Here is a 55089-nt window from a genome sequence, read left to right as displayed (position 1 = left end):
GCTCGCGACGATTTTCGCCGCCGTCTTCGCGCCGATCCTCGCCGGCGCCGACCCCTACGAGAACAATCTCCGCGCAGCGATGCGCTCGCCGGGCGGGGACTATCTCCTCGGCACCGATGCGCAGGGGCGCGACCTTGTGGTGCGCTGCCTCTACGGCCTGCGCGCGACGCTGATCATGGGCCTCGTCTCGCTGGTGATCGGGGGCGGCCTCGGCATCCTTGTCGGATTCTGCGCGGCCTTCTACCGGCGGATCGACGGGCTCCTGATGCGCCTCATGGACATCCTGCTGTCCTTCCCTGCCATCCTGTTCGGCCTCGCCATCGCTGCGATCTTCGGGCCGGGGATCGTCGCCGTCGTCATCGCGCTCTCGGTCGCCACCGTGCCGCTGATGGCGCGCATCGTGCGCGGTGCGGCGCTCGTGGTGATGCGGCTCGACTACATCGAGGCGGCGCGGGCCGTCGGCATGTCGGATGCGCGACTGATCTGGCGCCACCTCGCGCCGAACTGCCTGAGCCCGATCTTCGTGTTCGCGACGCTGCGCTTCGGCCAGGTGATCCTGCTCGGCTCGGCGCTGTCATTCCTTGGCCTCGGTGCGCAGCCACCGACCGCCGAGCTCGGCGCGATGGCGGCGGAGGGACGGAACTTCCTATTCTTCGCGCCGCACATCGCGGTGGTGCCAAGCGTGCTGATCTTCATGGTGGTGCTTGCCTTCAACGTGCTGGGCGACGCGTTGCGCGACGCGCTCGACCCGAAGCTCAGGGTATGAACGGACAGGAACGGGAGATGATGATGCGACGGACGATCAAGGGAATGCTTCTTGCCGCCGCCGGGGCCGTTGGGCTCTTCGCGGCGAACGGGGCCTGGGCGCAGGCCGCGCCGCGGAACACGCTCGTGGTGCTGCGCGAGATCGACGCCGACCGGTACGACCCGCACAAGGTGACGGCCTTCGCCGCAGGCGAGGTCGTGTACATGATGACCGACACGCTCGTTTCACTCGACTGGGACCAGAAGACGATCCGCCCCGGCCTCGCGACGTCCTGGACCGTGAGCGAGGACGGCAAGCTCTACACCTTCAAGCTGCGTGACGACGTGACGTTCTGCGACGGGCGCAAGTTCACGGCAGACGACGTCGTCTACTCGGTCAACCGCTGGATCGACCCCGCAACGCGCAGCCCGGTGCGGGCGCGCGCGGGCAACGTGAAGGAGGTTCGCGCGGTCGACGCGACCACCGTCGAGTACGAGCTGAACGAGCCGTTCGGCGAGCTCCTGCTGCAGCTCACGCTCTACTTCGCCGGCATCGTCGACAAGAACACGGTCGAGCGGCTCGGCGACAATTTCGGAACGCAGGGCTTCAACGGCACCGGCCCCTATTGCTGGGTAAGCTGGACGCCGCGGCAGGACCTCGTTCTGCAGAAGCATCCCAACTATCGCTGGGGACCGCCGCTCTACCAGAACCCGAGCCCGCAGATCGACCGCGTGATCTGGCGCGTGATTCCCGATCCCAACACGCGCATCGCGGCGCTGCAGACCGGCCAGGGCGACATCACGCAGCACATTCCCTTCTTCGCGGTGGAAGGTCTGCGGCGCACGCCTGGCATCACCATGGCGCAGCAGGAGAGCTACTTCGTCGACTACTTCATGGGCTTCAAGGTCGACAAGCCCGTGGTCAGCGACCCGGTGATCCGCCGCGCCGCCAACCTCGCGATCGATCGTGACGCGATGGTGCAGGCGACATTCTTCGGCGCGGCCGACCCGATGCGCTCGATGATCCACCCCGGCGCGCCGGGCTTTGATCCCGAATCGAAGGCCAAGCAGGCCGGCTTCGACCGGGCAGAAGCCATCCGCATCCTCGAGGAAGCGGGCTGGAAACCGGGATCGGACGGCATCCGCGTGAAGGACGGCCAGCGCGCCTCGTTCCTGGTCTACGGAATCACCACGCAGGCAAACCGGCAGATGACCGAGGCGATGCAGGCGGACCTCCGCCGCGTCGGCATCGAGATGCGCATCCAGCTCTTCGACGCGACCGTCGCCTGGGGCCGGCTCGCAACGCAGGAGTTCGACGCCTTCATGATGTCCTACCCCTACACCTCGGCGCGCGATGCGCTCGCCCTCTACTTCCGCTCCGCGGCGGCGCCGACACCGAACCGGATGAACTGGAAGAACCCGCAGACCGACGAGTGGATCGCCACCGCGAGCGCCGCGCTCGAAGAGCGCGTCCGCCAGGAGGCCGTCGCACAAGCGCAGCGTCAGCTGACCGAGGCGAACGTGTGGTTCCCCATTGCGCACTCGCAGCTCTGGCTCGCCTCGGGCCGGCGCGTGCAGGGCGCGCGCCCGCACGGCGTCTACTCGGCCGCGCTGTACAAGGGCCTCGACATCACGCTGCGGCAGTGAGCGGCCCGATACGGAGGACATGACAGACATGAACGTACCGATGGCGGCGGAGCGGACGACCCTCGTCCGCAACGCCTCCTTCGTCGTGGCCTGGGACGGCTCGGCGAAGAAGCACGCCTACATGCCCGACGCCGACGTCGCCTGGCGCGGCGGGGTGCTCAGCTTCGTCGGCCGCGGCTATGACGGCCCGTCCGACGAGGTGATCGACGGGCGCGGGCTGATGGTGATGCCGGGCCTCGTCAACATCCACTGCCACCCCTCGTCCGAGCCCATGAACAAGGGCCTGACCGACGAGGTGGGCAGCCCCGGCCTCTACAACTCCTCGCTCTACGAGTACCTGCCGATCTTCCGCGGCGACCCCTCGGGCGTGAAGGCCTGCATTCGCGTCGCGCTCGCCGAACTCCTTCTCTCGGGCGTGACGACGGTGGCCGATCTCTCGATGGCCCATCCCGGCTGGCTCGACACGCTCGGCGAGAGCGGCATGCGCGTCGTCATCGCGCCAATGTTCCGCTCCGCGCGCTGGTACACGAAGTCGGGCCACGTCGTCGAATACGAGTGGGACGAGAAGGCAGGCGTGAAGGCGATGGAGGAGGCCTTCGCGTTGATCGAGCGCGCCGAGCAGCACCCTTCGGGACGCCTCTCCGGCATGGCCGTGCCTGCGCAGATCGACACCTGCACGCCGGAACTCCTGCGCGACAGCCACGCGGAAGCGAGGAAGCGCGGCATCTCCTGGCAGATCCACGCAGCGCAGAGCGTCGTCGAGTTCCACGAGATCACCCGCCGCCACGGGCTCACGCCGATCCAGTGGCTCGACAAGCTCGGCACGCTCGGCAAGGGAACGATCATCGGCCACGGCATCTTCCTCGATGACCATCCCCGCACCCGCTGGTCGACCGACACCGATCTCGGGCTTCTCGCCGATACCGGCACCACGGTGGCGCATTGTCCGACCGTGTTCGCTCGCCGCGGTATCATGCTGCGCGACATCGGGCGGTATCGCCGCCGCGGCGTGAACATCGGCCTCGGCACCGATACCTATCCGCACAACATGCTCGACGAGATGCGGCTCGCCGCCTACGCCGCGCGGATGATGGCCGAGAACCCGCGCACGCTGAACTCGGGCGACCTCTTCGAGGCGGCGACGGTGAACGGCGCGGCAGCACTCGGGCGCGACGACATCGGCAAGCTCGAGGCCGGCTGCCGGGCCGACCTGGTGATGGTCGACGTCACCCATCCCGGCATGCGCCCGGCGCGCGACCCGGTTCGCAGCCTCATCTACGCAGCGGCCGATCGCGCGATACGCTCCGTCGTGGTCGACGGCCAGGAGGTGGTGCGCGACGGAAGGTGCCTGACGATCGACTACGCGGCCGCTGCCGAGGAACTGCACGAGGCGCAGAAGCGGATGATCGCCGGCGTGCCGGAGCGCGACTGGGCGCACCGCCCCCTCGAGGCGATCAGCCCGCCGACCTTCCTGACCATCTGACACGCATGGCAGGACAGGGCCCGCTTCTCGCGATCGAGGATCTCCGCACCGTGTTCCGCTCCTCCGCCGGCGACCTGCCGGCGGTGGACGGGGTGTCGGTCTCGGTCGCGCCGGGGCGAACGCTCGGCATCGTGGGCGAGAGCGGCTGCGGCAAGAGCGTGCTGTCGCTCTCGATCATGCGGCTCGTTCCGCGGCCGGGCCGGATCACGTCGGGTTCGATCCGCTTCGACGGGCGCGACCTCCTCACCCTCTCCGAGGGGGAGATGCGGGGCCTGCGCGGCGGATCGATCGGCATGATCTTCCAGGAGCCGATGACGAGCCTGAACCCCGTGCACACGGTCGGGCGGCAGATCATCGAGGCCGTCTCCGCGCACAAGGACCTTTCTGCCTCCGCTGCGAAGGATGTCGCGATCGACGCGCTTCGCCGCGTGCGCATCCCCGCGCCGGAGAAGCGGTTCGAGGAGTATCCGCACCAGCTCTCCGGCGGCATGCGCCAGCGCGTGATGATCGCGATGGCGCTCTCGTGCGAGCCGCGGCTCCTGATCGCCGACGAGCCCACCACCGCGCTCGACGTGACGATTCAGGCGCAGATCCTCGACCTCCTGAAGCTCCTTCAGCAGGAGACGGGGATGTCGATCATCCTCATCACGCATGATCTCGGCGTCGTCGCGGAGATGGCCGACGAGGTCGCGGTCATGTATGCCGGCCGCGTGGTCGAGACCGGCCCGGTCAACGCCGTCTTCGGCGATGCGCAGCACCCCTATACGCTCGGGCTGTTCGGCTCGGTGCCGCGGCTCGATGGCGAGAACCAGTCCCTGCTCGCGATCGAGGGCACGGTGCCGCCGCCCTTCGCCCTGCCGCCCGGCTGCCGGTTCAACCCGCGCTGCGGCTTCGCGAGCGACCGCTGCCGGAGCGAGATGCCGCTTCTCCGCCCGCTCGGCCCCTCGCACCAGGCGGCGTGCTGGCACGCGCCCGTCGAGGCAGAGTTCGGATGAGCGCCCCCCTCCTCTCCGTCCGCGATCTCGAGAAGCATTTCCCGGTCGAGCGAGGCGTCATCTTCTCCAAGGTGGTCGGCCATGTGCGCGCCGTCGACGGCGTCTCGTTCGACCTCGCTGAGGGCGAGACGCTCGCTCTCGTCGGCGAATCTGGCTGCGGGAAATCCACGACAGCGCGGCTCGTGCTTCGCCTTCTCGAGCCGACGGGCGGGTCGATCCGCTTCGCGGGGCAGGACATCACGAGGACGCCCGCCTCGGCGCTGACCCCGATCCGCCGCGCGATGCAGCCTGTGTTCCAGGACCCCTATGCCTCGCTCAACCCGCGCATGCCTGTCGGCCGCATCATCGCCGAGCCGATGGAGGTGCACGGTATCGGCGACGATGCCTCGCGCCGCGCGCGCGTCGAGGAGCTCCTCCGCCTCGTCGGCCTCGCGCCCTACCATGCGCAGCGCTTCCCGCACGAGTTCTCCGGCGGGCAGCGCCAGCGCATCGGCATCGCCCGCGCGCTCGCCGTGAACCCGCGGTTGGTCGTGTGCGACGAGCCTGTCTCGGCGCTCGACGTGTCGATCCAGGCGCAGGTCGTGAACCTACTGAAGGACCTGCAGCAGCGCCTCGGGCTCTCCTACCTCTTCATCGCACACGACCTAGCCGTGGTCCGCCACGTGTCCGACCGGATCGCCGTGATGTATCTCGGCGAGATCGTGGAGACCGCGCCGAAATCCGCGCTCTACGGCGCACCCCGCCACCCCTACACCCAGGCGCTCCTGGCAGCGATTCCCGTGCCGGACCCGGTGCGCCGACGCGCCCAGGCCGCGCTCGGCGGAGACGTGCCGAGCCCGATGAATCCCCCGCCTGGCTGTCGTTTTGCCAGCCGCTGCCCGCACGTGGTGGCTCGCTGCCGGGAGGAGCGGCCCAAGCTGCGGCCGATGGGCGAAGGCCACCTCGTCGCCTGCCATCGCGCGGAGGAGCTCCCGATTCCCGCGATCCCGAGCCTCGCCCCGCACCCGCCGAGCCCGGCCGTCGCGCGCCGCCTCGCCCTTGCCGCCGAGCGCCGCGTCTCGCCTTGACGGAGCGGCGCGGCTAGGCTTCGCCCGGCATCGAGAGGGAGGACGGACATGGTCGTGAGCATCGTCTCGCCGCGGCTTCTGCTTGTCGGCGGCGGCGCGATCGGGCAGATCGCCGAGGTGCTCGGCAAGCTGAGGCTCACCCGCCCGCTCGTGGTGACCGACCCGTTCATGGTCTCCTCCGGCCTCGTCGAGCGCGTGCTCGGCCCGCTCCGCGAAGCGGGCATCGCGACTTCGGTGTTCAGCGAAACCGTGCCCGACCCGACCGACACGGTCATCGAGGCGGGCGTTGCGCTGCTCGCGCGAAGCGATACCGATTGCCTGATCGGCTTCGGCGGCGGCTCGCCGATGGATACGGCCAAAGCGATGGCCATCCTCGCCGCCGCCAGGACGATCGACCGGGCCGGAAAGATGCGGGACTGGAAGGTTCCGGCCGCGGCGGACATGGACGCGCTTCCCGTCATCGCCATCCCGACCACCGCGGGCACAGGCTCCGAGGTCACCCGCTTCACGGTGGTGACGGACACGGAACGGAACGAGAAGATGCTGATCGCGGGCCTCGCCGCCCTGCCGACGGCCGCGATCGTCGACCATACGCTCACCCACTCCGTGCCGCCGCGCACGACCGCCGACACCGGCATCGACAGCCTCACCCACGCGCTCGAGGCCTATGTCTCGAAGCGCGCCAACGCCTACTCCGACACGATGGCCCTGCGCGCGATGGACCTCTTGGCCAGGAACGTGCGCACGGCCTATGCCGAGCCTCGCAACGAGGCCGCGCGCGAGGCGATGATGCTTGGCGCGACGCTCGCGGGCCTCGCGTTCTCGAACGCCTCCGTCGCGCTCGTGCACGGGATGAGCCGCCCGATCGGGGCGCATTTCCACGTTGCGCACGGGCTCTCGAACGCGATGCTTCTTCCCGCAATCACCCGCTTCTCGCTCGAGGCGGCGCTGCCGCGCTACGCCACTGCCGCGCGGGCGATGGGTATCGCCACCGCGGAGGAGGGCGACCAGTCGGCCGGTGCGAAGCTCGTCGATGAACTCGCCGCGCTCAACCGCGACCTCGCCGTGCCGAGCCCGCGCGCCTATGGGCTCGACGAGCAGAAGTGGAACAGCCTCCTGCCGCTTATGGCAGACCAGGCGCTCGCGAGCGGCAGCCCGGCGAACAACCCGCGCGTTCCCACGAAGGACGAGATCGTCGCGCTCTACCGCGAGGCCTGGGGCTGACGGCGGGGCCGGCGCCGGACGGGAGCGCAGCAATGGCCGGCCGCCCGGCCGACGAACCCGCGACGCTTCGGGCTCGGCTGCACCACCTCTATGCCGGCAACACGGAGGATGCGCGCCGCTTCCGCTACGGGGTGCTCGCCCTCGATCTCGCGACCATCACCTTCGTCATTGCGACTTCCTTCGTCGGGCGCAGCCGCACCATCGGCGTGATCGACATCGGTCTCGGCCTCGTCCTGCTGGCGGAGTTCGTCGGGCGGCTTCTCGCAAGCCGCAAGCCCATGCGCGAGGCGCTGACCCCCGCCTCGATCGCCGATGCGGTCGCGATCGCCTCGTTCCTCGCCCCGCTCGCAGGCTTCAGCCTCGGCTTCCTGCGGATCGCCCGTACTCTGAGGCTGCTGCATTCCTACCGCATGGCGGAGATGCTGAGGCAGGACTTCGCGTTCTTCCGGCGGAACGAGGACGCCGTGCTCGCCGGCATTCACCTCGTGGTGTTCGTCTTCATCATGACCGCGGTGGTGTACGAGACGCAGCACTTCACGAACCCGCACATCGTCAACTATGCCGATGCGCTCTACTTCACGGTCACGGCGCTGACGACGACCGGCTTCGGCGACATAACCCTTCCCGGCACGGCCGGGCGGCTCATCTCCGTCGCGATCATGATCGCGGGGGTGACGCTCTTCCTCCGCCTCGCCCAGACGCTGTTCCGGCCGCGCAAGGTGCGCTTCAGTTGCGGCGATTGCGGCCTCTCACGGCACGATGCCGATGCAGTGCACTGCAAGGCCTGCGGCGCGCTGCTCAACATCCCCGACGAGGGGCGCGAGTGACCCCGCGGTGGCCGAAGCAACGCCCGCAGCAACGGAAACCGATGCGGCAAGTCCACCCGATCGGATGTCACCCTAGGCGTCGACTGCGCCCCTCAGCGATCCGGCTTCGCGCAGCAGTCTGATCGAGGCCTCACGTCGGAAGCTGCGCAGCGCAGCGAAGGTCGGGGCGGTGGTGAACAGCGAGAATGTCACAGGCGCTGCTCCGTCACGCAGGACAAAGCCGCTGTACCATCCCTCGAACGCCCCGTCGAAACGCCCGGCCACGACCGGACCGGCGCCCGTCTTGCCGTGCAGCGAAGCGCCCTCGGCTCTCCCCGAGCCACTCGCCGCGGCGAGCGCATCGAGCGATGAACGGCTGACGCCGAGGTTGCCCGAAAGAAGTGCCGAGAGGAACTCCGCCTGTTCGCGCGGCGACACCATCAGCGTCCGGTTCAGCCAGAAATCATCGGAACCGTCCGGCACGACCGCGTTGCCATAGCGCCACCGCGCGAGGATGTCCCGATACCGCGCGGTGCCCACCTCACGCGCGAGATCGCGGAAGTACCACACGGCCGATCGTTCGAACGCCGTCCGCAGGGTCTGGTCCCTGCGCCAGTCATCTGGCCAGTAGCTGGCAGCCGGGTAGCGGACGCGGTCCCAGCGCCGATGCGAGTCGAGGTCCCGGGCGATTGCAGTCTCGAGCGCAATCAGGAGATTCGGGATCTTGAATGTCGACCATGGCGTGTGGCGGCTGTCCGTATCGCTGCCGGAAAGGACGATCTCCTCGCCCGAAGCGAGATCGCAGGCTATGAAGTGAACATCACGGCCGGCGAATTCGGGCTCGAGGCGCGTGCGGTCGATCACCCGCACGGGGAGCCGCTGTGCGCGCGCGACCGTCGCCGGGGCGATGGCAGCGGCCACGCCGGCCAGCACGATCCGGCGGGCAATCCGAGGGGAAACTGAGGTCATCCGGCTGCCTGTATGGCTGTGTGAATCCGAAGGCGGGCATCTATCCTCGCGCAGGTGGCCCAGCCAGATGGATCGGCGATGGGACTGACCTGCGTCGGCATCATGCGGGTTGCCACGTTGGGCGCTGGACGGCAGGGCAGTATGCCAGGTCCAGGATGAGCGAGCATTTCGCGCTGGTGATGTGTGATGCCGAGGGCCGGCCGGTGACGCCGTTCGGCCCTCTGCATCCAACGATCGTCGACTATTGCGCTGCCTCAGCGGCGCTGTTCGCCAGGCTCGGCTACGAACCCCCCTCTATCAGCTACGTTGCGGTGTCGGGATCGGCACCGGCGGTCGTCGGCGCCCTCGTCGGCCCGCCAAGCGATGGCCGGGTGGCGATCGCCTACTTCACGCTGGCTGATTTCGAGGGCAGAGGGATCGCGACGCTTACCGCGCGCCATCTGTGTGCGATTGCAGCCACCGCGAAACCGCCGCCGACGATCGTGGCAAAGACGCTGCCGGAGCCGAATGCGTCGACGCGCGTGCTCCCAAGATCGGGTTTTGCTCATGTCGGCGAGGTTCATGACGACAAGCCCGGCACGGCCTGGCTGTGGGAGCGCGTGCTGTAACGACGACAATGAACTCCATATGCTGCTCGCATGCCACCGGGTCGCCGGGGTGAACGACCCGGGCGGTTGCGGATGTGGAGCAGCATGAGCATTCATACCGAAACCGATGCAGCGCCCTCGCTGGAACGCATGGTGGGCTTGGGACGCAGGCCGGCAACCAGCCAAACGGTGCGTCGCCGAAGGCTACCTGCGCTACACGCGCGCGCGGAAAGAGGCCGCTCCGAGGCAATGGCCGAGCTTGCGGATGAGCTCCTCGGCCCTCAGCGGCTTGTCGAGATGCGGAGCAGCGGCGAAGGCAGCGGGGCGCTGCGCCATCCCGTAGCTCGAGACCGTGAGGAAGGGCGTTCCTCCCTCGAGCAGAAGCTCGGCGATCGGCTCGGCCGTCTCGCCGCCGAGATTCACGTCGAGAACAGCCGCGTCGCAGGGCTTCCGCTTCATCAGCGTCAGCGCCTGCAGGACCGAGGTCGCGGGCCCGACCACCTCGAAGCCGGCATCCTTGAGGATCTGCGCGATCTCGATGGCGATGAGCGCCTCGTCCTCCACGAGGAGGATGCGGCGGCCCGCACGATCCTCCCGCGGCGTGGCGAGGTCGACGGAGCCCAGCGCGATGGGCGGCATGTCGGCCGTCTCGAGCACCTTGTGTGCGGGGCAGATAAGGCGCCAGGAGAGGCCATCGGGGGCGAAGTCGAGCGCGATCTCGCCGCTGACGCTGATCGTCATCATGTCGTCGATCACGGTCGAGCCGAAGCCCCGGCGCAAAGGCGGCGAGACAGGCGGCCCGCCACGCTCCTCCCAGGACATCTGGAAGCGCGGCTCGCCCCGGGCCTCGGCGGTGAGCGACCAGTCGATGGCGACCGTTCCGGTGTCGTTCGACAGCGCACCGTACTTCGCCGCGTTCGTCGCAAGCTCGTGCAGGACGAGGCCGATCGCCTGCGCGGCGGCGGCGGTGATCTTCAGCGTCGGGCCAGAGATGCGGATGCGCTGGCCCAGCACGTCGCGGAAATGCCCGAGCTGCGAGCGGACGAGCTCGCCGATCGGCACGTCCTGCCAGCCGCTGTGGACCAGTACGTCCTGGCTCGAAGCAAGCGCGCGGATGCGCTCGCCGAAACGCTCCAGGAACGTTTCGGGGTCGCCATAGGCGGTCTGCCGGGCGATCGCCTCCACAAGCGTGAGCAGGTTCTTCGCGCGGTGGTTCACCTCGCGCATCAGGAGGCGCTCGCGCTCCTCGGCGCGCTTGCGCTCGGTGATGTCGTGCCCGATCTTCGAGGCGCCGATGATCGCGCCGGAACTGTCGAAGATGGGCGAGATCGTCACCGACATGTGCACGCGCCGACCGTCGCGGCAGAGGCGTATGGTCTCGTAGCTGCTCAGCTGCTCGCCCCGGCCGATGCGGCGGAGGATCTCGTCCTCCTCCTCCTGCCGGTCGGGTGGGATGAGGCGCCGGATCGACGTGCCGATCATCTCCGAGGCGGCGTAGCCGAAGATCTGCTCGGCCCCGGCGTTCCAGCTCTTGATCGTGCCGTCCATGTCCTTGGAGATGATCGCCTCGGCCGAAGAGGCGACGATGGCGGCAAGCCTCGCCTGCGCCTCCTCGGCACGCTTGCGCTCGGTGATGTCGGTGATCGAGGCGTAGAACACGCTCTCGACGCCGCCGATGAGCTGAAGCTGCACCGCGACGTTGTAGCGTGTGCCGTCCTTGCGCTCGTGCACGGTCTCGAACAGGAGGTGCGTCTTCTCCCCGCTCCGCAGCGGCTCGACCATCTCGTCGAACGTCTCGCGCGAGAAGCCCGGCTTGATGTGCCAGGGCGTGAGCCGGCGGAGCTCCTCCATCGAGTAGCCGAGATTCTCCCGCGCGCCCCGGTTCACGAGCTTAAAGAAATAGGTGTCGGGGTCGAACAGGTAGACCTCGCTGACCGAGTCCTCGACGATCCGCCCGAGCCGCTCGTTGATCGAGGCGGCAGACAGGCGCTCGAGCTCGGCCGCCGCGCGGCCGGCAAAGACCTCGACGATCTCCGAGATCTGCCCCGGGCGCGTCATCGGCTTGTCATCGATCACCGCGAGCAGGCCGAGCACCTCCCCCGAGGCGGAACGCAGCGGCGCGCCGACATAGCTCTCGGCGCCCATCTCGCGAAGCATCGTGTCAGCCGGGAAGAGATCGGCGATGCCCGCGGCATAGCGGCAGGTTCCCTGGCCGATGATGTTCGCGCAGGGCGTGTCGGCGAGGTCGTACTCGAGGTTCGGCATCGGCCCGCGATCCCAGGCCGCGACGGTGCGCACCCTGTTTCGATCGAGCGGGTGGAGCGTGCACAGCAGCACGCAGCGCACCGACAGCGCCTGCGACAGTGCCTCGACCAGCGCGGGGAAGAACGCCTCGCCGACGACGCTCGAGCAGAGGGCGAGCTTCTGCTGCGCCAGGTCGTCGCCCGAGCGCTGGCCCTCAGGTTCAGGCTCTCGCGGACGCTTCATTTCGACTTGTTCCTAACGGTCCCGCAACAGCGTAGCGTTTCGGCGCGCATGCGACAATCCAGGCACCGTCGACGGTGCCCCAGCAGGCTCGCGCGCGCCATAGTCCGCAACGCCGACGTCCCGCCTGACGTGTTGGCACGGGCTCGATCCAGGCCTCAACATTGCGCCTGAATCCGGGCCGCGTCCGCCGCATCGAAGTACGCCACCTGATCGCTGATGGCCTTCTGGAAGGCAGGACGGCTGCACCCGCGCGCGACATAGGCTTTCATGGCGCCGAATCCGTCAAGCTCACCCCGGTCGCCCGGGATACGTAGGACGTCGGACATGGCGATGTCGGCAACCGTGAAGCGCGAGCCCGCCAGCCACTCCCGCCTCTTCAACACCTCGTCCAGCCGTTCGAAGCGCTGCTTCATCCAGCCTGCAAGGGGATTCTCCGCCGGCCTGGACAGGCTGATGTACCACCAGGGCACCGTGACCATCTCGACCGAGTTCAGCGCGGCGAAGAGCCACTGATGGGTGTCCGCCTTGCCCTGCGGATCCCGCGGCATCAGCACCTCGCTCTTTTCGGCCAGATGGAGAAGGCAAGCACCGCTCTCGAAGACCCGGACGTCGCCATCGTCGAGGAACGGAACCTGGGCAAACGGTTGTCGGGCGAGGTGATCCGAGGACCTGTCACCGAAGGGGACCGAAGCGACTGAATATTCGATTGCTGCTTCCTCGAGGGCCCAGCGAAGCCTCAGATCGCGCACGTAGCCGCGCGGACCTTTCGGCACCCAGTCGAACGTCCAGATCCTCACCTGTCCGGGCATCGTGCCTTCTCCCGTATCGCGTCGATCGAGAATAACGGGCGCGTCGCCCGGGATCGACACGCGGAGACCCGGGCGCGAAGCGATGCATCGGTTGACGGGCTCGCCTGCGTCGTCGGCCAGCGCGAGCGCCCTGCAAGCCGGAACGCCGTTGCGACGACACGCCGGGACCGAGAAGCCACTTCGCATCGTTAGATGCCTTTTCGAGCGCAAGCGCTGCTCGTCCAGCGTGGCGCGCCCTGGTGGATTCGAACCACCGACCCACAGCTTAGAAGGCTGTTGCTCTATCCAACTGAGCTAAGGGCGCCCGAACACAGCACGGCGCGGGCGAGCTAGTGCGTCCAGTTCTCGCCGCGGCCGTAGCGGAAATTGTCGGCATAGGCCTTCGGCTTCAGCACCGGCCGATGCTCCGGCTCCACCACGTACTCGATGCCGTTGGCCCGGGCATAGGCCTCAGCCGCCTCGAGCGTCGGGAAATGCAGGCGCACCTGGCTCGCCACCGTGTCGCCGGAGCCGATCCAGCCCATCAGCGGGTCGGCGCGTCTCGGTTCGGAGGGGGCGAAGACGAGAAGCCACTCCTGCGTCTTGGCGCGGCCCGACTGCATGGCCGATTTCGAGGGCCTCAGGATTCTTGCCCGCATCGCGTCCGTTCCGTCCTTCACTCCACGCGCGGCCCTGGGGCTCTGGTCGGGGCGGCCGGATTCGAACCGACGACCTACTGGTCCCAAACCAGTCGCGCTACCAGGCTGCGCTACGCCCCGACCGTACAACCCATGGCCCGCTCGCGGCGCGGCCAGCCACGGGGCGGAACCTAAGGGCGGCGCACGGCAGAGGCAAGCGCGCCGCTCAGCGCATCGGCCCCCGTTCGCGCTCGAGCAGCGCGCGCAGCTCCCGCAAGCCCCGCACCGCCTGCTGCGGCACGACGAGGGAGGCAAGCGCCTGGCGCGGCACCTCGGGCGGCTGGCGGAACACGGGCGCGGCAAGCGCGGTGCGCGCCCCAGCCTCGTCGCCACGCCGCAGCGCCTCCGTCACGGCCCAGAGCGCATCGATCACCCGCTGCGGCTCTGCATCGCCGAGGATGCCCGCGGCAGCGCGCAGATGCGGCCTGCCCTCCCGCATCAGCCGCGCCGGGTTCTGGTCAGACAGCCGGCCGTTGCCGGCATCGGCCGCAGCGTACTCGTAGAGCAGCACCGCGTGGGCGGCATCGGCCTGCTTGCCCGCGAGGTCCTGCGGGCGCATGGCAAGGGCGAAGGAGGCAAGCTCCGTCGCCTGCCAGAGCGGATCGCCGGTGCCACGCAGCGCGCCGACGGGGATGACCACATTCTCCACCGGAAGCCCCCCTCCGTCGCAGGAAGCGAGCGCGAGCGCCCCGAGAACGAAGCCGCGTCGCTTCACCGCGTCGCGCTCACTCCGCCGCGCCGCGCAGGGCGGCCCCGCGCAGTGCCGCGTACTCTGTGCGGTACTCTGCGCCGAGCTCGGCATAGTGCGGCGCGGTCTTGGCGAAGAACGCGTCCTTCTCCTCGAGCTTCCGCATGAACGCGGCCGGAGAGCCGGCCCAGAGCTCGCCTGCCTTGATCACCTTGTTCGGCGTCAGAACCGCGCCGGCGGCGAGCATGCCTGTTTCCTCGATCGTCGCGCCGTCGAGCACGATCGCGCCCATGCCGACGAAGGCACGGTCCTTCAGCGTGCAGGCATGGATGATCGCCATGTGGCCGACCGTGACGTCGTCACCGATGATGCAGGCATGCGTGGCGCGGTTCACATGCAGGATCGAGCCGTCCTGGATGTTGGTGCGGGCGCCGATGCGAACGTGGTTCACGTCGCCGCGGATCACGCAGTGGAACCAGATATTGGCCCCCTCGCCGATCTCCACGTCGCCGATGATCGCGGCGGTCGGCGCGATCCAGGCGCTGGGGTGAACCTTTGGCATCTTGCCGCGATAGGGATAGAGTGGCCCCTGCATCATCGATCTCCCGGAAAGTGGTCTTGTCGCCCGCTCACGCCGCGAGCGCGTCCTGGCCCTGGTCGAGCCCGAGCATCAGGGCGAGGTTCTGCACCGCCGCGCCCGAGGCGCCCTTGCCGAGGTTGTCGAGCCGCGCGACGAGCACGGCCTGGCGCTTGCCGGCATGGCCGAACACGCGAAGCTCGAGCTTGTTGGTGCCGTTCAGCTCCTCGGGCGCGATCTTCGCCTGCCCGGCGGTCGGGATCACGCTCACCCAGGCGCTCTTGCCGTAGCGTGCGGCGAGTGTCGCCTCGATGTCGGCGGCCGTCACGTTGCCCGGCAGCGTGTCGAGATGAAGCGGGATCGAGACAAGCATGCCCTGCCGGAAATTGCCGACGGAGGGAACGAAGATCGGCGTCCGGGTCAGCCCCGTATGGGCAACGAGCTCCGGCAGGTGCTTGTGCTCCAGCCCGAGCGCGTAGAGCTCGAAGGGCGGAGCCGACCCGCTTTCGTAGGCGGCGATCATGCTCTTGCCGCCGCCCGTGAACCCCGAGACGGCGTTGATCGTCACCGGATGGTCGCGCGGGACGATGCCGGCATCGACAAGCGGGCGCAGGAGCGCGATCGCGCCGGTCGGGTAGCAGCCCGGGTTGGAGACGCGACGGGCGGTGCGCACCGCCTGTTCCTGCTCGGCCGAAAGTTCGGGGAAGCCGTAGACCCAGCCCGGCGCCACGCGATGCGCCGTCGAGGCATCGAGGATCCGCGGGCCGCCCCCTGGCAGCGCATCGGCCATCGCGACGGCCTCCTTCGCTGCGTCGTCCGGCAAACACAGCACGGCGAGGTCGGCCGCGGCGAGCGCCTCGGCGCGGGCGGCGGGGTCCTTGCGCCGCTCGGGCGGGATCTGGACCAGGGAGATGTCGCGTCGGCCCTCGAGGCGCTCGCGGATCAGCAGGCCCGTCGTGCCCGCCTCGCCGTCGATGAACACCTTCTGCTGAGCCATCGGATCCTCCTGTCGCCGCCACCACGCGGCCATCCGCCACTTTCCTCGTGGCACGGCTGGAAAAGCAAGGGGGCGGGACCAAGCGGCCCCGCCCCCGAAACAATGCTGCCCTGCACCCTGGATCGGCGCGGGGGCGACGCCGATCAGCGCTTCGAGAACTGGAAGCTGCGTCGTGCCTTGGCGCGGCCGTACTTCTTCCGCTCGACAACGCGCGGGTCGCGCGTGAGGAACCCTGCGGCCTTGAGGATACGGCGAAGGTCCGGCTCGTAGTTCACCAGCGCCCGCGACAGCCCGTGGCGCAGCGCGCCGGCCTGGCCCGAGAGCCCGCCGCCGACGACCGTGCAGTACACGTCGAACTGGTTGTACCGGTCGGTCACCAGGAAGGGCTGGGCGATCAGCATCCGCAGCACTGGGCGGGCGAAATACTGCTCGGCGGACTTGCCGTTGACCTCGATCTTGCCCTTGCCGGGCATCACCCACACGCGGGCCACGGCGTCCTTGCGCCGTCCGGTGGCGTAGGAGCGGCCCTGGGCGTCGCGCTTCGGCTCGCGCTTGGCGGCCTCCTCGGCCGCGCCGGGAACGCCGGCGAGGTCCTTCAGGTCAGCGAGCGACTTGACGGTATCGGCTGCCATGCTCAGGCCACCTTGTTCTTGCGGTTCATGGAGGCGATGTCGAGCGCCTTGGGCTGCTGCCCGTCATGCGGATGGGCCGAGCCCGCATAGACATGCAGGTTCCGCATCTGCTGCCGGCCGAGCGGGCCGCGAGTGATCATCCGCTCGACCGCCTTCTCGATCACCCGCTCGGGGTGCTTGCCGCCGAGGATCTGGCCCTGGGTGCGGCCCTTGACGCCGCCGGGATAGCCCGTGTGCCAGTAGAAGACCGACTGGGCGGCCTTGTTGCCCGTCACCTTCACCTTCTCGGCGTTGACGATCACGACATGGTCGCCGCAATCGACATGCGGGGTGAAGGTGGGCTTGTGCTTGCCGCGGAGGCGGTTGGCGACCAGCGAAGCGAGACGGCCGAGAACCAGGCCCTCCGCGTCGATGATCCACCAGTCCTTCTTCACTTCGGACGGCTTGATCGAGACGGTCTTCATCGTATTCCGATCCTGTCGCGCCGGGACCGCCCCGGCGTCGCGAGCGCGGAGTGATACGGAGAGGCCGCCGCGAGGTCAAGGAATATGTCGGTTTCCGTGATGCGGTACCGCAATACCGTCGACCTTTCCCGCCCCCTCACGAGCCCCTAGCCTGCGTCTCGGAACGGAGAGGGAAACGCATGACGGATGACCCGAAGGGCCTGGCCCGCAACGCCTCGAACTACGGCGACCGCGACTTCGCCCTCTATCTCCGCCGCTCCTTCATGCTCTCGATGGGCTGGTCGCGCGAGGCGCTGAAGCGCCCGACCGTAGGCATCTGCGACACGGGCTCCGGGCTGAACAACTGCCACCGGCACTTCCCCGAGCTCGTCCGCGCGGCGGAGCGGGGCATCCTCGCCTCGGGCGGGCTGCCGCTGCAGTTCCCGACCGTCAGCGTCTGCGAGCCCTCTCTCACCCCCTGCTCGATGTACTACCGCAACCTCGCGGCCATCGACACGGAGGAGATGATGCGCGCCCAGCCGCTCGACGCGGTGGTGCTGCTCGGCGGCTGCGACAAGACGGTGCCGGCCCAGCTCATGGCGGCGGTCTCATCAAACGTCCCCTGCGTGCTGGTCGTCGGCGGGCCGATGATGGCGATGCGCTTCGAGGGCGAGCGGCTCTCGGCCTGCACCGATTGCCGACGCTTCTGGGCGCGGTTCCGGGCGGGCGACGTCGATGCCGCGCGGATCGAGCGGGTCGAGGGCAACCTCGCCACAACGGCCGGCTCCTGCGGCGTGATGGGCACGGCTTCGACCATGGCCTGCATCGCAGAGACGCTCGGCTTCACCCTGCCAGGCACCGCCGCCATCCCGGCCGTGCATGCCGACCGCATGCGCGCGGCGGAAGCTTCCGGGGCGCTCGCCGTGCGGCTCGCCACCGAGGGCAGGATCGTCCGCCCGCGCGACCTCGTGACGCCGGAGAGCGTCGAGAACGCGCTGCGGGTGCTGCTTGCGCTCGGCGGCTCGACCAACGCGATCGTCCACCTCGCCGCCATTGCCGGCCGGGCCGGCATCACGCTCGACCTCACCCGGCTCAACGCGCTGTCGGACGAAACGCCCGTTTTGGTCGACCTCAAGCCCACGGGCCAGGGCTACATGGAGGATTTCCATGCCGCCGGCGCGATGGGCGCGGTTCTGCGCCAGCTCCGCCCCCTCCTCCACCTCGACGTGCCGACCGTGACGGGAGAGACGCTGCGCGACAGGCTCGACCGCGAGGAGGGCGCCTTCGCGGACCATGCGGTGATCCGCCCCGCTTCCGATCCGATCTCGCCCGTCGGCGGGCTCGTCGCGCTGTTCGGCTCGCTCAGCCCGCGCGGGGCCATCCTCAAGCGCTCGGCCGCGGATGCGACGCTGTTCGAGAAGGAGGCGCGCGCGGTGGTGTTCTCCTCGCTCCCCGACATGGCGGAGCGGATCGACCGCGACGACCTCGACGTGACGGCGGACGATATCCTCGTGCTGCAGAACGCCGGGCCCAAGGGCGGATACGGCATGCCGGAGGCAGGCTACCTGCCCATCCCGAAGAAGCTCGCGCGAGCCGGCGTGAAGGACATGGTGCGCGTCTCGGATGCGCGGATGTCGGGCACCGCCTTCGGCACGATCGTGCTGCATGTCGCCCCAGAGGCGGCCGAGGGCGGCCCGCTCGCCCTCGTCCGCACGGGAGATCGCATCCGCCTCTCGGTGAAGGAGCGGCGGATCGACCTCCTGGTGGCAGAGGACGAGCTGGCCCGCCGCCGGCAGGCCTGGACGCCCCCCGCCCCTGCCCTCCGCGGCTGGGACAAGCTCTGGCAGCGCGAGGTGCTCCAGGCGCCCGAGGGGGTGGATTTCGCCTTCCTCCGGCCCGAAGGAACCTGGGAAGGCCGTTGACCCGGGCGGGCCAAGCCCCGACATCGACGCCAGACACACGAGGAGACCGCCCCGGATGCCGATCCACAACCGCATCGCCGAGTTCCACCCGGACATGACCGAGTGGCGGCGCGACATCCACGCCCATCCGGAGCTCGCCTTCGAGGAGAAGCGCACCGCGGCGCTGGTGGCGGAGAAGCTGAAGGCTTTCGGGGTGGACGAGATCCACACCGGCATCGCCAAGACCGGCGTGGTCGGCGTCATCCGCGGGTCCGAGCCCGGCGCGGGCGCGATCGGGCTGCGTGCCGACATGGACGCGCTGCCCATCCTCGAGGAGACGGGCAAGCCCTATGCCTCGACGAATCCCGGCGTGATGCATGCCTGCGGCCATGACGGGCACACGACGATGCTTCTCGGCGCGGCGCGATACCTCGCCGAGACGCGGAACTTCGCGGGCACCGTCTATCTCTTCTTCCAGCCGGCCGAGGAGTTCGGCGGCGGCGCGGAGGTGATGATCAAGGAAGGCCTGTTCGACCGTTTCCCGGCCGACCGCGTGTTCGGCCTGCACAACTGGCCCGGTATCCCCGCCGGCACCTTCGCCTGGCGGAACGGCCCGGTGATGGCGGCGGTGGGCGGCATCGACATCGCCATCACCGGCAAGGGCGCGCATGGGGCGATGCCGAACCAGGGCATCGACCCGGTGCTGATCGGCGCGCATGTGATCACCGCGCTGCAGGGGATCGTCTCGCGCAACCTCGACCCGGTGGATTCGGGCGTGGTGTCGATCACCTGGCTCGAGGGCGGCTTCGCCTACAATGTCATCCCCGAGACTGTGAAGCTGCGCGGCACGGCACGCTGGTTCACCAGGGAGGCGGGAGACCTGATCGAGAAGCGGGTGATCGAGACGGCAGAGGGTATCGCGAGGGCCTTCGGCGCGACGGCGGAGGTGCAGTTCCGTCGCGCCTATCCGGCGACGGTCAACGAGGTCGAGAGCACAGCGCTCGCACGCGCCGCGGCCATCGCCGTGCAGGGCGAGCAGCGCGTGGCCGAGATGCCGCGCCCGACGATGGGGGGCGAGGATTTCGCTTTCATGCTCGAGAAGAAGCCCGGCGCCTACCTGATGCTCGGCGGCGGCCGGGGGGGCGACGACGCTTCCGTCCACCACCCGAAGTTCGACTTCAACGACGAGATCCTGCCGGTCGGCGCGAGCTGGTTCGCCACGCTCGCCGAGCAGCTCCTGCCGCGGAAGGACGCCGCATGACGTTGAAGCTCACCGTCGTCTCCGACGCGATCTGCCCCTGGTGCCGGATCGGCAAGAAGCGGCTCGACGATGCGCTCGCGATGCTTGCCGAGACCGACCCCGGGCTCCGGTTCGAGCTAGCCTTCTTCCCCTTCATGCTGAACCCCGACATGCCCGATGAGGGGGTCGAGCGCGCGGCCTACCGGGCGGCCAAGTTCGGCAGCCTCGAGCGCTCGCGCGAACTCGATGCGCAGGTGAAGGAAGCCGGCGCCGCCGCCGGGCTCGACTTCCGGCTCGATGCGATTGCGCGCACGCCGAACACCACCAACGCACACCGCCTCTCCCGCTTCGCCGCGGAGGCAGGACGGCAGCCTGCGGTGATGGAGGCGATCTTCCGTGCCTACTTCCACGCGGGGCGCGACATCGGCGACGTCGCGGTTCTGGCCGACATCGCCGGCGAGGCGGGCATGGACCGCGGCGCGGTGGCCGAGCGGCTTGCGGGATCGGAGGCGCAGGACGAGGTTCGCGCCGAGGCCGCCGCGGCGAGCCGGGCCGGCATCAACGGCGTGCCGACCTTCGTGCTCAACCGCCACATCCTGTTCTCCGGCGCGCAGGCGCCCGACACGATCGCAGAGGCGCTTCGCACCGCCGCACGCCACCCGGCCATTCTCGCAGCCGCCGAGTGACGATCAGCCGATTGGCGGTGAGGCGAGGATGGCCCGCACCCCGTCGAGGGTGATCTGGGCGGCGAGCGCCGCCACCACCACGCCTAGGACGCGACCGATCACGTTCGTGCCCGTTTCACCGAGGAGGCGCACGAGGGTCTTGGCCGCAAGCAGCGAGGCGAGCGTGATACCGAGCGCCACGGCGAGGGCAGCGGCGAGCGCGGCAAGCAGCGCCGGGTCGTCCCCCGCCCTGCCGCGCAGCAGGACCATCGTCGTCATCGCTCCCGGCCCGGCGATCAGGGGAATGGCAAGCGGGAAGACGGTGATGTCGCTCTCCTGCGCCTCGGCCTCCCGCGTCTCGCGTTCGGTCGTTCGGCGCAGACCGCTATCGCGGACCATCACCATGTCCGTGGCGAGAAGGAACAGCAGGATCCCGCCGGCCACCTGAAAGGCGGGCAAGGTCACACCCATCGCCCGCATCAGCCACTCGCCGGCGATCGCGAAACCCGCGAGCACGCCGAAGGAGATCGCCGCGGCCCGCACTGCCTGGTCACGACGTTCCGTGTCCGTGTCGCGCGGCGTGATGGCGATGAAGATCGCCGCCGTGCCGGGAGGATCGAAGATCACCAGCAGGGCGACGAGGGCATAGAGGAACGCGTCGAGCATGCGCGAGCGTGCCATGCCGAGGCCACGAGCCGCAGCCTTGAATCCGTGACGCCGCGGCGCCACCTGCCGCCCAGCCCGGGGTTCGGGCCCCTCTGGCGGGATGGTCCCGCGATGTCGAGCCCTTGTCGGCCTCCATGGAGGGTTCGGCATGGATCTCGTGTGGCTCGCGGCTGGTCTCGGCCTTCTCGTTCTGGGCGCGGAAGGCCTCGTACGCGGCGGCGTCGGCCTCGCGCGCCGCCTCGGCGTCTCGCCGCTTCTCGTCGGCGTCACCGTCGTCGCCTGGGGCACCTCGACGCCCGAGCTCGTGGTCTCCGTCGAGGCGGCGATGAAAGGGCTCGGCGGCATCGCGGTCGGCAACATCGTCGGCTCGAACATCGCGAACATCCTGCTCATCCTCGCGCTCGCCGCCGTCATCTCGCCGATCGCGGTGCGGCCGGAGGCGATCCGCCGCGATGGCGCGTTCGTGCTCGGTGCGGCGCTTCTGTTCATCGCCATCGCTCTCTCGACCGACAGGCTGACCTGGTGGCACGGCGTGCTCTGCCTCGCCCTGCTCGCGGCGACGGCCGTGATCACCTACCTCCAGGAGCGGCAGGGTGGCACTGCCTCCGGCGCGCTGCATGCGGCAGAGGCGGAGGAGGTCCAGGCCGTGCCGCTGAACCCCGCGCTTGCCGCTGCGATGGTGGTGGGCGGCATCGGCCTGCTCGTGCTCGGCGGCGACCTGATGATCGGCGCGGCGGTCAACATCGCGCGCGCGTTCGGGGTATCCGAGGTCGTGATCGGGCTCACGCTCATCGCCGTCGGCACCTCGCTTCCCGAGCTCGTGACCAGCGTGATCGCGGCGATCCGTCGCCATTCCGACATCGCGCTCGGCAACATCCTCGGCTCGAACATCTACAACATCCTCGGCATCCTCGGCGTGTCGTCGCTGATCGCGCCGACAGCGATCCCGGCAGAGATCGCGCGCACGGAGATGTGGGTGATGCTCGGCGCGACCGCCCTGCTCGCACCGGCGATGCTCACGGGCCGCATCGGCCGCGGCCTTGGGCTCGCGATGCTCGCGGCCTATGCGGCCTATGTCGCGCGGCTCGTGGCGATGGCCTGAGCCGCGCGCGCGAGCGCAGGAGCGAATTCATGCAGCGGGATTGATGGCGCTCAAGACCCGCGAGAATCCTCGCTTGCGGCGCTTCGCGGCCTACATCATGTTACGAAAAAGAGATGGAATTCCGAGCGCTCGGAGATACGCTACCGGGCCCGCAATCGATCGTGTCGAACGACAACCGGCGGGGGACCAATGTTGGCTACGTCATCTCAGCCGCACGGCGAGACCCCGCCGCAAATCATGGTCCTTCAACGCCACGTCGACCGGCCGCTGAGCCGCGCAGGCACTCCGTTGTAGCCACGCAATCATGCCGGGATGAGCACCACGTTCTGGAAGGATTGGTACCATGACCAAAAGCATGCTACTCCCCGCCGCCGCCACCGCGGCTCTCCTCGCCGGAATGTCCGCGCACGCCGTGCCGGCCTACACCTTCTCCACGCCCGACTTCGCTCTTCCGGCCTTTTCGGGAACCGGGCTCGTCGGCAGCGTCTGGGCCGATGTCCTGATGCCCTCCGCTCTTGGCGACCGCACCATTACCTGGGCCAAGACCTACATGGCCGGGAACACGCCCAACGCCGTGTTCGCCTCCAGTTCGGTCGACTATCCGCAGGGCTCGTCCAACGTGGTGCTCGACCAGACGACGACGATCGCCGACTTCCTCGGCACCGACGGCGCATCGCTTTCGCCGCCGCTCGGTATGACGGTGCTCGCGAGACGTGTTGACGGGCTTACCTACGGCACAGCGATGCGCTTCACCGGATACTACAGGGTCGATGCGCCAGGGGCGGTCCTGTTCAACATCGGTTCCGACGACGGTGCGGACATCATCATCCAGGGCACGCAGGTCGCCGTGAATGTGCCGCCGGCAGGCGGCATCAATCCGTTCGCGACACTGCCGAGCCCTGTCGAGGTGCAATTCGACACGGCCGGGCTCTACGCGCTCACGATCAACTGGTTCGATGGCGAACCGACCCAGGCGGGCATCGCGTTCGGCACCGGTGCGGACAACGCGGTGATCCCTCAGGCATTGCTCTACCAGACCCCGATCCCGGAGCCGGGATCGCTGTTGGTTCTCGCCTTCGGCATGCTCGCACTGCTCGTGGCGTCGTCCACCGGCATGCGGCACCGCCTAGACTGGTGAACGGCAAGCCGGCCTGCGCCATGGGCGGCGCAGGCCGGCGAAGGCTCAGGTTCCCACCTTCAGCGTCGCCGTCAGCCCGCGCAGGCAGGCGAGAAGCGACAGTGGCGTGATCTTCCCGGTGCGTGGATTTTCTTCTGACGGAACGTTCTCGATCGTCATCGTCAGCCGCACCGTGTCGGCCTCGACCTTCACCGTGTGGGTGTTGCGCGTCACCGTCGGGTCGGCCCAGATCTCGAGCCGCGTACGGTCCGGCCCGATGCCTGCGAGCGCCAGCGCTGCCGCGACGTTCACGTTCGCCGGGAAGCCCTTCGCGCCCTCGCGGGCGGAGCCGTCGAAGATCTTCGTCGGCGTCGTGATGGTGGCGACGTCGATGCCCTTCTCCTCGAGATACGGCGCGCCGGCGAGGCCGCGCGGCGGCTTGCGCGTGACGAGGGTGACGCTCTCGACATTCCCCTCGGCGGCTGCCCGCACCGCATCGAGCCCGAGCAGCGCGCCCGTCGGCACGATGATGCGCCCGCCCGTCTCGCGCGCGCGCTCGACGAGGTGCATGCGCGGCAGGAGCGCGCCGACGGAGGAGACGACCGCGATGCGCCCGGCCTCGACGGCAGGCGAGACGATCGCCTCGAACACGGAAGCAGGCGCCGCCTCCACCACCACGTCGGCGAGACCGGCGAGGCTGCCGATGTCGGTCACCACCGGCGGGGCCTTGAACCCGGCGACGGCGGCCTTCGCCTTCTCCTGGTCGCGCGCCGCGACGGCGACGAGCCTGAGCCCCTCCACCCCCGCATCGAGCGCCTTCGCCAGTCTGAGGCCGATCGCACCGAGACCGGCAATCCCCACCGTCAACATCGCTTAACCCTTTTCGCCTAACACACTGGAAGGTGCAGAGCCGGAGCGAGGCCATGTCCCCCCACATCCAAGCGCTGAGCCCAGCCGATCGGGTGGTCGCCTTCCTCGATCTCGTCAAGTCCCTCCGCTGGCCGGCGGTGGCGGTGTTCGTGCTCGTCCTCGTGCAGGTGCCGCTGCACGGCGTACTCGGCCTGGTTCCGGGCCTCGACGTCGCGCCGCGCACGGTCCTGGCGGGACATCTACCGGTGCGCGTCGACGAGCAGGGGCTTCCGGCGGCGAACGACGAGGTGGTGCATGCCGTGCGCGCGATGGACGGCGACCTGCTGCGCATCTTCCTCGACATGGACCAGACGGCCGTCTACTGCGGCTCGCTCGACGCCGAGTACCGAGCGGGGCTTCGGCGGCTCGCGCATCTGAACCTTGTTGAGCCCCGCTATGAGCCGCAGCGCGGCGGGGACTGCGCGCAGAACACGGTGATGACCGAGCAGGGCAAGCGTGTGCAGACCTACCTGATCAGCCTGATGGTGAGCCTGCTGAAGGGCTAGGCGCGCGCCACGAGGCTCGCCAGGAACAGCGCGAGCGACACCATGCCCCCGACCGCGCGGACGTGGTTCCACGCCGTCCATCGCTTCAGGTAGTGGGCCCACAGGGCGGCACCCTCCGGCGCGCCCGCATCCGCCGCTGCCAGCGCCTGGTTCATCGGCACGTTCGCGGCAACGGTGACGCCGATGATCGCGGCGAGATAGACGCTGCCGCCCGCGATGGCGAGCCAGGTCGGCGCGCCTTCCGGCCAGACGACCCCCGAGACGATGATGGCCAGGCTCAACGCCGCGGTGCCGAAGAAGAGCGCGAAGAAGTGCGGGCTCAACACCACAACGTTGATCGTCTGCATCGCCTTCATCGCCCCGGGCGGATCGAGGCGGCGGAGAGACGGCATGACGAGGCCCGAGAAGGCGTAGAAGAAGCCCCCCATGGTCCCCGCACCGATCGCGGCGAGCAGAACCAGCGGCGTCATCCGCGCCCTCGCGTCACACCACGGGGGTCCTGCCCCCATCGACGTTGATGGCCGTGCCCGTCACGTAGCCGCCCTCCTCCGAGCACAGGAAGCAGGCGAGGCTCGCGAACTCCTCCGCCCGCCCGATGCGCCCGAGGGGGATGCGCGCGCCCTGCTCCGCCGCCCACTCGTCCCAGGAGATGCCGCGATTGTCGGCCGCGTGGCGGCGCTTCCACTGGCCGCTCTCGATCATGCCGACGAGAAGGGCGTTGACGAGGATGTTGTCGGGCGCGCCTTCGTTGGCCAGGACCTTGGTGAGCGCCATGCCGGCGGCGCGCGAGACGGCGGTGGGGCAGCCCTCCGCGGGTGGGGCCTTGGTGCCGGTGTTCAGCACGTTGATCACCCTGCCCCAGCGCCGCGCGCGCATGCCGGGGAACGCAAGACGGGTGAGGCGGATCGCGGCGAACAGCTTGAGGTCGAGATCGGCCTGCCAGACCGCATCGGTGATCGTCTCGAAGGGGCCGCGAACGGAGGTGCCGGCGTTGTTGACGAGGATGTCGGTGCCGCCGAGCGCGGCTTCCGCCGCGGCGAAGCCAGCTGCGACCTCCTCGGCCTTCGAGACGTCGCACGGGATGGCCACCGCCGTCGTGCCCTTCGCTTCGGCGCGCACCGCCTCCGCCGCCTCCTCGAGCGGGCCGGGCCGGCGGGCGAGCAGCGCGACCGAAGCGCCGGAGGCAGCGAAGCGCTTCGCCATGGCGAGGCCGAGCCCGTCGGAGGCGCCGGTGATCAGGGCGCGGCGACCGGCGAGTGAGATCTGCATGGGTTCGGAATCCTCCCGCTGAGCGCGGGGAGTGGGACACGGCGCGGGCAGCGATGCAATGGGGCCCGCCCTGCCTTCGCGTGGCGGATCTTTCCTGCAGACTTCGCGGCCGCTTTGGTCAGACGGCGCGGCAGGTCAACCCGATCTTCTCGGCGTGGCGATGATCCGAACCGCAGCAGCCACCAATTACGCAGAACTGGCGATGCTGCCGGCGCAGCGCGCCGAGCAGCGCCGCAAGTTCATCGGGGTCGCCGTCCTCGAGCGTCGTCGACTCATTGAGCTCCGCATGGCTCTTCGGCGACGGATTGGCGCGAAGCCCGCCGAGCCGCGCAATCCACGCCCCCTCCGCCTCGAGCGCCGGCGCGACGTGCGACGGGTGGGCGCAGTTGACCATGTAGTGGACGGGAGAGGAGCCGGTCGCCGCATCGGTTGCGAGGATCGCTTCATGAAGCGGCGTGCCATCCGGAAGGCGGCCGTCCGTCTCGACGGTGAAGGACACGACCGCAGGCATCCCCACCTTGGCGGCAGCACGCGCGATGCCAATCGCTTCCCCGGCATGCGTCATCGTCTGGGCCATGACCAGGTCGGCCCCTGCCTCGGCATAGCGGCGTATCTGGGGCGCGTGGTAGGCCTCGGAGGTCGCCCCGTCCATCGTCTCGGCGGCGGAATAGCCGTCGCCGCGCGGGCCGATCGCGCCGTTGATCACGATGGGTCTGTCGGGTGCCTGCCAGGCAGCGCGGACGGCCGACAGCAGTGCGACGCCGTCGGCGATGATCCTCGCGAGGTCGGCCGTGCCGTAGCCGAGCTTCGCCGCCCATTCCGGGCTCGCGCGGAAGGTCGGCGTGTCGAGGATGCAGCCTGCACCGCTTCGCGCGGAGGCCGCGCCGTAGCTGTCGTAGTAGCGGCGGAGCGCCGCCCTGCCCTCGGCCGTGTCGAGCAGCGGGAAAGCGGCGAAGTGCGGAAGGTCGAACCCCTCGTGGAAGATGAGGGTGGTTTCCAGTCCGCCATCGGTGACGAGCAGCTTGCCGGAGAGCTGCGGCAGGGCGTTGCGATGCTGCATGGTGCTGGCCTCCATTGCGCCACGGGCAAGGCAAGGCAGTGTGTTCGGGGCAGTCTATCCATTACGATGCAGCAACACAAGCCGGGGCGCGGACCCGGAACCGCGTCGGCACGCCGGATCGGCGGAGGAGCTGCGAGCGGGATTGGCGCAGAGCAGGAAAGGGCGGAGGTGGGGCGACCTACGGGGATCGAACCCGTGGCATCCTGGACCACAACCAGGCGCTCTACCGCTGAGCTAAGGCCGCCGCACGAAGGCCGCTCCCATACGCCGCCGTGGCTTATGCCGTCAACGCCCTGCCCGCGCCCTCTGCCCCGCGCGCGGCGAAGGCAGCCTCCATGCGGGCGAGCGCGAGGTCGAGCGTCGCGTCGTGCTTGCAGAAGGCGAAGCGGGCGTAGTGCCGCGGCGCGGCCGCGGCATCGGCCCCGGACTCGGAATAGAAGGCGCTGACGGGGATGGCCGTGACCTTCGCCGTCTCGGTCAGCCACCGGCAGAAGGCGACATCGTCCCCGGCGAAGCCGAGGGGCCGGAAATCGGCCGAGACGAAGTAGCTGCCGCGTGTCTCGAGCACCCCGAAGCCGAGGCGCGCGAGCCCGTCCGACAGCCTGTCCCGCTTGGCCTGGAGGCCCGCCGCGAGACCCTCGAAGTAGGCATCCGGCTTGGCGAGGCCGACCGCCACGGCACGCTGCAGGTTCGGCGGGGTGGTGAAGGTGAGAAGCTGGTGCGCCTTGGCCACGATCGCGGCAAGCTTCGGCGGCGCGGTGACGTAGCCGACCTTCCAGCCTGTGAGGCTGAAGGTCTTGCCCGCAGAGCCGATGCGCATGCAGCGCTCGCGCATCCCCGGCAGGCTCATCAGCGGGATGTGCCGCCAGCCATCGAAGGTCAGGTGCTCGTACACCTCGTCGCACACGGCGTAGGCGTCGTGCTTCTGCAGGAGCTCGGCGATGAAGGCGAGCTCGGCCGCGGTGAACACCTTCGAGCAGGGGTTCTGCGGCGAGTTCATCAGGATCGCCTTGGTGCGCGGCCCGAAGGCGGCGGCGAGCTCGGCGCGCGGCAGCTCCCATTTCGGCGGCTCGAGGCGCACGAGCTTCGGCACCGCGCCGAGCATCTTCACCACAGGCAGGTAGGTGTCGTAGAGCGGCTCGATCAGCACGACCTCGTCGCCCGGGTCGAGCACCGCCATCAGCGAGGCGGTGATCGCCTCCGTGGCACCCGAGGTGACGACGACCTCCGTGGCAGGATCGGCCTCGATGCCCCAGAAGCGCCGGTTCGCGGCGGCGACGGCGGCCCGAAGCTCCGGCACGCCCGTGAGCGGCGGGTACTGGTTGCGCCCGTCGAGCAGCGCATCGGCTGCGGCCTTGACCACGTCGGCTGGGCCGTCGGCGTCTGGGAAGCCCTGGCCGAGATTGACCGCGCCATGCTCGAGCGCGAGCGCACTCATCACGGTGAAGATCGTTGTTCCGGTATTGGCGAGCAGCGTATTCGGCGCCTTCATGGACCCTTTGCTTCCCCCGCGGCTTGGCGAACGCGGCGGACTATGGGGTTGCGGCGCGGGTTGCGCAACGGCGCGCCGCCGCACGCTGCTGCAAAAGTCGGCAGATGCACGAAAAAGCGGCGGGGCACGTGGCGCCTCGGCGCACCAGGCCATGCCCCGCCGCGCCGCACCCGCACTTGAAGCTCTGGCACATCCCGTGCAAGTTCCGCGCGCCGTAAGGACCGGGGGCCGCACTGCGGCACGTACGGCAGAGCGGCAGGTGAGGAACATCCCGGATCGTGACGCGCCAATGAAGAAAATCGAGGCCATCATCAAGCCGTTCAAGCTCGACGAGGTGAAGGAGGCGCTCCACGAAGTGGGGCTCCAGGGCATCACCGTGATCGAGGCGAAGGGGTTCGGGCGCCAGAAGGGCCACACCGAGCTCTATCGCGGCGCCGAATACGTCGTCGACTTCCTGCCGAAGGTGAAGATCGAGGTCGTCTGCGACGACGCGCTGGTCGACCGCGCGGTCGAGGCGATCATGAACGCCGCCCGCACCGGCCGCATCGGCGACGGCAAGATCTTCATCACCACCGTCGAGGAAGCGATCCGCATCCGCACCGGGGAACGCGGGGAGGACGCGATCTAGTCGCGATCCCGCCCACCAGCTTTCCGCCTCCCGCGCCCCGCGCCGGCGGGGCGGGCCGCCCGGCCGGCGGCAGAGTAGAGAGGCCATCCATCCGCCCTCCCCGCCCGGGGACGGCGCGCCTGCAACGACCTGAGAGAATAGGAAGGGGAACCATGGCTCCGAAGCCCGAAGTGAAGAAGGTGCTCGACATGCTCAAGGAGCACTCCGTCGAGTACGTCGATCTCCGCTTCACCGATCCGCGCGGCAAGTGGCAGCACACCGCCCAGCACGTCTCGACGATCGACGAGGACGTGTTCACCGATGGCATCATGTTCGACGGCTCCTCGATCGCCGGCTGGAAGGCGATCAACGAGAGCGACATGATCCTGATGCCGGACGCGAGCTCGGCCGTCATGGACCCGTTCGCGGCCAAGCCGTCGATGATCCTCTTCTGCGACATCGTCGAGCCCTCGACCGGCCAGGCCTACACGCGCGACCCCCGGTCGACCGCGAAGAAGGCCGAGGCGTACCTCGCCTCGACCGGCATCGGCGACACTGCCTATTTCGGCCCCGAGGCCGAGTTCTTCATCTTCGACAACGTGAAGTTCGGTACGGGCGGCACCTACGGCATCTACCAGCTCGACAGCATCGAGGGGCCCCAGGCCAGCCTGAAGGACTACCCCGAGGGCAACATGGGCCACCGCCCGTCGGTGAAGGGCGGCTACTTCCCCGTGCCGCCCGTCGACAGCGAGAGTGACCTTCGCGCCGAGATGCTCTCGACCATGGGCGAGATGGGCGTGATCATCGAGAAGCACCACCACGAGGTGGCGCAGAGCCAGCATGAGCTCGGCACCAAGTTCGGCCCGCTCGTGCGGCAGGCCGACCACATGCAGATCTACAAGTACGTGATCCACAACGTCGCGCACAGCTACGGGAAGACCGCGACGTTCATGCCGAAGCCGGTCTATGGCGACAACGGCTCGGGCATGCACGTGCACCAGTCGATCTGGAAGAAGGGCAAGCCCCTCTTCGCCGGCAACGGCTACGCCGACCTCTCCGAGAGCGCGCTCTACTACATCGGCGGCATCATCAAGCACGCCAAGGCGCTGAACGCCTTCACCAACCCCTCGACCAACTCCTACAAGCGCCTGATCCCCGGCTTCGAGGCCCCCGTGCTGCTCGCATACTCGGCGCGCAACCGCTCCGCCTCCTGCCGCATCCCGTACGCGACGAACCCGAAGGCAAAGCGCGTTGAGGTCCGCTTCCCCGACCCGACGGCGAACCCATACCTCGCCTTCGCTGCCATGCTGATGGCCGGCCTCGACGGCATCCAGAACCGCATCCACCCGGGTGAGGCGATGGACAAGGACCTCTACGACCTGCCGCCCGAGGAGCTGAAGGGCATCCCGACGGTGTGCGGCTCGCTCCGCGAGGCGCTGCAGTCGCTCGAGGCCGACCACGACTTCCTGCTGAAGGGAGACGTGTTCAACAAGGACCAGATCGAGAGCTACATCGACCTGAAGTGGACCGAGGTGTACCGCTTCGAGCACACCCCGCACCCGGTCGAGTTCGAGATGTACTACTCCGTCTGAGGCGGCCCCGCCGCCGGGGTCAGGGCCGGTCCGCTTGTTGGCGGACCGGCGATTGCGCCCGATCAGCGTACCGACAACGCGAAGGCCCGCAGTGATGCGGGCCTTCTGCGTTTCAGGACGCCCGCGTGTGCGCCGGCGCGCTTGCCGCGCGCGACCCTCCCACCCCACCTCTGGCAAGGGGCACGGAGGCATGACCATGACCCGCCACGACCTGTCCTTCGCCGCGATCCTGATTGAGGAAGACCGCAGGGCCTGCGTCCGTCAGTTCGCCGCTGGCCGGTTCTTCATCTCGGCGCGGGCGCGGCAGGCCGATCGCAGATGCCTCACTCTACATCAGTAGCGTCGCCTTCGAGCGCGACTGCCACGTCCTGTCGATGGGGAGCGCCGACAGCTACCGCCTGATCCGATGCCGCCGGCGGCGCGCCGCCGCAGCCGCGAGGCCGAGCAGGCCCGGCACCGAAGAGGACCGCCGAAGCAGGCTCCGGGACTGGCTCAGGGTCGGTCGGTGCGGTTATCTGAATAGTGAAGCTATCTGCGGCGGCGCCTGAGCCCCAGGTCCAGGTGAACGTGCCCGGTGTCAGCCCCAGCGTCGTGTAGTCATGGTCAGCGAACGTCATGCTAGCGGACAACGGGGTCCCCGAAGCGTAGCCGACTGGCACGAACAGGGCGGAGAAAGAAGGCTGAATTCCAACTGGGTCCCCCGAGCTTGCAGTGGGAACGAAGTTGGAGACCGTCTTGAACGTGGCCGGTCCGGTGATGCCCGTGTAGGCGTCAACAGGAGAGGAAACGCTCAACAGGAAGCTGGAGCCAAGACCGCGATTGCCAGTGACGGTCCCAAAAAAAGAAAGGCCGCCAAGGTTGAGCGTTCCGCTGCCGGTAAACACAACGTCGGAACCCTGCTCAACGACGGTGAAGGTGAAGGCCGCATCAGCGCGCGGGACCGCAGCGAGGGTGGCAATTGCGAACGCAGCCGCGCCAATCATCCGCCTGACCGACATGAAGAAACCTCCTGATCGTTCCGAAAAATTCGGACAGCAAGAACCAGGCCGCCAGAATACCATATGAAAAATCAATAGGTTAGCTCTTAAGCGGTCGATGATCGTTGCGTTATGTAAAGTTTACCGACTGCCGTGTGCAACTCGCGACACCCGACGCACCCCGGAACAATGCCTGGCGGTCCGGTCACGCCGGCCGACCGGCTGTCCGACCGCCCAGATATGCGAAGGCCCGCCAAAAGACGGGCCATTTGCGTTTGCTTCTTGTCGTCAGACGAGTTCCCTCACCCGCTCCTCGTGTGGCGCGGGCGCGGCCAATGGCCGGGGAACCAGGCATTCGGGCAAAGGCTTGTTCGGCAGCGGCTTTCTGTCGCCGCCCATCGGCGAGGGCGGCGGCGCGTTCCGTTCCTGACGCTCGGGCGGCTTCGGATAGTGTCGAAGCGACCAGAGCTGGTAGAGCGCGATCGCGAGGATCGGCCCCTTCACCAGGAGGAAGTTCAGCATCACGAAGGTGCCGCCATCCATCGCCCGTCTCCGTCCCGGCTCGAGGCTGATCCTCCCCCTGTGTAGCGCAGCGACGGCGCGGAGGTGAACACCGCGCCGCTCCGTCCCCGCACCCTCACGCATCGGTGCGCGGCCGCGCTGCCGCGCCGGTGCTACGCTGCCGAGGCCGGTGGACAGGGGCTTAGGATGCGCCGCCTCATTCCGCTTCTCCTCATCCTACCGCTTGCCGCAGGCGCTGCGCCGGAAAGCGATCGGCTTGCCGTGTCCGCCTCCGCCCCCCACACGCTCGAGGTCACGCCCTCCTGCTGCAGCATCGGCTTCACCGCCTATGCGCTCGGCATCTTTCCCCTGGAAGGCCGGTTCGCCGCGTTCTCGGGCAGGATCGTGCTCGACCCGAAGGGCAGCCGGGCCGAGGTGGAGATCGACGCCGCGAGCCTGATGCTCGATGGCGGGCCGATCGAGAACGACGTGAAATCCATGGGCTTTCTCGACGTCGCCCACCACCGCGCGATCACCTTCCATGCAGGGCGTATCGTGAAGGCGAGCGACACTGCGGCCGAGACGGAGACGCTGCAGGGCGAGCTCACCATCAAGGGCGTCACCCACCCCGTCCGCCTCACCCTCGCGCGCGAGGACGGCATGGTGCGGGCCGAGGCGCGCATCAGCCGCAGCGCCTGGGGCATCACCGCGCGGCCGTTTCTCGCCGGAGACACCGTCGCGATCCGCGTCATCGCGCCTCTGCCGCGCTGACCGCGCAGCGAGGCGGTGGCGCGATCGGCTGGTCGCGGTCATGATCGCGGCCCCGTGCCGCCACGAACGCCAACCTCCCCTGCCTTCGCGCCGCTGAAGAACCGCGTGTTCCGCGCGGTCTGGATCGGCAATGCCGCCGCGGGCCTCGGCACCTGGCTGCAGAACACCGGCGCGGGCTGGCTGATGACCGATCTCGCGCCCGAGCCCGCCATGGTCGCGGCCGTGCAGGCGGCGACCACGCTGCCGATCTTCCTGCTCGCCCTTCCCGCAGGCGCGCTTGCCGACATCATCGACAGGCGGCTGTTCCTGATCGCCTCGATCGCGATGCAGGCGGTCGCGGCCGTCGCACTCGCTGCGCTGACGATCGCGGGGCTCACCGGCGCCTGGACGCTCCTGTTCTTCACCTTCCTCATCGGCGTGGGCAACGCGATGAGCTCGCCCGCCTGGGCGGCGATCACGCCGGAACTCGTCACCCGCGAGGAGCTTCCGCAGGCGATCGCGCTGCATGGCATGGCCTTCAACGGCGCCCGCGCCGTCGGCCCCGCGCTTGGGGGCGTCGTGCTCGCGACTCTCGGCGCCTGGGCCTGCTTCGCGGCCAACGCGGTCAGCTACCTGCCGCTGATCGGCGCCTTCGCGGCCTGGAAGCGCGATGCCTCCAACGCGCCCTCGCGCGAGCGCTTCCTCTCCGCGGTGAAGGCCGGGCTGCGTTATGTCGGCTCCACGCCCGCGCTGCAGCGGCTGATGATCCGCGCCGCGCTGCTCTTCACCTTCGCCTCCGCGCCCTGGGCGTTCCTGCCGCTGATCGTGCGCGAGCGGCTCGCGAGCGGTCCGGAGACGTTCGGGCTGCTGCTCGGCGCGATGGGCGCGGGCGCCGTGTTCGGCGGGCTGATGATGCCGCGTATCCGCGCACTGATGCGCGCCGACATGGTGGTCGCCGCCGGCGGGGTGCTCGCCTCCGCCGCCATCCTCGCGCTCGGGCTCGGCCGGCACCCGGCGATCGCCGCGGCCGGAATGTTCGCCTACGGCATCGTCTGGATCACGACGATCGCGACGATGCAGGTCGCGGCCCAGCTCTCCCTTCCCGCCTGGGTGCGGGCGCGCGCGCTGTCGCTCTACCAGATGGCCTTCTTCGGCGCGCTGACAGGCGGCACGCTTCTCTGGGGCTGGGCAGGCGAGATCTGGGGCATCGTCCCGGCGATGACCGCCGCCGCCCTGGGCGGGCTCGTCGCCTCCGCCATCGGGCTGCGCGTGCGGCTGCCGACGGCCGATGCCGCTTCCGCCCTCCCCGCCGGCCCGACACTTGCGGTGCCGCTTCCGCGCGCCGCCCATTCCGCCGCCCCCGAGCGCGGTCCGGTGGTGGTGACGATCCGCTACGTCGTGCCGATGGACCGGACGCGCCGCTTCCTCGCGCTGATGGAGGAGGTCGGCCGCTGCCGCCGCCGCGACGGCGCCTTCGCCTGGCGCATCCTCGAGGACCTGCAGGAGGACGGCGTCTGGGTCGAGATGTTCGGGCTCGAGCGCTGGGGCGACTATGCGGGCCACGCGGCGCGGATCACCGCGGCGGAGGCGGAGCTTCTCGGCCGCGTCGCCTCGCTGCACCGAGGTGAGGGCCCGCCCGAGACGCATCTCTATCTCGGGCCGACGCCGTTCCGCTGAGCCTATCGCCTGCGGTGTCGCCGATAGGCGGTCGGGCTCTCCCCGGTCGCCTGGCGGAAGGCGCGGGCGAAGTGGCTCGCTGTGGTGAATCCGACCGCGAGCGCGATGTCGGCCACCGGAAGCTCCCCTGCGACGAGCAGGGCGCGCGCCCGCGCGATGCGCCGCTGCGTCACGTAGCGATACGGCGTCATGCCCGTGGCCGCGCGGAACGCCCGGGCGAAATGGAACCGGCTCATCCCCGCCGCACCCGCGAGCAGCTCAAGCGTCAAGGCGTCGGCTAGATTGTCCTCGACGAGGGAACGCACCGCGCGGAGCCGTTGAGCCGACATCGCCGTGCTGCCGAGCGCCACCGCCCTTTCCCCGTAGGTCGCGAGAAGGTGCAGCGCGATCGTCCTCTCGATGCTCTCGCAGAGCAGCTTGTCGACCGGCTCGGCATGTGAGGCGACGTCGGCAATGCGGCGCAGCAGGCTCGCGAGGAACGGATCATCCAGGCCGAAGCCTGGGCGAAGCCGGTCCGCAAGCCCGGCCTCCTGTGCGTAGCCCGCGAGCGTGTCCGTCGGCAGGTACAGGTGCAGGAACCCGGCCCCGCCAGCCAGCCTCCACGAGGTCGGCTGCATCGCAGGGATGAGCCCGACCTGGCCCGGCCGAAGCCTGTAGCCGCGCATCCGGCCCGTCACGTCCGTCTCGGTTTCGGCATCGCCGGAGAGGTGCAGGGTGATGACGTGGTCTGTCATCGCAGGGGTGGCGACCTCCGTCGGCGGAAGCTGGAAGCGATGCAAGGGCGGCCAGGGGCGTGCCTGACGGACTGGTTTTGATGTCGCATCGAGCGCTGCGATCAGGCGCGCGGGCGTGATCAGCTTGGTTCTGCGTCCGGGGGCAAGGCGGGGAAGCTGGGCAGTCATCGACGGATCCGCTCCTGGTCTCATCAATGCCGCGCCATCTGCCATGGAACTGCAGGACGGCGGGACGATGCTCACGCGCACGTGAGCAAGGAAACGACATGCAGCGCAATCCTGTGGCAGCAGCGTTGCGCGCCCGGCACCATTCTCCGTCTCGACGCCGGCGCGGGCCGGCCATGCAAGGGACGGACCGATGCCGAAGACCGACATGCTGAGCCCCGAGAACTGCGCGCTCGCGCTGATCGACTACCAGCCGGCCATGTGGCAGGGCGTGGGCAGCCATGACCGGACGATCGTGATGCACAACGCGCAGATCCTGGCCAAGGCCGCGAAGCTGTTCGGCATCCCCACCATCCTCACCACCGTGGCGGCCGACAGCTTCTCCGGCCCAATGATGCCGGAACTGACATCCGTGTTCCCCGGCCAGGCGCTGATCGACCGCACCTCGATCAACTCCTGGGTCGATCCGAACTTCCGCGCGGCGGTGCAGAAGATCGGCCGCAGGAAGTGGCTGATCGCCGGGCTCTGGACCGAGGCCTGCGTGATGTTTCCCTCGCTCGACATGCTGCGCGAGGGGCTCGAGGTGTACGTACCGACGGATGCCTGCGGCGACATCACCGTCGAGGCGCATGAGCGGGCGGTGCAGCGCCTCGCCCAGGCCGGCGCGGTGCCGATCACCTCGCTGCAGTGGAGCTTCGAGCTGCAGCAGGATTGGGCGCGGTCGGCGACCTATGATGGCATGATGGAGATCATGAAGGCGCACAGCCCCTACGGCATCCAGATCCGCTTCTCGAAATGGGCGCTTGGCGAGCATGCCTCGGAGGGCGGCGCCAAGGCGGCCGAATAGGATGCAGGCCTATCTGCTCGCGGGGGGCGCCGGCCTGCTGGTCGGCGTCCTCTACAGCCTGCTCGGCGTGCGGTCGCCGGCGCCGCCGGTAATCGCCCTGATCGGGCTCCTCGGCATCCTGGCCGGCGAGCAGATCGTGCCCGTCGCCAAGCGCCTGCTCGGCGGCGAGGCGGTGACGCTGTCGTGGCTGCGCAGCGGGTGCGTCCCGCATGTGTTCGGCCATCTTCCCGGCCATGGCACGCCTGCCTCGCGCGGGCAGGAGAGCGCCCGTGACACCTGAGCTGATCATCCGCAATGCCCGCGTCACGACGCTCGACCGCGCGAACCCCGAGGCTGACGCCGTTGCCGTCGCCGGCGGCCGCTTCGTCGCCGTAGGGCGCGAGGCCGAGGTCATGCCGCTCGCGGGACCCGCAACAAGGGTGCTCGACGCCGCCGGCCGTCGCGCCATCCCGGGCCTGATCGACAGCCACATCCACGTCATCCGCGGCGGGCTCAACTACCTGCTCGAGCTCCGCTGGGATGGCGTCGAGACGCTGGCGGATGCGATGGCGATGCTGAAGGAGACGGCGGCGCGCACGCCACCGCCGCACTGGGTGCGCGTCGTCGGCGGCTTCACCGAGCACCAGTTCGCCGAGAAGCGCCTGCCGACGCTCGACGAGCTGAACGCGGCCGCGCCCGACACGCCCGTCTTCATCCTCCGTCTCTACGATCGCGCCCTGCTGAACCGCGCCGCGCTCCGCGCGGCCGGCTACACGAGGGACACGCCCGATCCACCCGGCGGAATGATCGAGCGCGACGCGGCGGGCAACCCGACGGGACTTCTGCTGGCGAAGCCAAACGCGCTGATCCTCTATGCGACGCTCGCCAAGGGCCCGAAGCTGGAGCCAGAGCAGCAGAAGACCTCGACGCGCTGGTTCATGCGCGAGCTGAACCGCCTCGGCGTCACCTCCGCGATCGACGCGGGCGGCGGGTTCCAGAACTGGCCCGACGACTATGCGGTGATCCGCGCGCTGCACCGCGAGGGCGCGCTCACGCTGCGCATCGCCTACAACCTCTTCACCCAGAACAAGGGCCGCGAGGCCGAGGATTTCACCGCCTGGACCGGCATGCTCTCGCCGCGCCAGGGCGACGACACGTTCCGCCACAACGGCGCGGGCGAGATGCTCGTCTTCTCTGCCGCCGATTTCGAGGATTTCCGCGAGCCGCGCCCCGACCTGCCTGGCGCGATGGAGGAGGAGCTCGAGCGCGTCGTGCGGATCCTCGCGGAGAAGCGCTGGCCCTGGCGGCTGCACGCCACCTATGACGAGACGATCTCGCGCGCGCTCGATGTGTTCGAGAAGGTCGATCGGGACATCCCGCTCGAGGGCCTCGGCTGGTTCTTCGACCATGCCGAGACGATCTCGGCCCGCAGCATCGACCGTGTCGCGCGCCTGGGCGGTGGGGTCGCGGTGCAGCACCGGATGGTGTACCAGGGCGAGGATTTCGTCGCCCGCTATGGTGCCGCGGCGGCCGAGGAGGCCCCGCCTGTCGCGCGGATGCTCGCCGCCGGCGTGCCGGTCGGCGCCGGGACGGATGCGACGCGCGTCGCCTCATACAATCCCTGGGTCTCGCTTTGGTGGCTCGTCACAGGCGGCACGCTGGGCGGCATGCGCACCACGCGGCCCGACGCGCGGCTCTCGCGCGAGCAGGCGCTCAGGCTCTGGACGGAGGCGAACTCCTGGTTCTCCGGCGAGACGGGGCTGAAGGGACGCATCGCGCCGGGGCAGCTCGCCGACATCGTGCTTCTCTCCGACGACTACTTCTCCGTTCCGGAGGCCGCGATCCGGCACATCACGGCCGACCTCACCGTGCTCGGCGGCGCGATCGTGCATGGCACCGGCCCTTTCGCCGGCCTCGCACCGCCGCTTCCGCCCATCGCGCCCGACTGGTCTCCGGTGAAGCGCTTCGGCGGCTACCAGGGCAGGATGAAGGCCGAAGGCGCAGGACGGACGGCATGCTGCGCGCTGCCCTGTGGCATCCATGGTCACGCGCACGGAACGGTTCTTGCCCGGACCGTACCGGCCGCGAACCCGCGCGACTTCTGGGGAGCGCTCGGCTGCGCCTGCTGGCTCTGAGATGAGAGCCTTCTGATGAGCGCCCTCTGATGAATGATGGGCAGCCGGGCGCCTTCGCCCCGCTCAGGCAGCGCGTCTTCGCCGTGCTCTGGGCGGCGACCGTCATCGGCAATCTCGGCACCTGGATGCGCGACGTCGGCTCAGGCTGGCTGATGGTCACGCTCAGCCCGTCGGCGACGGTGGTGGCGCTGGTCCAGGCGGCGACCTCGCTGCCGATCTTCCTGCTCGCCCTGCCCGCCGGCGCGCTCGCCGATTTGCTCGACCGCCGGCGCATGCTGATCGCGGTGCAGGCCGCACTCCTCGTGGTGGTGAGCCTGATGGCAGCGCTCGCCGCGGCCGACGCGCTTACGCCGTGGTCGCTTCTCGCGCTCACCTTCCTCGCGGGCTGCTTCGCCGCCCTTGGCCAGCCGGCGTGGCAGGCCGTCGTGCCGGAGCTTGTGCCGAAGCCGCTGCTCCGACCCGCGGTCGCGCTGAACAGCCTCGGGCTCAACATTAGCCGCGCGATCGGCCCGGCGCTCGGTGGCCTGATCGTCGCGACGCATGGCGTGCCGGCCGCCTATGCCGCCGATGCGCTGACCTATGCGGTGGTGATCGCCGCGCTGCTGTGGTGGCGGCGCGATCTTCCCGCGCTGTCGGCCCCGCCGGAGCGGCTGGGGGGCGCGATGCGCTCAGGGGTCCGCTATGCCCTGCGCGCGCCGCCGCTGCGCCGCGTGTTGTTGCGCGCGGTGCTGTTCTTCGCGCCTGCCTCCGCCTCCTGGGCGCTGCTGCCCCTGCTTGCGCGCGGCCTGCCCGATGCCGGGCCTGCCGGATACGGCATGATGCTCGCCGCGATCGGGGCCGGCGCGGTCGGCGGCGCGCTCGCGCTTCCCGCCATCCGGGCTCGGCTCGCTGCCGATGCCACGCTGCTCGGCGCCACCGCGACGGTCGCCGCGGCGATGCCGCTGCTCGCCATCAGCGCCTCGGTTGCCTTCGCCGTGGCGGCCTCTGCGCTTCTAGGCCTCGGCTGGATCGTTGCGGTGACGACGCTGAACGTCGCCGCGCAGGGGGTGCTGCCGGCCTGGGTGCGGGCGCGCGGCCTTGCCCTCTACCTCACCGCCTTCTACGGCGCGATGGCGGCAGGCTCGGTCGGCTGGGGCAGGCTCGCCGATGCCGCCTCGGTGCCGCTTACGCTCGCCGCCGCGGCGGCCTTGGCGATCGCCCTTGCTCTCCTGGCACGCCGCCTCCCCCTGCCGGACGCGCCGGCCGACCTCGCGCCGGCCGGGCTCTGGCCGGAGCCGGCAACGGCGAACCCCGTGCCCGGCGAGCGTGGGCCTGTCGTGGTGAGCATCACCTACCGCATCGATGCCTCCGACCGGGAGGCCTTCGGTGTTGCCATCGCTCCCCTGCGGGACATCAGGCTGCGCGACGGCGCGCTGCGCTGGGGCCTGATGGAGGATGCCGCCGACCCCGGAACGGTGGTCGAATGGTTCGAGCTTGCCACCTGGGACGAGCATCTCCGCCAGCACGCGCGGCTGACCGCGGCGGACGTCGCGGTGCAGCAGCGCGTGCGCGGGTTCCATCGCGGCGACGGCCCGCCGGCCGTCACCCATCTCGTCTCTGTTGCATGACCGGCCCGGCGCGACAGGCAGGCCCTCCCGCCCCGTCCATCGGCGGCACCGATGCAGGCTATGCCTGCCGCCTGTTTGAACCTGCCGCGGCGGTGCGCCATCTGTTGCGGCGAAAGCGCGGGCCAATCCCCGCCGCGGAGAACCCCGATGACCGAACTCGGACGGCTGCACCACATTACCGCCATCGCCGATGATCCTGCCCGCAACCTGACCTTCTACCGGGATGTGCTGGGGCTCAGGTTCATCAAGCGCACGGTGAACTTCGACGATCCGGGCACCTATCACCTCTACTACGGTGACGAGACCGGCACGCCCGGAACGATCCTGACCTTCTTCCCCTATGTCGGCGCGCAGAAGGGCCGGCACGGAACGGGCCAGGCGGAGGAGATCGCCTTCGCTATCCCGCCCGCCTCGCTCGGCTTCTGGATCGACCGCCTCGGCGCCAAGGGCATCGAGTGCGAGCCACCGACGAAGCGGTTCGACGAGACCGTGCTTGCCTTCCGCGATCCTGACGGGCTTCTGCTCGAGCTCGTCACCGATGCCGGGGCCGCCACCCTGCCTGGCTACGCGGCAGCGGGCATGCCGGAAGAGCATGCGATCCGCGGCTTCCGCGGCATCACGCTGTGGCTCGACGATGTCGCCCCGACGGCGCGGGTGCTGACGGAGGTGCTCGGCTACGCGGCCGGGCCGGTCGAGGGCGCGCGTCACCGCTTCACCCATCCGGGCGGCGGGCTCGCCTCAATCATCGACCTCCGCTCCGCCGCTGGCTTCTGGCGTGGCGCGCAGGGCGCGGGAACGATCCACCACGTCGCCTTCCGCGCCGCCGACGATGCCGCGCAGGCTGCCTCGAGCCGTGCGCTCGGCGGGCTCGGCCTCCGCGTCACGCCGCAGCAGGACCGGAACTATTTCCGAAGCACCTATTTCCGCGAGCCTGGCGGGGTGCTGTTCGAGATCGCGACGGACGATCCAGGCTTCCTGATCGACGAGCCGAAAGACCGGCTCGGCGAAGCGCTGATGCTGCCTGCGCGCTACGAGAAGCATCGTGCCGAGATCGAGGCGGTGCTGCCGAAGCTGCCGTCGCGGGAAGCCGTGTGATGGACGCGGCGACAGCAACGGAGGTCGGCTTCATCCACCACGTCGAGGCGCCGCGCGATGCGGCGCCGAGACGGGCGCTCCTGCTCCTGCACGGCACGGGCGGAAACGAGCATGACCTCGTTCCGCTCGGCCGTGCCCTCGCACCCGATGCGGTCCTGATCAGCCCGCGGGGCAAGGTGCTGGAGCGTGGCGCGCCTCGCTTCTTCCGCCGCTTCGCCGAAGGGATGTTCGACGAGGCCGATGTCATCGCGCGCGCCGCAGAGCTCGCTGCCTGGGCGAAAGCAGCGGCCGGGCGCCACGCGCGCGGTCTGCCGCTCGCGGCACTCGGCTTCTCCAATGGCGCCAACATCGCCGCGGCGGTGATGCTGCTGCACCCTGATGTGCTCGACGAGGCGGTGCTTCTGCGCGCGATGCCACCGCTCTCGGCCCCGCCCGTGGCCGACCTCTCGGGCCGTCGCGTGCTGATTCTGAACGGGCTCGCAGACCCGATCGCCACGCCAGAGATAGCCGAACGCCTCGCCGGGCAGCTCCGCGCGGCGGGGGCAGCCCTCACCGCGCGGATGCTTCCCGCAGGTCATGGGCTGACGCAGGCGGATCTCGATGCCGCCGCCGCATTCCTGCGATAAGAGGGGGTCGGTCCGCATCGGGAGAACAGCATGACGCTCGCACGACGCGCGCTTCTCGGAACCGCCCTCGCCCTGCCCTTCGTCGGCAGGGCGTGGGCACAGGGAGGCCATGCGCATCACGGCGATCTCTTCCACTCCCTCCGCGAACCCGGCGCGGTGCCGCTTCCGCCGCAGACGGCCCAGCAATGGGTGACCGACAGCCCCGCTCCCGCAGGCCCGCCGGGGCGGTGGGAGCCACGCGCGCCGCTGCCGCTTCCGCGAAGCGAGATGGCCTGGGGCGTGGCGCTGAAGGGCCGCGTGCACATCATCGGCGGCTATGGCGAGCAGCGGGTGGACCGCAACTACCACCATGCCTACGAGCCCGACGCGGATCGCTGGGTGACGCTCGCGCCGCTGCCGCGTGGGGCCAACCATGTCGGCGTCGTCGCCTTCGAGGAGGCGGGCGTGATCTACGCGCTCGGCGGCTTCGTCGAGCAGAACCGCACGCCGCACAGCGACTGCTTCGCCTGGGAGCATGGCGCCGACCGCTGGCGGGCGATCGCGCCGCTGCCGCGCCCGCGCGGGGCCGGAGCGGCGGTGATGGTCGGCGGCAAGCTGCACCATATCGGCGGCGCCGGAGACGGGACGGACCGTGCCTCCGTCGGCTGGCACGAGATCTACGACCCAGCGACCGATCGCTGGACGGTCGCCCGCCCGCTTCCCGGCGCGCGCGACCATACCGGCACCGTCTCCTTCGGCGGGCTGATCCACGTCATCGGCGGGCGCTTCAACGATTTCGGCAACAACACCGCCCTGCACCACGTCTACGACCCCGCGTCCGACCGCTGGTCCCTCCGCGCGCCGCTGCCGACGCCGCGCTCCGGCCAGGGTGCGGCCGTGGTCGGCGACCGGATCTACGTCATGGGTGGAGAAGGCGGCACGCCGGGCGCGCCGGGCGGCCCGACGGGCAACGTGTTCGGCCAGATGGAGAGCTACGCGCCTGCGACGGACACCTGGCAGCACCACGCGCCGATGCCGACGCCGCGCCACGGGCTCGGCGCGGCGGCGGTCGGCGACCGGATCTACGTCGCCGGTGGCGGGCCGATCGTCGGCGGCGGCGTACAGAGCGCGGTGCACGAGGTCTTCATCGTCGGATGACGGATCGGTGATGTTTCGACGCCGGCTCGTTCTCGCTGCCCTCGCCGCGCCGGTTGCGGCCCGGGCGGAGACCTCGCTGATCGATGCGCTTCGCCGCGGCGGCCACACCGTCTACATGCGCCACGCGATCACCGACCGTAGCCAGGCCGATACCGGTCGGCTCGGCGACCGTGCGGGCCAGCGGAACCTCTCCGAAGCGGGCCGCGCCCAGGCCGAAGCGCTCGGCCGTGCACTGCGTTCCCTCGGCGTGCCGGTCGGCGAGGTTCTCGCGAGCCCGGTGTTCCGTGCCGCCGACACCGCAGCGCTCGCCTTCGGGGCGAACCGATACCGAATCGAGCCGTTCCTGACGGCGGACGACTACACCCATGACGGCGCGCTGCTCGCAGCCAACATCGCCCGGACGCGCCAGCGTCTCGCCGAGGCGCCGCGGAGCGGCAACGACATCCTCGTCGGCCACATCGTGCCGCTCGCCATGGTGCTCGGCCGGTCGGTCGCGCAGTCGCAGTTCCCCGAAGGCGCGCTCGCCGTGTTCCGGCCCGGGCCCGCGGCCACGCTGCTCGGCATCTTGCCGGCCGAGGAGGTCATTGCGGCTGCGGGTTGACGCAACCGATGGGGCGGTTCCACGTTGAGGCGAGCGAAGGAGAGACACATGCACAAGACCCGCAATGACATCGCCGCCAATGCCCGGAAGGGCGTCGCCGCCCTCCTCAACAGCCGGCTCGCAGACGTCGTCGATTTCCAGCTCGCCCTGAAGCATGCGCACTGGAACGTGAAGGGCCCGCAGTTCATTGCCCTGCACGAGATGTTCGACACGATGCAGGCCGCCTACTCGCCGCATATCGACGAGATGGCGGAAAGGATCACGGCGCTCGGCGGCACGGCGATGGGCAGCGTGCAGGCGGTGGAGAAGGGCACGTCGCTTGCCCCCTTTCCCGCCGACGTGTTCGACGGAATGAAGCTCGTCGGCGAACTCGCCGACCGTGCCGCCGCACTCGGAAAGTCTGTCCGCAAGGGCATCGACGAGACCGATGAAATGGGCGACGCGGACGCGGCCGACATTCTCACCGCGCTCTCCCGACAGCTCGACAAGGACCTCTGGTTCCTCGAGGCGCACCTGCAGAAGGGCTGACGGGCGGGGATGTACCACCCGCTTCCGGAACTCGGCTTCACCCCTGGTGCCGGGCGCTCGGGCCCGGCCCAGGCGGTGTTCGCGATCTACTACGACAACGTGGCCGACCGCGCGTTCGAACGCGCGGCCGACACGTTCCTGCGCCGCGCTTCCTTCTGGTTCCCCGGCAGCGTGCCGCTGAAATACGGCGCCACCTCCGTGCCCGAGCTCCTTTTGGCGTGGGACAGGGTAGCGGAAGAGGCGCGCGGCGCCGGCGCCAACGTGCTCTGCGGCGGGCTCTTCACCCATGCCTCGCCCGGCGGGCCGTATCCCGGCGGCCTCGAGGGCGGGATCGAGCTCGCGGGGATCGACCGCACCAACAGGATGTGCCCGACCGACATCACGCTCGCGAGCGGCCATATCGGGCGGATGACGCAGCTTCCCTGGAGCCCGAGCTCCGTTCTCATGCTCTGCGGCTGCAACACCGCCGTCGCGGCAGAGGCCGGCTACCAGCCGGTGGCGCAGATGTTCGCGCTGCGCCAGGGCGTCCGCACGATCGGCCAGCAGGGCTGGAGCTCGTTTTCCGCGCGCTGGCACTCCTACCGCCGCATCGCGCCTGCCGACACAGAGGTGTGCCTCTGGGCCTACTCCCGCGGGCGCAATGCCGTGCTTCCCTTCCTTGGGTCGGAACTGCGCGTGCCGGGCGTCGTATTCCGCTAGGCAGACCCGTCAGGCGTACTTCCCGGGCCGCATCACCTCGGCATCCGTCACCCAGGCGAAGACGGCGAAGCGCGGGAACCAGGCTGCGGCGAGATGCGCCATCACCGCCTCCGCCACCTTCTCCTCCGCCACCGTCTCGATCCGCACGGTCGGCCCGTCGAAATCGGCCGGGCCTGCCGTGTCGAGCGCGCGGTTCCAGTGCCCCTCGCCGTGGATGAGGTTCCAGCCGCGCACGCCGAGCGCGCCGAGGTCGCGCAGAAGCCTGTCGGACACCTCCGCTTCCGCGAGGATGGTGATGAGCCTGAGCGTCGCCATCAGCCGCCTCCTGCGATCGCGCGCGCCAGGGCCGCGTAGAGCGGCAGGCCGAGCGAGAGGTTGAAGGGGAAGGTCACCGCCAAGGCCGCCGTCAGCGCGAAGGCCGGGTTCGCCTCGGGCAGGGCAAGGCGCACGGCGGCCGGTGCAGCGATGTAGCTCGCAGAGGCGGAGAGGATCGCGAGCATCGCGATGCCGCCCTCGCCGAGCCCCACGGCGCGGCCGACGAACGCGCCGGCGACGCCGTTCAGCAGTGGTGCGACGATGGCGAAGCCGAGGAGGAACGGGCCCACCCGGCGAAGGTCGCCGAAGCGCCGCGCCGCCGTCACCCCCATGTCGAGCAGGAACAGCGTCAGGGCGCCTGCGAATCCGGAGGCGAAGAACGGGGCGACCGGCGCGTAGCCGCGCTCCCCCGTCAGCGCCCCGATCACGAGCCCGCCGATCAGCAGCAGGATCGACCGCCCGGCCAGCACCTCCGCGGCAAGCGCGCCGAACCCCACCTCTCCGCCCATCGCGCGGCGGCCGAGCAGCACCGCGACCGCGATGCCGGGCGCCTCCATCACCGCGAGAAGCGCTGGCATGAACCCCTCGACCGGCACCTTCGCGCCCTCGAGCCAGGCGAGACCGGCGACGAAGGTGACGGCGGAGACGGAGGCGTAGTGCGCGGCGACGGCGGCCGCATCGGCCGGCTCGAATCGCCCGAAGCGCCTGAGAACGGGGTAGCACCAGAACGGGATCGCCGCGCCGAGGATGAGCGAGCCCGCGAGCGGCAGCACCACCTCGGACAGAGGCGAGACGGAGAGCGCCACGCCGCCCTTCATGCCGATCGCGAGAAGGAGGTAGATCGTCAGCGCCTGGTGCACGGGGTCCGGCAGGCGCAGGTCGGACCCGAGCCTCTGCGCGGCGATGCCGAGGCAGAAGGCGAGCAGCATCGGCGAGAGAAGATTCTGGCCCAGAAGGGTCAGCGGTGCGTCCATGTCGCGGTCACTGCCACAAGCGCTTGTGGCGTGGAAGGTCGATCGCCTACTGTGCCTGCCCAACTCAGGAACACAGCATGAACGACCTGTTCAGCCGCGGCGGCGCGAAGGGCGGGGCCGAGGCGGCCTACACCGCGAAGGACATCGAGGTCCTGGAGGGGCTCGAGCCCGTCCGGCGCCGGCCTGGCATGTACATCGGCGGCACCGACGAGGGGGCGCTGCACCACCTCGTCGCTGAGATCCTCGACAACGCGATGGACGAGGCGGTCGGGGGCCACGCGACCTTCATCGAGCTCTCGCTCGGCAAGGACGACTGGGTGACGGTGCGCGACAACGGGCGGGGGATCCCGGTCGACCCCCATCCGAAGTTCAAGGACAAGTCCGCCCTCGAGGTGATCCTCACCACGCTGCACTCGGGCGGCAAGTTCGGCGGCAAGGCCTATGCCACCTCGGGCGGCCTGCACGGCGTCGGCGCCTCCGTCGTGAACGCGCTCGCCGAGACGATGGAGATCGAGGTCGCGCGCGACCGGACGCTCTACACGATGGGCTTCTCGAAGGGGAAGCCGACAACGAAGCTCGTCAACAAGGGCGCGGTGAACAACCGCCGCGGCACGGAGGTGCGCTTCCGCCCCGACCGGACGATCTTCAAGGACGGGCATTTCCGTCCCGCGCGGCTGTTCCGCATGGCGCGGTCGAAGGCCTACCTGTTCCGCGGCGTCGAGATCCGCTGGCGCTGCAACCCTTCCCTCATCGGCAAGGACGACACCACGCCCGCCGAGGCGGTGCTGCACTTCCCCGGCGGGCTCGCGGACTTCCTCGGCGCGGCGACGGAGGGGCGCGAGCAGCTCACGCCACGCCATTTCGAGGGCGAAACCGCCATGGAGGGCGGCGGCAAGGTCGAGTGGGCCGTCACCTGGCTGATCTCCGGCGAGGGGTTCCTCAACGCCTACTGCAACACCGTGCCCACGCCGCTCGGCGGCACGCATGAGCAGGGGTTCCGTGCGGCGCTGCTGAAGGGCCTGCGCGCCTATGGCGAGATGGTCGGCAACAGGCGTGCCGCGCAGGTCACGGGCGAGGACCTGATGGGCGGGGCGGCGGCGATGCTGTCGGCCTTCATCCGCGAGCCGCAGTTCCAGGGCCAGACGAAGGACAAGCTGACCACGCCCGAGGCCGCGCGCTGGGTCGAGAACGCGATCCGCGACCGGTTCGACCACTGGCTGACCGGCGACCCGGAGACGGCCGCGAACCTGCTCGCCTTCGCCATCTCGCGGGCCGACGAGCGGCTTGCCCGGCGCGAGCAGGCGACGACGGCACGCAAGACCGCGACGCGCAAGCTCCGCCTTCCCGGCAAGCTCGCCGACTGTTCGCGCGAGGAGCGCGACGGATCGGAGCTCTTCATCGTGGAGGGCGACAGCGCGGGCGGCTCGGCCAAGCAGGCGCGCTCGCGCGAGAACCAGGCGGTGCTGCCGCTGCGCGGCAAGATCCTCAACGTCGCCTCCGCCTCTGCCGACAAGCTGAAGGCCAACCAGGAGCTGAAGGACCTCATCGAGGCGCTCGGCTGCGGCACAGGCAGTCAGTTCAGCCTCGAGCGCCTTCGCTACGGCCGCATCATCATCATGACCGATGCGGACGTCGACGGCGCGCACATCGCAGCCCTGCTGATGACGTTCTTCTGGCGCGAGCTGCCGGAGCTCGTGCGCCGAGGCCACGTCTTTCTCGCCCGCCCGCCCCTCTACAGGCTCTCCGGCGCGGGCAGGACCGTCTATGCCCAGGACGATGCCGCGCTCGAGCCGGCGCGGAAGCAGTTCAAGGCGGGGACGAAGATCGAGGTCAGCCGCTTCAAGGGCCTCGGCGAGATGCCGCCCGCGACCTTGCGCGAGACGACCATGGACCCGAAGCGACGCACGCTTCTCCGGGTGACGACGCCGCCCGAGCAGTTCGCCCGCACGCAGGACATCGTCGAGGCGCTGATGGGGCGCAAGCCGGAACTCCGCTTCGCCTTCATCCAGGAGAACGCGGCGAGGATGGACGCCGAGGCGGTGGACGTATGACGCAGCCTGAGCCAGTCGCAGAACCGCCCGACGCAGCGGAGCGCAGGGCGCAGCCGATCGCCATCGTCTATCCGACTGATGCGCTCGCACCGCCCGACATGGCGATGCTCGGCCAGGCGAGGCGGACGCTCACCAAGGTGGGCGAAGCGGTCGCGCCGCCAAGGGACGGATGCTCGTTCCAAGTGCGGAAGGGACAGTTCTTCCGCATCGTCTGCACCGACGGGCCGCAGGTCGGCGACCTCAACCTCTGGAACGCAGACGACCTCTCCGAGCGGTTCTTCAGCGGCAAGACGCGGGCCATCCATGCGACCCATGTGAGCACGGGCGACAGGCTCTGGAGCAGCCTGCCGCATCTCCGCCCGATGGCGACGATCACCCACGATACGCTCGGCTGGTACGGCTGGGACCAGGACGGCGCCGGCATCCATGACGTGATCGGAACGCGCTGCGACCCGTACACGAACCGGCTGCTCAACGGCACCGACTTCCACCGCTGCTGCCACTCGAACCTCGCGCGCGCGCTGGGTGCTGCGCTCGGCAGGCCGGCGCGGGAGGTCGAGCACCACGTGCACGACGTGCTGAACGTGTTCATGTGCACTGGCTTCACGCGCGACACCCACCAGTACTTCATGAAGGCGAGCCCGGTGCGTCCTGGCGACTACATCGAGTTCTTCGCGGAGATCGACCTGCTCGGCGCCCTCTCCGCCTGCCCGGGCGGCAATTGCGGCCAGACCCACTCGACCGACACGGTCGCCTGCCACCCGCTCCGGGTCGAGGTGTTCGACGCCGATCCTGGCCTTCTCACAGGCTGGCAATCACCGCTGCCAAGCGCCTATCCGCGAACCCACGGCGAGGCGGGCTGACGCGCGGCACCGCGAGGCGGTCGGAGGCTGTCGCTAGCGGATCGTTCCGGAAACGGGTTCCCCGCCAGCGCCGAAGCACCAGCACGGGCTGCCGACGACCCGTGGGCTGCGCGTCTCGCACGCCACCCCCTGTTCGGGCACGCATCGGTTGGATGGACCCGCAGCACGCTGCGCTGGCGCGGGTGCGGCTGCGGGCGCAGGGGCAGACAGCGAGGGCGCGAGGCTCCGCACGAGCGGCGGCCCGCACATGCGCGCGATCTCGCGCTGCGGCACGCCGCGCTCGGTCATGTCCGTCGTGAGCCAGTCCGGGCAGGCGGCGGACGCTGCGGCCGGCAACAGTAGCGCCGCGCAGAAAAGGAGTGCCGCGTGCGCCCTCATGCCGGCCTCAGGCAGGTGTCGGGCGCGAGCACCGTCTGGCCCGCGAGCACGCGGAGGCTCGGGCCGATCTGCGCCGGCTGGCCGGACGGCGCCATCGGCGCGAGGATCTCGATCATAGTGGCTCGCGCGACATGCGCGACACAGAGTGGCAGCGGCGTTCGCGTCCGGTGCCCGGGATCCTCGACCTCGAGATAGACGATCGGCACATGCACCTCAGTGATCGGCACGCGGCCGAAGATGTAGACCTGCAGCCGCCAGTCGCCCGGGCTGATCTGCCAGACGACGTCGTAGTCGTCCATCGCCGTCTGCGGCAGCACGATGCCGCGCACGGCCACATCGGCGCCGCCGAGTCGCACCTGGATGCGTCGGACGAACCATCGGTCGGCCTCCTGGCGGGAGGCGGCGCGCACGCGGCTCGCCTCCTGTTCGGCTGCGGTGACGATCTGTCTCGCTTCCGCCTCGGCGCGGGCGATCACCTCGTTGCGCCGTTCCGTGCCCCAGTCATAGAGCGCCATGACAGAAACGACGGCCGAGGCGCCGAAGAAGCCGACGGACAGCCAGAAGCGCTTGCGCTTGTCGAGCCAGTCGGGCTGGCTGCCGATCAGGAGCCCCACGCCCGTCGCGATCAGCAGGACGACCAGGAAATATGGACCGAAGCGGAAGAAGGCTTCCGCGAACCCCGTGACGTCCCCCGTTCCAGGCATGCACCGTTCCCCGTCGCTTTCTGCGAGCGGAACAACCATAGCACGGCTCGGGCCGGCGCGGGGTGATTGCCAGCACCCCGGCCCGCCCGAAGACATTCCCCCGCCTCGGAGCTCAGTCGCTGCGGCGCACCTCGGCGAGGAAGCGGCCGACCTCCTCGGTCAGCGCCGTCGCCTCGGCGCCGAGCTCGCCCGCCACGCCGCGCACCGTCTCCGCCGCCCCGCCGGTCTGCTCCGCCGCGTGCGACACGGCACCGACGGTCGCTGAGACGGCCTGCGCGCCGCTCGCAGCCTGCTGAACCGAGCGGCTGATCTCCGCCGTAGCCGCACCCTGCTCCTCGACGGCCGCGGCGATCGAGCTCGTCACCCCATTCATCTGGCTGACCACCTTGCCGATCGAGCCGATCGTCTCGACGGCCTGGCGCGTCGCGCCCTGCATCTCCTGCACGGTGCGCGCGATCTCCTCGGTCGCCTTCGCGGTCTGGCCTGCGAGGTTCTTCACCTCCGAGGCGACGACGGCGAAGCCCTTGCCTGCCTCGCCCGCACGCGCGGCCTCGATCGTGGCGTTGAGCGCCAGGAGGTTCGTCTGCCCCGCGATGTCGCCGATCAGCCGCACGACGTCGCCGATCTGGAGAGCGGCCGTCTCGAGTGTGCGCATCTGGCTCGTGCCCTCGTCGGCGATGGTCACCGCGCCGCGGGCCACCTCGGCAGACTGCGCGACCTGGCGGCTGATCTCTGCGAGCGAGGCGGCGAGCTCCTCCGCCGCTGCCGCGACCGACTGGACCGAGCCACCCGCCTCCTCCGCGGAACCTGCGACCTGCGCGGCATCGCGCGCGAGCGCGCCTGCGGTGCCGCTCATCCTCTCCGCGGTGCCGCGCATCTCCTCGGCGCGTTTCGCGACCGCACCGACACGGGCGGCGACCGAACGCTCGAACGCGTCGGCGAGCGCCGCCATCGCCGCGCGCTTCTCCTCCTCCGCGGCGGCCTTGGCGCGCTCCTGCTCCTCGCGCAGCCGCTGCGCCTCGATGCGGTCCTGCCGGAACACCTCGACGGCCGCGGCCATCGCGCCGATCTCGTCGGCACGGCCCGCGCCCTCGACCGTGACCGCGACGTCTCCCGCGGCGAGCTTCTCCATCGCCTCCGTCATGCGGCGGATCGGCCGCACGATGGGGCGCGAGAGCAGGAAGCCTGCGAGCCCGGCGAGGACGAGAACGCCGAGGGCAGCCAGCGCGATGAAGGCAAGGCCCTCGCGCTGCGCGGCGAGCTGCGGCGTCAGGTCATGGCCGATCTCGACCACGCCGATGGCGCGGCCGGAAACGTCTGCGAGTGGCAGGACGGCGACGGCGTAGTGCCGCCCCCGCGCCTCCGCCTGGGTGGTTCCCGCGCGGCCGGCGAGCGCCGCCTCGTGCAGCGCCGGCGCGATGCGTGGCGCCCCTTCGAGCGTCGAGCCGATCGGCTCGAGCCCGCTCTCGGTGCGTCGGAAGATCGAGATGTCTGCCCCCAGCGCTGCGGCCAGGCGTTTCAGCACCGGCTCGGTCAGGCCGAGAGCGATGTCGACGGTGGCGATCGCGCGGCCCTCATGCATCACGGGCGCGACGCCGAACACGGAGATGTCGCGGAGCCCCGCCTCGAGCCCCTGCTGCAGCCGGCCGGTGCGCGCGGCCTCCGTCACGGTGCGGCGGCGGGAGGAGATGTCGTCGCCGTGCGCCCCGGGGTTCCACACCCGCACGAAGGCGACGGCCGGCGCCTTGTGGACGTTCACCCGCGCGCCGGCGAGCGTTCCGGCCGCGGCAGGCTGGGTGTCCTTCAGGAGTGCCAAGGTCGCGTCGCGGTCATCGCGCAGCACGGCCTCGCGCAGCGGCGGAAGTGCGGCAAGCGTTGCTGCCGTGAGCGCGAGCTGGCGCTGCTCGGCCTCCAGCGCAGAGCCGAACTGCCCGATCGAGGCGACGGCGCGGCGCTCCGTTTCCTCCGCCATGTTCGACTGGTCGTGCAGGACGACGACCGTCCCGAACACGGCCGATGCGACGGCCGCGACAAGGGCTGTCGCGCCGATCACGCGACCGCCGATGCTCGTGAACTTCATGCCTTCACTCCTCAACGCCTCGCGGCCGGCCCTCTTCCGGGGCCGGCCGGGGCGCATCAGAGCAGAGGGGGGTTAACGGGCTGCGACCTGCCGCTGACCGGAAATAACGGGAGCGATCAGCCGAACGCACCCTCCCGCCAGAGCCGCATCAGCGCCGTCACCGCCTGGGGGCGCTCCATCGTCGCGAGGTGGCCGCACTCCTCGATCACCGCGAGGCGCGCGCGCGGGATTCCGGCAGCGATCTCCTCGGCCGCGGCGACAGGCGTCAGCGCGTCCTCGCGCCCGACGATCACCAGGGTGGGTGAGGCGATGGCGGCAAGCGACCGGCGGCTGTCGGCACGGCCCATGATGGCGTGCTGCTGGCGAAGGAAGGCCTCCGCTCCCACGCGCTCGGCCATTGCCATCACCGCTTCCGTCAGCGCCGCCTCGCCGAGCCTGTCGGGGTGGAGGAAGAGCGGCAGCAGGCGCGGCGTCACGCCCTTGAACTGGCCGCGACGGGCGAGATCGATCAGCCCTCGACGGCGCGAAGTCTGCTCCTCGGTGTCCGACGCCGCGGAGGTATCGATCAGGCCGAGGCGACGGACCCGCTCGGGCGCGCGGCGCATGATCTCGAAGGCGAGGTAGCCGCCCATCGAAAGCCCGGCGAGGTCGAAGGTCGGTGGGGCTGCCTCGAGCACCCGCGCGGCCATTGCGCCGATGCTGTCATCCCGCGTCAGGTCGGCGACCGTGACGGGGCCGTCACCGCCGAGATGGCGCAGCTGATGCTCCCAGAGCGTCGCGTCGCAGAGCAGGCCGGGCAGCAGGATCAATGGCTGGGACATGGCACAATGGTAGGGCGGTACTGACTGGCGTGGGAGCCAGGGCGATGCTGGCGAGAACCGGCAGGCCAGACCTGGCGGGCGGAGCCGGCGGGCCAGGACCGGCGGGCCAGGACCGGCGGGCCAGATCCTCGGTGCGCGAGGGCGTCGCTACCCGGCCCGGGTTTTCGCAGCAGCTTAGGTGGGGTCAGGCGCGATGATGTGCACCCTCGTCGCAGCACTCGCCTTCGCCCGCCGACCCGGGCTGAGCCGGGCGCCGCGGCAGCCGCCGAAGCCGGCGCGCGCAACCCAGGCAGGCCCCGGGTTTCCTTGACTTCGGGGCGTCTCTGCCGATAACTGCCCGCACCCGTGGACTGCGCATCCCGCGCCCTGCCGCGGCTGCCAGGATGCCCAGTGATCGACAGCGTTCACCCTGACGGCGCCGAAGACGCGCCGGATGCGCCCGCCATGGCGCCGGAACCGATGACCGAGGCGGCCCACGCCGCAGCGGAGGAGACTGACACGCCCGCGCCGGACGCGCCGGAGGTCCCCAGCACGGTGGAGGGCCCGGCCCGGTCCGTCTTCGCCGATCTCGGCCTGTCGGACGAGGTTCTCCGCGCCGTCACCGATGCCGGCTACCTGCACCCGACGCCGATCCAGGAGCAGGCCATCCCCGTCGTCCTGATGGGCAGAGACGTGCTCGGCTGCGCCCAGACGGGCACGGGCAAGACCGCCTCCTTCACCTTGCCGATGCTCGACATCATGAGCTCTGGCCGGGCGCGCGCCCGCATGCCGCGGGCGCTGATCCTCGAGCCGACGCGCGAGCTCGCCGCCCAGGTGGGCGAGAACTTCACCAAGTACACGAAGTACCTGAAGTTCGAGTACGCGCTGATCATCGGCGGCGAGAGCATGGGCGACCAGGTCGCTCGGCTGAACCGCGGCGTCGACGTGCTGATCGCCACGCCCGGGCGGCTGATCGACCTGTTCGAGCGCGGCGGGCTGCTGCTCTCCGACGTGCGGATGCTCGTGATCGACGAGGCCGACCGCATGCTCGACATGGGCTTCATCCCCGATGTCGAGCGGATCGTCTCGCTGCTTCCCCGCATGCGGCAGACGCTGTTCTTCTCCGCCACCATGCCGCCCGAGATCCGGCGCCTGGCGGATGCGTTCCTGATGAACCCGAAGACGATCACCGTCTCGCCGCCGGCGACCGTGGCCTCGACGGTTGCGCAGAATCTCGCGCTGGTGCGCGAGCACGACAAGCGCGAGGCGCTGCGGCGCCTGATCCGCTCCGAGGACGTGAAGAACGCGCTCGTCTTCTGCAACCGCAAGCGCGATGTCGACATCCTCTGCAAATCTCTGCTGCGGCACGGGTTCAACGCGGGCCAGCTGCACGGCGACATGACGCAGCCCAAGCGCACCGAGACGCTCGAGCGCTTCAAGGCAGGTGAGATCACCATCCTCGTCTGCTCCGACGTCGCCGCCCGCGGCATCGACATCGGTGGGCTCAGCCACGTGTTCAATTTCGACGTGCCGTTCCACGCCGAGGACTACGTTCACCGCATCGGCCGCACCGGCCGCGCGGGCCTCTCCGGCCGCGCCTTCACGCTCGCGACCGTGGAGGAGGACGAGGCTCTGGCGGCGATCGAGAAGCTGATCGGCAAGCCGATCCCGCGCATCCAGGTCGAGGGGCTCGACCCCGTCTCGATCGACGTGATGGGCGAGCGGCCGAAGGCGCGCGGGCGCGGCAGGGCAAGGGGCCGCAAGCCGGAGCCGGAGCGCGCAGAGTCGCCGAAGCGGACCCGCAGCCGCCGCCCCGAGCGCGCCGCCGCGCCGGAGCCGGTCGCCGAGGTCGCCCCCATCGCCGAGCCCGTGATGGCCGAGCCCGTGATGCCCGAGGCAGCGGCCCCG

Annotated in this window: 55 protein-coding genes and 3 tRNA genes (1 of these 58 only partly in view); 32 read left to right on the top strand and 26 right to left on the bottom strand. The window is 70.0% G+C overall.

All coding sequences use genetic code 11. The annotated features are described in order from the left end of the window. The 7 genes in view from FIF60_RS14655 to FIF60_RS14625 are tightly spaced (at most 48 nt apart) and all read left to right on the top strand, a layout consistent with a single transcriptional unit that may run on beyond the window. Positions 1-766, top strand: partial view of an ABC transporter permease gene (locus tag FIF60_RS14655; RefSeq protein WP_239451645.1) — the 3' portion only. It extends 110 nt beyond the left edge of the window; the window shows 766 of its 876 coding nt (coding positions 111-876); its start codon lies off the left edge, out of view; its stop codon occupies positions 764-766. 17 nt (positions 767-783) lie between these two features. After that, positions 784-2391 (top strand): ABC transporter substrate-binding protein, encoded by a 1608-nt coding sequence (locus FIF60_RS14650; protein WP_239451644.1) that lies wholly within the window; start codon positions 784-786, stop codon positions 2389-2391. Between the two features lie 28 nt (positions 2392-2419). After that, positions 2420-3874 carry an amidohydrolase family protein gene (locus FIF60_RS14645; RefSeq protein ID WP_144186850.1) on the top strand — a complete coding sequence of 485 codons (1455 nt, stop codon included), beginning with the start codon at positions 2420-2422 and terminating at the stop codon, positions 3872-3874. A gap of 5 nt (positions 3875-3879) precedes the next feature. Then, positions 3880-4869, top strand: coding sequence for an ABC transporter ATP-binding protein (locus FIF60_RS14640; protein ID WP_144186834.1), 990 nt, complete (start codon positions 3880-3882; stop codon positions 4867-4869). After that, positions 4866-5936, top strand: coding sequence for an ABC transporter ATP-binding protein (locus FIF60_RS14635; protein ID WP_144186833.1), 1071 nt, complete (start codon positions 4866-4868; stop codon positions 5934-5936). Before FIF60_RS14640 ends, FIF60_RS14635 begins: the two co-directional genes overlap by 4 nt. A gap of 48 nt (positions 5937-5984) precedes the next feature. Then, entirely contained in the window at positions 5985-7160 is a 1176-nt protein-coding gene (locus FIF60_RS14630) for an iron-containing alcohol dehydrogenase (RefSeq protein ID WP_144186832.1), read from the top strand. Positions 7161-7192: 32 nt separating this feature from the next. Further along, entirely contained in the window at positions 7193-7987 is a 795-nt protein-coding gene (locus FIF60_RS14625; protein WP_204251207.1) for a potassium channel family protein, read from the top strand. Positions 7988-8059: 72 nt separating this feature from the next. Here FIF60_RS14625 and FIF60_RS14620 read toward each other — a convergent pair whose 3' ends face one another. Beyond that, positions 8060-8899, bottom strand: a complete 840-nt coding sequence (locus FIF60_RS14620) for a penicillin-binding transpeptidase domain-containing protein (RefSeq protein ID WP_158639227.1) — start codon at positions 8897-8899, stop codon at positions 8060-8062. 191 nt (positions 8900-9090) lie between these two features. Between FIF60_RS14620 and FIF60_RS14615 the strand changes: the two genes are divergently transcribed. Next, positions 9091-9543, top strand: coding sequence for a GNAT family N-acetyltransferase (locus tag FIF60_RS14615; RefSeq protein WP_144186830.1), 453 nt, complete (start codon positions 9091-9093; stop codon positions 9541-9543). A 192-nt stretch (positions 9544-9735) separates the two neighbouring features. Here the strand turns inward: FIF60_RS14615 and FIF60_RS14610 are convergent, their stop codons facing one another. The 10 genes from FIF60_RS14610 to rplM all read right to left on the bottom strand — a co-directional run bounded on the left by FIF60_RS14610 (position 9736) and on the right by rplM (position 16853). Beyond that, entirely contained in the window at positions 9736-12009 is a 2274-nt protein-coding gene (locus FIF60_RS14610; protein ID WP_144186829.1) for a PAS domain S-box protein, read from the bottom strand. 155 nt (positions 12010-12164) lie between these two features. Next, complete coding sequence (locus FIF60_RS14605) at positions 12165-13004, bottom strand: glutathione S-transferase family protein (RefSeq protein WP_204251206.1); 840 nt, start codon at positions 13002-13004, stop codon at positions 12165-12167. A gap of 41 nt (positions 13005-13045) precedes the next feature. Next, positions 13046-13122, bottom strand: a tRNA-Arg gene (locus tag FIF60_RS14600). Between the two features lie 25 nt (positions 13123-13147). Next, complete coding sequence (locus tag FIF60_RS14595) at positions 13148-13456, bottom strand: ETC complex I subunit (RefSeq protein ID WP_144186828.1); 309 nt, start codon at positions 13454-13456, stop codon at positions 13148-13150. A 43-nt stretch (positions 13457-13499) separates the two neighbouring features. Beyond that, positions 13500-13576: transfer RNA gene (locus tag FIF60_RS14590), tRNA-Pro, on the bottom strand. 85 nt (positions 13577-13661) lie between these two features. Continuing rightward, the gene (locus tag FIF60_RS14585; RefSeq protein ID WP_144186827.1) at positions 13662-14210 is read right to left on the bottom strand and encodes a hypothetical protein; all 549 of its coding nucleotides are present in this window, start codon (positions 14208-14210) and stop codon (positions 13662-13664) included. Positions 14211-14220: 10 nt separating this feature from the next. Continuing rightward, a complete protein-coding gene (locus FIF60_RS14580; RefSeq protein ID WP_408869871.1) occupies positions 14221-14781 on the bottom strand; it encodes a gamma carbonic anhydrase family protein in 561 nt (186 codons plus the stop codon). A gap of 31 nt (positions 14782-14812) precedes the next feature. Next, positions 14813-15757, bottom strand: a complete 945-nt coding sequence (gene argC, locus FIF60_RS14575; RefSeq protein WP_144186825.1) for an N-acetyl-gamma-glutamyl-phosphate reductase — start codon at positions 15755-15757, stop codon at positions 14813-14815. Positions 15758-15900: 143 nt separating this feature from the next. Further along, complete coding sequence (gene rpsI, locus FIF60_RS14570) at positions 15901-16389, bottom strand: 30S ribosomal protein S9 (protein WP_144186824.1); 489 nt, start codon at positions 16387-16389, stop codon at positions 15901-15903. A 2-nt stretch (positions 16390-16391) separates the two neighbouring features. Next, complete coding sequence (gene rplM, locus FIF60_RS14565; RefSeq protein WP_144186823.1) at positions 16392-16853, bottom strand: 50S ribosomal protein L13; 462 nt, start codon at positions 16851-16853, stop codon at positions 16392-16394. A gap of 179 nt (positions 16854-17032) precedes the next feature. Here rplM and FIF60_RS14560 point away from each other — a divergent pair, with 179 nt between their 5' ends. Genes FIF60_RS14560 through FIF60_RS14550 form a run of 3 tightly spaced genes read left to right on the top strand, consistent with a single transcriptional unit; the run spans position 17033 to position 20659 of the window. Continuing rightward, positions 17033-18754 carry a dihydroxy-acid dehydratase gene (locus FIF60_RS14560; RefSeq protein WP_144186822.1) on the top strand — a complete coding sequence of 574 codons (1722 nt, stop codon included), beginning with the start codon at positions 17033-17035 and terminating at the stop codon, positions 18752-18754. A gap of 55 nt (positions 18755-18809) precedes the next feature. Continuing rightward, positions 18810-19994, top strand: coding sequence for a M20 aminoacylase family protein (locus FIF60_RS14555; protein WP_144186821.1), 1185 nt, complete (start codon positions 18810-18812; stop codon positions 19992-19994). Beyond that, the gene (locus FIF60_RS14550; protein ID WP_144186820.1) at positions 19991-20659 is read left to right on the top strand and encodes a DsbA family oxidoreductase; all 669 of its coding nucleotides are present in this window, start codon (positions 19991-19993) and stop codon (positions 20657-20659) included. The genes FIF60_RS14555 and FIF60_RS14550 overlap by 4 nt, the downstream gene beginning before the upstream one ends. Positions 20660-20662: 3 nt before the next feature. On the opposite strand, the gene FIF60_RS14545 is transcribed toward FIF60_RS14550, so the two are convergent. Next, complete coding sequence (locus FIF60_RS14545; RefSeq protein ID WP_239451643.1) at positions 20663-21319, bottom strand: MarC family protein; 657 nt, start codon at positions 21317-21319, stop codon at positions 20663-20665. A 133-nt stretch (positions 21320-21452) separates the two neighbouring features. Here FIF60_RS14545 and FIF60_RS14540 point away from each other — a divergent pair, with 133 nt between their 5' ends. Further along, positions 21453-22406, top strand: a complete 954-nt coding sequence (locus FIF60_RS14540) for a calcium/sodium antiporter (RefSeq protein WP_144186819.1) — start codon at positions 21453-21455, stop codon at positions 22404-22406. Between the two features lie 343 nt (positions 22407-22749). Then, positions 22750-23544: a hypothetical protein gene (locus FIF60_RS14535; protein ID WP_144186818.1), complete on the top strand. Its 795-nt coding sequence runs from the start codon at positions 22750-22752 to the stop codon at positions 23542-23544. Positions 23545-23589: 45 nt separating this feature from the next. Here the strand turns inward: FIF60_RS14535 and FIF60_RS14530 are convergent, their stop codons facing one another. Continuing rightward, entirely contained in the window at positions 23590-24393 is an 804-nt protein-coding gene (locus tag FIF60_RS14530; protein ID WP_144186817.1) for an aspartate dehydrogenase, read from the bottom strand. A 53-nt stretch (positions 24394-24446) separates the two neighbouring features. On the opposite strand from FIF60_RS14530, the gene FIF60_RS14525 reads away from it, so the two are divergent. Beyond that, positions 24447-24938, top strand: coding sequence for a hypothetical protein (locus FIF60_RS14525; protein ID WP_144186816.1), 492 nt, complete (start codon positions 24447-24449; stop codon positions 24936-24938). Here FIF60_RS14525 and FIF60_RS14520 read toward each other — a convergent pair. The 5 genes from FIF60_RS14520 to FIF60_RS14500 all read right to left on the bottom strand — a co-directional run bounded on the left by FIF60_RS14520 (position 24935) and on the right by FIF60_RS14500 (position 28759). Next, complete coding sequence (locus FIF60_RS14520) at positions 24935-25408, bottom strand: anthrone oxygenase family protein (RefSeq protein WP_144186815.1); 474 nt, start codon at positions 25406-25408, stop codon at positions 24935-24937. The genes FIF60_RS14525 and FIF60_RS14520 overlap by 4 nt on opposite strands. Positions 25409-25421: 13 nt before the next feature. Further along, positions 25422-26207: an SDR family oxidoreductase gene (locus FIF60_RS14515; protein ID WP_144186814.1), complete on the bottom strand. Its 786-nt coding sequence runs from the start codon at positions 26205-26207 to the stop codon at positions 25422-25424. 118 nt (positions 26208-26325) lie between these two features. After that, the gene (locus FIF60_RS14510; protein ID WP_144186813.1) at positions 26326-27267 is read right to left on the bottom strand and encodes a homocysteine S-methyltransferase family protein; all 942 of its coding nucleotides are present in this window, start codon (positions 27265-27267) and stop codon (positions 26326-26328) included. 169 nt (positions 27268-27436) lie between these two features. Then, positions 27437-27511: transfer RNA gene (locus tag FIF60_RS14505), tRNA-His, on the bottom strand. A gap of 33 nt (positions 27512-27544) precedes the next feature. Next, complete coding sequence (locus FIF60_RS14500) at positions 27545-28759, bottom strand: aminotransferase (protein ID WP_144186812.1); 1215 nt, start codon at positions 28757-28759, stop codon at positions 27545-27547. A gap of 289 nt (positions 28760-29048) precedes the next feature. Here FIF60_RS14500 and FIF60_RS14495 point away from each other — a divergent pair, with 289 nt between their 5' ends. From FIF60_RS14495 to FIF60_RS21635, 3 genes are all read left to right on the top strand, one after another. Continuing rightward, complete coding sequence (locus FIF60_RS14495) at positions 29049-29387, top strand: P-II family nitrogen regulator (protein WP_144186811.1); 339 nt, start codon at positions 29049-29051, stop codon at positions 29385-29387. A 152-nt stretch (positions 29388-29539) separates the two neighbouring features. Beyond that, positions 29540-30958, top strand: coding sequence for a type I glutamate--ammonia ligase (gene glnA, locus FIF60_RS14490; protein WP_144186810.1), 1419 nt, complete (start codon positions 29540-29542; stop codon positions 30956-30958). A 190-nt stretch (positions 30959-31148) separates the two neighbouring features. Then, positions 31149-31298: a hypothetical protein gene (locus tag FIF60_RS21635; protein WP_158639226.1), complete on the top strand. Its 150-nt coding sequence runs from the start codon at positions 31149-31151 to the stop codon at positions 31296-31298. Here the strand turns inward: FIF60_RS21635 and FIF60_RS22445 are convergent. Next, positions 31282-31956 carry a hypothetical protein gene (locus FIF60_RS22445; RefSeq protein ID WP_239451642.1) on the bottom strand — a complete coding sequence of 225 codons (675 nt, stop codon included), beginning with the start codon at positions 31954-31956 and terminating at the stop codon, positions 31282-31284. The two genes, FIF60_RS21635 and FIF60_RS22445, sit on opposite strands and share 17 nt — an antisense overlap. A 267-nt stretch (positions 31957-32223) precedes the next feature. Continuing rightward, the gene (locus FIF60_RS14480; RefSeq protein ID WP_144186809.1) at positions 32224-32478 is read right to left on the bottom strand and encodes a hypothetical protein; all 255 of its coding nucleotides are present in this window, start codon (positions 32476-32478) and stop codon (positions 32224-32226) included. 165 nt (positions 32479-32643) lie between these two features. On the opposite strand from FIF60_RS14480, the gene FIF60_RS14475 reads away from it, so the two are divergent. After that, a complete protein-coding gene (locus tag FIF60_RS14475) occupies positions 32644-33207 on the top strand; it encodes a YceI family protein (protein ID WP_144186808.1) in 564 nt (187 codons plus the stop codon). Between the two features lie 54 nt (positions 33208-33261). Beyond that, positions 33262-34863, top strand: a complete 1602-nt coding sequence (locus FIF60_RS14470) for an MFS transporter (protein WP_158639225.1) — start codon at positions 33262-33264, stop codon at positions 34861-34863. A 2-nt stretch (positions 34864-34865) separates the two neighbouring features. On the opposite strand, the gene FIF60_RS14465 is transcribed toward FIF60_RS14470, so the two are convergent. Beyond that, a complete protein-coding gene (locus FIF60_RS14465; RefSeq protein WP_158639224.1) occupies positions 34866-35765 on the bottom strand; it encodes an AraC family transcriptional regulator in 900 nt (299 codons plus the stop codon). A 190-nt stretch (positions 35766-35955) separates the two neighbouring features. Here FIF60_RS14465 and FIF60_RS14460 point away from each other — a divergent pair, with 190 nt between their 5' ends. From FIF60_RS14460 to FIF60_RS14415, 10 genes are all read left to right on the top strand, one after another. After that, positions 35956-36609: a hydrolase gene (locus tag FIF60_RS14460; protein WP_144186805.1), complete on the top strand. Its 654-nt coding sequence runs from the start codon at positions 35956-35958 to the stop codon at positions 36607-36609. 1 nt (position 36610) lies between these two features. Next, entirely contained in the window at positions 36611-36889 is a 279-nt protein-coding gene (locus FIF60_RS14455) for a XapX domain-containing protein (RefSeq protein ID WP_144186804.1), read from the top strand. After that, positions 36879-38723: an amidohydrolase gene (locus FIF60_RS14450; RefSeq protein WP_239451641.1), complete on the top strand. Its 1845-nt coding sequence runs from the start codon at positions 36879-36881 to the stop codon at positions 38721-38723. The genes FIF60_RS14455 and FIF60_RS14450 overlap by 11 nt, the downstream gene beginning before the upstream one ends. Positions 38724-38752: 29 nt before the next feature. Continuing rightward, the gene (locus FIF60_RS14445; protein WP_144186802.1) at positions 38753-40330 is read left to right on the top strand and encodes an MFS transporter; all 1578 of its coding nucleotides are present in this window, start codon (positions 38753-38755) and stop codon (positions 40328-40330) included. Between the two features lie 147 nt (positions 40331-40477). Then, the gene (locus FIF60_RS14440) at positions 40478-41425 is read left to right on the top strand and encodes a ring-cleaving dioxygenase (protein ID WP_144186801.1); all 948 of its coding nucleotides are present in this window, start codon (positions 40478-40480) and stop codon (positions 41423-41425) included. Next, positions 41425-42051: an alpha/beta hydrolase gene (locus FIF60_RS14435; RefSeq protein ID WP_144186800.1), complete on the top strand. Its 627-nt coding sequence runs from the start codon at positions 41425-41427 to the stop codon at positions 42049-42051. The genes FIF60_RS14440 and FIF60_RS14435 overlap by 1 nt, the downstream gene beginning before the upstream one ends. A 30-nt stretch (positions 42052-42081) precedes the next feature. After that, positions 42082-43188 carry a Kelch repeat-containing protein gene (locus FIF60_RS14430; RefSeq protein ID WP_144186799.1) on the top strand — a complete coding sequence of 369 codons (1107 nt, stop codon included), beginning with the start codon at positions 42082-42084 and terminating at the stop codon, positions 43186-43188. A gap of 10 nt (positions 43189-43198) precedes the next feature. Further along, entirely contained in the window at positions 43199-43789 is a 591-nt protein-coding gene (locus tag FIF60_RS14425) for a histidine phosphatase family protein (protein WP_144186798.1), read from the top strand. A 24-nt stretch (positions 43790-43813) separates the two neighbouring features. Beyond that, entirely contained in the window at positions 43814-44317 is a 504-nt protein-coding gene (gene dps / locus FIF60_RS14420) for a DNA starvation/stationary phase protection protein Dps (protein WP_275426722.1), read from the top strand. A 9-nt stretch (positions 44318-44326) separates the two neighbouring features. Beyond that, a complete protein-coding gene (locus FIF60_RS14415; protein WP_144186796.1) occupies positions 44327-45016 on the top strand; it encodes a hypothetical protein in 690 nt (229 codons plus the stop codon). A gap of 9 nt (positions 45017-45025) precedes the next feature. Here FIF60_RS14415 and FIF60_RS14410 read toward each other — a convergent pair whose 3' ends face one another. Together FIF60_RS14410 and FIF60_RS14405 are read right to left on the bottom strand one after the other, a co-directional pair. Then, on the bottom strand, positions 45026-45331 hold the full coding sequence (locus FIF60_RS14410) for a P-II family nitrogen regulator (RefSeq protein WP_144186795.1): 306 nt from the start codon (positions 45329-45331) through the stop codon (positions 45026-45028). Then, positions 45331-46305, bottom strand: a complete 975-nt coding sequence (locus tag FIF60_RS14405; RefSeq protein WP_144186794.1) for a sodium-dependent bicarbonate transport family permease — start codon at positions 46303-46305, stop codon at positions 45331-45333. The genes FIF60_RS14410 and FIF60_RS14405 overlap by 1 nt, the downstream gene beginning before the upstream one ends. Before the next feature lie 77 nt (positions 46306-46382). Here FIF60_RS14405 and parE point away from each other — a divergent pair, with 77 nt between their 5' ends. Together parE and FIF60_RS14395 are read left to right on the top strand one after the other, a co-directional pair. After that, positions 46383-48356, top strand: a complete 1974-nt coding sequence (gene parE, locus FIF60_RS14400) for a DNA topoisomerase IV subunit B (RefSeq protein ID WP_144186793.1) — start codon at positions 46383-46385, stop codon at positions 48354-48356. After that, complete coding sequence (locus FIF60_RS14395) at positions 48353-49219, top strand: urea carboxylase-associated family protein (protein WP_144186792.1); 867 nt, start codon at positions 48353-48355, stop codon at positions 49217-49219. The genes parE and FIF60_RS14395 overlap by 4 nt, the downstream gene beginning before the upstream one ends. 374 nt (positions 49220-49593) lie before the next feature. Here FIF60_RS14395 and FIF60_RS14390 read toward each other — a convergent pair whose 3' ends face one another. From FIF60_RS14390 to FIF60_RS14380, 3 genes are all read right to left on the bottom strand, one after another. Beyond that, positions 49594-50301, bottom strand: coding sequence for a hypothetical protein (locus tag FIF60_RS14390; protein WP_144186791.1), 708 nt, complete (start codon positions 50299-50301; stop codon positions 49594-49596). Between the two features lie 112 nt (positions 50302-50413). After that, on the bottom strand, positions 50414-52381 hold the full coding sequence (locus tag FIF60_RS14385) for a methyl-accepting chemotaxis protein (protein WP_158639223.1): 1968 nt from the start codon (positions 52379-52381) through the stop codon (positions 50414-50416). 116 nt (positions 52382-52497) lie between these two features. After that, on the bottom strand, positions 52498-53202 hold the full coding sequence (locus FIF60_RS14380; RefSeq protein ID WP_144186789.1) for an alpha/beta fold hydrolase: 705 nt from the start codon (positions 53200-53202) through the stop codon (positions 52498-52500). Positions 53203-53646: 444 nt separating this feature from the next. Here FIF60_RS14380 and FIF60_RS14375 point away from each other — a divergent pair. Next, positions 53647-55089, top strand: a 1443-nt coding sequence (locus tag FIF60_RS14375) for a DEAD/DEAH box helicase (protein WP_239451646.1), incomplete at its 3' end; no start/stop codon positions are given.

It is taken from the genome of Elioraea rosea (assembly GCF_007644105.1).
Taxonomy (GTDB): domain Bacteria; phylum Pseudomonadota; class Alphaproteobacteria; order Acetobacterales; family Acetobacteraceae; genus Elioraea_A; species Elioraea_A rosea.
The sequence above is the reverse complement of the archived record's forward strand: the minus strand, read 5'-3'. Positions and strand labels throughout refer to the sequence as shown.

What these genes read in the sequence shown, in the direction of transcription:
- FIF60_RS14650 (WP_239451644.1), top strand. Translation starts at nt 784, where the DNA reads ATGATGATGCGACGGACGATCAAGGGAATGCTTCTTGCCGCCGCCGGG.
- FIF60_RS14645 (WP_144186850.1), top strand. Translation starts at nt 2,420, where the DNA reads ATGAACGTACCGATGGCGGCGGAGCGGACGACCCTCGTCCGCAACGCC.
- FIF60_RS14640 (WP_144186834.1), top strand. Translation starts at nt 3,880, where the DNA reads ATGGCAGGACAGGGCCCGCTTCTCGCGATCGAGGATCTCCGCACCGTG.
- FIF60_RS14635 (WP_144186833.1), top strand. Translation starts at nt 4,866, where the DNA reads ATGAGCGCCCCCCTCCTCTCCGTCCGCGATCTCGAGAAGCATTTCCCG.
- FIF60_RS14630 (WP_144186832.1), top strand. Translation starts at nt 5,985, where the DNA reads ATGGTCGTGAGCATCGTCTCGCCGCGGCTTCTGCTTGTCGGCGGCGGC.
- FIF60_RS14625 (WP_204251207.1), top strand. Translation starts at nt 7,193, where the DNA reads ATGGCCGGCCGCCCGGCCGACGAACCCGCGACGCTTCGGGCTCGGCTG.
- FIF60_RS14615 (WP_144186830.1), top strand. Translation starts at nt 9,091, where the DNA reads ATGAGCGAGCATTTCGCGCTGGTGATGTGTGATGCCGAGGGCCGGCCG.
- FIF60_RS14610 (WP_144186829.1), bottom strand. Translation starts at nt 12,009, where the DNA reads ATGAAGCGTCCGCGAGAGCCTGAACCTGAGGGCCAGCGCTCGGGCGAC.
- FIF60_RS14605 (WP_204251206.1), bottom strand. Translation starts at nt 13,004, where the DNA reads ATGCGAAGTGGCTTCTCGGTCCCGGCGTGTCGTCGCAACGGCGTTCCG.
- FIF60_RS14595 (WP_144186828.1), bottom strand. Translation starts at nt 13,456, where the DNA reads ATGCGGGCAAGAATCCTGAGGCCCTCGAAATCGGCCATGCAGTCGGGC.
- FIF60_RS14580 (WP_408869871.1), bottom strand. Translation starts at nt 14,781, where the DNA reads ATGATGCAGGGGCCACTCTATCCCTATCGCGGCAAGATGCCAAAGGTT.
- argC (WP_144186825.1), bottom strand. Translation starts at nt 15,757, where the DNA reads ATGGCTCAGCAGAAGGTGTTCATCGACGGCGAGGCGGGCACGACGGGC.
- rpsI (WP_144186824.1), bottom strand. Translation starts at nt 16,389, where the DNA reads ATGGCAGCCGATACCGTCAAGTCGCTCGCTGACCTGAAGGACCTCGCC.
- rplM (WP_144186823.1), bottom strand. Translation starts at nt 16,853, where the DNA reads ATGAAGACCGTCTCGATCAAGCCGTCCGAAGTGAAGAAGGACTGGTGG.
- FIF60_RS14560 (WP_144186822.1), top strand. Translation starts at nt 17,033, where the DNA reads ATGACGGATGACCCGAAGGGCCTGGCCCGCAACGCCTCGAACTACGGC.
- FIF60_RS14555 (WP_144186821.1), top strand. Translation starts at nt 18,810, where the DNA reads ATGCCGATCCACAACCGCATCGCCGAGTTCCACCCGGACATGACCGAG.
- FIF60_RS14550 (WP_144186820.1), top strand. Translation starts at nt 19,991, where the DNA reads ATGACGTTGAAGCTCACCGTCGTCTCCGACGCGATCTGCCCCTGGTGC.
- FIF60_RS14545 (WP_239451643.1), bottom strand. Translation starts at nt 21,319, where the DNA reads ATGGCACGCTCGCGCATGCTCGACGCGTTCCTCTATGCCCTCGTCGCC.
- FIF60_RS14540 (WP_144186819.1), top strand. Translation starts at nt 21,453, where the DNA reads ATGGATCTCGTGTGGCTCGCGGCTGGTCTCGGCCTTCTCGTTCTGGGC.
- FIF60_RS14535 (WP_144186818.1), top strand. Translation starts at nt 22,750, where the DNA reads ATGACCAAAAGCATGCTACTCCCCGCCGCCGCCACCGCGGCTCTCCTC.
- FIF60_RS14530 (WP_144186817.1), bottom strand. Translation starts at nt 24,393, where the DNA reads ATGTTGACGGTGGGGATTGCCGGTCTCGGTGCGATCGGCCTCAGACTG.
- FIF60_RS14525 (WP_144186816.1), top strand. Translation starts at nt 24,447, where the DNA reads ATGTCCCCCCACATCCAAGCGCTGAGCCCAGCCGATCGGGTGGTCGCC.
- FIF60_RS14520 (WP_144186815.1), bottom strand. Translation starts at nt 25,408, where the DNA reads ATGACGCCGCTGGTTCTGCTCGCCGCGATCGGTGCGGGGACCATGGGG.
- FIF60_RS14515 (WP_144186814.1), bottom strand. Translation starts at nt 26,207, where the DNA reads ATGCAGATCTCACTCGCCGGTCGCCGCGCCCTGATCACCGGCGCCTCC.
- FIF60_RS14510 (WP_144186813.1), bottom strand. Translation starts at nt 27,267, where the DNA reads ATGCAGCATCGCAACGCCCTGCCGCAGCTCTCCGGCAAGCTGCTCGTC.
- FIF60_RS14500 (WP_144186812.1), bottom strand. Translation starts at nt 28,759, where the DNA reads ATGAAGGCGCCGAATACGCTGCTCGCCAATACCGGAACAACGATCTTC.
- FIF60_RS14495 (WP_144186811.1), top strand. Translation starts at nt 29,049, where the DNA reads ATGAAGAAAATCGAGGCCATCATCAAGCCGTTCAAGCTCGACGAGGTG.
- glnA (WP_144186810.1), top strand. Translation starts at nt 29,540, where the DNA reads ATGGCTCCGAAGCCCGAAGTGAAGAAGGTGCTCGACATGCTCAAGGAG.
- FIF60_RS21635 (WP_158639226.1), top strand. Translation starts at nt 31,149, where the DNA reads ATGACCATGACCCGCCACGACCTGTCCTTCGCCGCGATCCTGATTGAG.
- FIF60_RS22445 (WP_239451642.1), bottom strand. Translation starts at nt 31,956, where the DNA reads ATGTCGGTCAGGCGGATGATTGGCGCGGCTGCGTTCGCAATTGCCACC.
- FIF60_RS14480 (WP_144186809.1), bottom strand. Translation starts at nt 32,478, where the DNA reads ATGGATGGCGGCACCTTCGTGATGCTGAACTTCCTCCTGGTGAAGGGG.
- FIF60_RS14475 (WP_144186808.1), top strand. Translation starts at nt 32,644, where the DNA reads ATGCGCCGCCTCATTCCGCTTCTCCTCATCCTACCGCTTGCCGCAGGC.
- FIF60_RS14465 (WP_158639224.1), bottom strand. Translation starts at nt 35,765, where the DNA reads ATGACTGCCCAGCTTCCCCGCCTTGCCCCCGGACGCAGAACCAAGCTG.
- FIF60_RS14460 (WP_144186805.1), top strand. Translation starts at nt 35,956, where the DNA reads ATGCCGAAGACCGACATGCTGAGCCCCGAGAACTGCGCGCTCGCGCTG.
- FIF60_RS14455 (WP_144186804.1), top strand. Translation starts at nt 36,611, where the DNA reads ATGCAGGCCTATCTGCTCGCGGGGGGCGCCGGCCTGCTGGTCGGCGTC.
- FIF60_RS14445 (WP_144186802.1), top strand. Translation starts at nt 38,753, where the DNA reads ATGAATGATGGGCAGCCGGGCGCCTTCGCCCCGCTCAGGCAGCGCGTC.
- FIF60_RS14440 (WP_144186801.1), top strand. Translation starts at nt 40,478, where the DNA reads ATGACCGAACTCGGACGGCTGCACCACATTACCGCCATCGCCGATGAT.
- FIF60_RS14435 (WP_144186800.1), top strand. Translation starts at nt 41,425, where the DNA reads ATGGACGCGGCGACAGCAACGGAGGTCGGCTTCATCCACCACGTCGAG.
- FIF60_RS14430 (WP_144186799.1), top strand. Translation starts at nt 42,082, where the DNA reads ATGACGCTCGCACGACGCGCGCTTCTCGGAACCGCCCTCGCCCTGCCC.
- FIF60_RS14425 (WP_144186798.1), top strand. Translation starts at nt 43,199, where the DNA reads ATGTTTCGACGCCGGCTCGTTCTCGCTGCCCTCGCCGCGCCGGTTGCG.
- FIF60_RS14415 (WP_144186796.1), top strand. Translation starts at nt 44,327, where the DNA reads ATGTACCACCCGCTTCCGGAACTCGGCTTCACCCCTGGTGCCGGGCGC.
- FIF60_RS14410 (WP_144186795.1), bottom strand. Translation starts at nt 45,331, where the DNA reads ATGGCGACGCTCAGGCTCATCACCATCCTCGCGGAAGCGGAGGTGTCC.
- FIF60_RS14405 (WP_144186794.1), bottom strand. Translation starts at nt 46,305, where the DNA reads ATGGACGCACCGCTGACCCTTCTGGGCCAGAATCTTCTCTCGCCGATG.
- parE (WP_144186793.1), top strand. Translation starts at nt 46,383, where the DNA reads ATGAACGACCTGTTCAGCCGCGGCGGCGCGAAGGGCGGGGCCGAGGCG.
- FIF60_RS14395 (WP_144186792.1), top strand. Translation starts at nt 48,353, where the DNA reads ATGACGCAGCCTGAGCCAGTCGCAGAACCGCCCGACGCAGCGGAGCGC.
- FIF60_RS14390 (WP_144186791.1), bottom strand. Translation starts at nt 50,301, where the DNA reads ATGCCTGGAACGGGGGACGTCACGGGGTTCGCGGAAGCCTTCTTCCGC.
- FIF60_RS14385 (WP_158639223.1), bottom strand. Translation starts at nt 52,381, where the DNA reads ATGAAGTTCACGAGCATCGGCGGTCGCGTGATCGGCGCGACAGCCCTT.
- FIF60_RS14380 (WP_144186789.1), bottom strand. Translation starts at nt 53,202, where the DNA reads ATGTCCCAGCCATTGATCCTGCTGCCCGGCCTGCTCTGCGACGCGACG.